The sequence below is a fragment of the Pseudomonas fuscovaginae SE-1 genome (assembly GCF_000364705.1).
In the GTDB taxonomy this organism is placed as follows: domain Bacteria; phylum Pseudomonadota; class Gammaproteobacteria; order Pseudomonadales; family Pseudomonadaceae; genus Aquipseudomonas; species Aquipseudomonas fuscovaginae_A.
Window position 1 is genome coordinate 57,672 of record NZ_AQOH01000144.1, and the last position, 54,809, is coordinate 112,480.

Here is a 54,809-nt window from a genome sequence, read left to right on the forward strand (position 1 = left end):
GAAATCGGGGTGTCCGTTGGCGGATGCGACCCAGCTGCGCGCAAGGTTGGGTTGAGTCATGGGTTATCTCCGATCCGGGGTGAAGGTGTTGGGCAGGCTTGCCCAGCAGGCGTCGTAATTGTTCTGCAACTGCGGGCAGTCGAGGGCGAAGCGGCTCGGACGCAGCACCTGGCTGGTCTCGAACATGAAAGCCATGGTGTTGTCGATCTTGCTCGGCGCCAGCTCGGCGGCGATCGCCTTGCTGCAGGTCTCGCCATCCGGCCCGTGGGCACTCATGCAGCTGTGCAGGGAGGCGCCGCCCGGCAGGAAACCCTCGGCCTTGGCGTCGTAGGCGCCGTGGATCAACCCCATGAACTCGTTCATCAGGTTGCGGTGGAACCATGGCGGACGGAAGGTGTTCTCGGCCACCATCCAGCGCGGCGGGAAGATCACGAAGTCGAGGTTGGCCATGCCCGGTACGCTGGTCGGCGAGGTCAGCACAGTGAAGATCGACGGGTCCGGGTGGTCGAAGCTGACCGTGCCGATGGTGTTGAACCGGCGCAGGTCGTATTTGTACGGCACGTTGTTGCCGTGCCAGGCGACCACGTTGAGCGGCGAATGATCCAGCTCGCAGCCCCACAGCTCACCGAGGAATTTCTGCACCAGGGTGGTCGGCTGCCCACGGTCCTCGTAATGGGCCACGGGAGCCAGGAAGTCACGCGGGTTGGCCAGGCCGTTGCTGCCGATCGGCCCCAGGTCCGGCAGGCGCAGCGGCGCGCCATGGTTCTCCGCGACATAACCACGGGCCTGCGCATCGAGCAGCTCGATACGGAATTTTATCCCGCGCGGCAGCACGGCGATTTCCAGCGGTTCGAGTTCCAACACCCCCAGTTCGGTGGCGATGCGCAGGCGTCCCTGCTCCGGCACCAGCAGCAGTTCGCCATCAGCATTGAAGAACACGCGCTCCATCGAACGGTTGGCGCGGTAGCTGTAGATGCTGATGCCTGCCGGCTTCTCTGGCGCCGAGTTGGCGACCATGCTCACCAGGCCATCGATGAAATCCGTGGGTTGCTCCGGAATCGGCAACGGATTCCAGCGCAGGCGGTTGGGCGTGACCTCGCCCAGCGGGCCGCCGGCCAGTTGCCGCTCAAGCTTGGCGAACGCCGGGTGATTGGCCGAAGGCTGGATGCGATACAGCCAGGTCCGCCTGGCTTCGCTGCGGGCCATGGTGAACGCGGTGCCGGACAGCAGCTCGGTATAGAGCCCGTAGGGGGCCTTCTGTGGTGAGTTCTGGCCGACTGGCAGCGCACCGGGCAGCGCCTCGCTGCTGAATTCGTTACCGAAGCCGGACTGATAGGCCGGCGCCGTGGAGTCGAGGTTCATGGAGCCTCCTGGTGGAGTGGACCCGTGCCGGCCTCTCCGCTCGCGGACAGGCAACAAGGTCGGTTGTTTTTATAAGGTCGAAGTTATGAATTGCGTAATTCGATTATGCAAAACGTAATTTGATTGCCTGTGCTCGTCAAGCTATAAAGACGCCCATTCGTCCCGGGATCACATTGCCTCCATGGAAAAGCCGCGCAGCAGCGACAGCAACGCCAAACAGAAAGTCCGCTCGGCCGAGGTCGGCACCGACATCCTCAAGGCCCTGGCCGAACTGTCGCCCAGCACCTCGCTGTCACGCCTGGCCGAGCATGTGCAGATGCCGGCGAGCAAGGTGCACCGTTACCTGCAGGCGCTGATCGCCAGCGGTTTCGCCGAGCAGAATGTGGCCACCAACCACTACGGCCTGGGTCGCGAGGCGCTGCGGGTCGGCCTGGCGGCGCTCAATGGCATGGATGTGCTGCAGGTGGCGGCCATGCCCCTGGCGGAACTGCGCGACGACCTGAATGAGAGCTGCTTCCTCGCGGTCTGGGGCAATCACGGAGCGACCGTGGTGCATATCGAGCCGGCGGTGCGCGCGGTGACGGTGGTCACGCAACTGGGTTCGGTGCTGCCGTTGCTCAGTTCGTCCACCGGGTTGGTGTTCAACGCCTTTCTGCCGGATCGCGAGACCGTCGACCTGCGTGAAGCCGAGCTCAAGGCCGGCCATCCACACCCGCTGGCCGATGCCGCTACCTATGCCGTAACCTGCGAACAGATCCGCCAACGCGGGCTGCATTTCGTCCATGGCCTGCTGATGCCGGGAGTCGATGCGCTCTCGGCGCCGGTGTTCAATGCGCTGGGACAGGTGGTGGCGGTGTTGACGGTGGTGGGCCCGACTTCGCTGTTCCACGCCGATGAGAACGGCCCGGCGGCCAAGCGCCTGCTGGCGGCGAGCGAAGCGATCAGCTGGCGGATGGGTTACCAGAAAGGCTGAGGAAACGGCACTCTCCACTCTGGACTGCCCCCAGGAAGTTGGGCCCCCATCCAACAGATGGGGGCAGTCCACCTTGTGGGAGCCGGCCGGGCGGCGCTCCGCTTGCTGGCGATAGCGCCAGGTCAGACACTGAAGAGTTGCCGGGCAGACCGCTATCGCCAGCCGGCCGGCTCCCACAAAGAGCGAGCGGTGTTGTTCCTCTTAACCCATCAACCCCAGGGCCTTGGCCTTGGCTACCGCCTGGGTGCGCCGCTCGACGCCGAGCTTGCTGTGGATCCGGCGGGCATGGGTTTTCACCGTGTGCAGCGAGATGAACAACTGGTCGGCGATCTGCAGGTTGGAACTGCCCTGGGCGATCAGCCTGAGCACTTCCAGTTCACGCTGGCTCAACGGGTTGTCGCCGCTGGCGACCAATTCCTCCTCGACCCCCAGCGCCGACAACAGTCCCGGCTGGCGCAGACGCAATTCCCGTAGTGCCTGCTGCAGGTTGCAGCGGCCGACCAGCGCCAGTCCCTCCCCCAGATGTTCCTTGGCCAGGCCTGCCTGTCCCTGCAGAAAAGCCACCTCGGCCAGTGCCAGGCGAATCTCCGTCTCGATGCCCTGCATGCCCCGCCGTTGTGCCTGCTCCAGTTGCTGCGTCAGGGACTCCAATGCGGCACAGGGCTTGCGCTGATAAACCTGGGCCAACACCAGCAGATACTCGAGCCGAGGAATCAGCTCCAGGGTAGCCGGCGGTGCCTGCACCGCATTCGGGCCGCGATAGTGGCGCAACACCCGGGTCAATGCCTCGTCCGCCAGTTCCGGGCGCCCCTGCTGCAACCAGAAATGGCTGCTGACCATCAGTAGTACTGCACGGTACACCGTGTCCGGAATATGCCGCTGCTGCATCAGCCGCTCGGCATCGCGCAAGCGCACGAATGCCTGGGGATAGTTGCCATGGTTGGCATCCAGCAGCGCCAGCCCGAGGAAACCGTAGAGCCCGCGCTTGTCGTGACAGCGCAGGCATTCGTCCAGCCCGGTCTGGAAGTATTCGGCAGCCTGCTGGTCATGGCCCTGGCGCAAGGCCAGGCGTCCCTGGCGCAGGGCGACACGCCCGCGCAGAGGACCGGTGACGTAGTGTTTGGCCTGCAGCAATGCCTGGATGCCTTCCAGCAGCGCTTCGCTACGCGGCAAGGCGCCGCGCTGCTCAAGCAACTGCGCATGATCCAGCTCCAGCAACGCCTCGAACAACAATGAGCCTTGCGCCCGCGCCAGGCACAGCGCCTCCCGGCTCAAGGCATGGGCCTGTTCCAGCTCACCGTTGAGCAACGCCTGCTGGGTCAGACCCGACAGGCAGAACAGCCGCGCCGGCCAGGCTGCTGGCGGCAGGTCCTGCAGCGCTTCGAGAAAATGCGCGCGAGCGGGCCCCGCGCGCCCCTGCAAATGTAGCAGCCAGCCCTGCTGGGCCTGCCAGCGTGCCACCAGCTGTCGCTGGGCCACGGCCGACGGTTGTGGGGTGAACCGGGCCATCTGCTCGATGCTGCGGGCGGCGTCGTCGAAACGCCCGGCAAACAGCAGCGCGGTAGTGATGAGCCCGAGCAGGTGCGGCGTACCGAACAGCAGTTCATCCGGACGCTGCTCGTGCAGGCGCAACAACAGCGGAACGTTCTGCCCCTCGAACAGGTAGTCGAAACTGAAGTTGTGCAGCAGGCTCGCCGCGACTTCCAGCTCCTCGGCCGCCAGGGCCTGCTCCACCGCCGCCTGCCAGTCGCCCCGGGCGCTGAACCACTGGCAGGCACGACGATGCCAGGAACGCGCGGCCGGCCATGGTTCGTCACGCAGCAACAGGGTCAGCGGGGCGAAAATCCGCAGCCACTCGGTGGAGTCCTCCCAGGGCTCGACGAAGCAACCCAGCTCCTGCAGGGTACGCATCCACTGGGCCCCCTCGCCTGCACCGAACAGGTGCTCGCACAGGTCGGCGTTGAACCGCGGCAGGTGCGCCAGCACCCGCCAGGCTTCGCCCAACTCGGGCGCCAGGACATCGAACAGCTCGTGTTGCAGATAATCGAGCAGGGTCGCCGAGCGCCGCGAACCCGCCTCCGGGTCGTTGGCGATCCAGGCTGGCGCCTCCAGCAGCGCGACCCGCACGCCGGCGCACCAACCACCGGTGTACTGGCTGATCCGCTCGATGCACTGGGGCGAAACCTCGATCGTCGGATGGCTCACCAGGCGCTCGATCTCACTGCGCTCGAAGGCCAGCTGCGCCGCTCCCACGTCCTGAAGCTCACCTTCGAGCAACAGTCGCGGCCAGTTGCAGTGCGGCCGTCGCCGACCACCCAGCCACCAGCTCAGCATCGGACTGCTGACGGCCAGCAGGCGGTCGAGCAGTTGATCCAGTGCCGGGTCGGGCAGCCGGCAGTAGTCGTCGAGAAAGACCCAGGTCGATGCGGTCCAGCGGGCCAGCCGGGCCAACAGGCTCGGCTCGTCCCACGAGCCCTCGAGGCCCAGCGCCTCAGCCAGGGCGGTGCAGAAGGCCTCGGTCGACAGGCTCGCCCCGGCCAGTGGCAGCCAGCACACGCCACAATCGGCAGGTGCCTGCAGCAGGCATTCGGCAAGCAAGGCGCTCTTGCCGCTGCCGGCTGGCGCGCAAAGCAGGCGGACCCGGGCCTGGGACTCGATCAGGGGTACACTCAGGCGGGGGCGCGACACATGGCGGGAGGACAGGCGAGGCAGGAACCCGGGACGATCCAGACGCGGGGTCATGGCGGTCATGGCGGCAGCCTTTCTTGGTTTTATCCGATTACCCTATTCCTGTTCGGGCATTGGCATGAACAAGTATTCAGGAGGCTGATCGGACCTCATAAAAAAGCTTCACCTCTCCTGCCTCTGGTGCCGAGGCTGTGAGCGTGGGAGCCGGCTTGCTGGCGATAGCGGCTTGTCAGTCGGTGACGATGTACCGATCGTTCCCACGCTCTGCGTGGGAATGCCTCTTTGAACGCTCGGCGTCAGCTCTTGTGACGCACAGCGTCACGGGCGGCGTTCCCACGCAGAGCGTGGGAACGATCAATGGGCTATCAGCGCACGCCGCTGGCCCGCAGCGCCGCCGGCGTGTAGTCCGCCGCCTTGCCGACGAAGCCGAACTGGAAGCTGTGCTTCTCCTCGTTCTTCATGCCCAGGGCGATGTAGCGGCCGGCGATCAGGTCATACAGGGTTTCGACGGTGTACGCCGGCACCTGGTGGTCGTAGTAGAACTGCGCATGCCCCTCGGCGACCCGCCACAGTTGGCCACGGCCGTCGTAGTGATCCACCAGCGCGACCTGCCAGCTGTCCTCGTCGATGTACATGTGGCGCTTGGCGTAGATGTGCCGTTCGCTCGGCTTGACCGTGCCCTCGATTTCCCAGACCCGGTGCAGCTCGTAGCGGGTCAGGTCCTGGTTGATGTGACCGGCCTTGATCACGTCGGTGTACTTGAGGCTGGGCGAGTCCAGCTTGTAGCTGTTGTAGGGAATGTACATCTCCTTCTTGCCGATCAGTTTCCAGTCGTAACGGTCCGGCGCGCCGGAGAACATGTCGAAGTTGTCCGAGGTGCGCAGGCCGTCGGCGGCGGTACCCGGACCGTCGTAGGCAACCTGCGGGGCGCGGCGCACGCGGCGCTGGCCGGCGTTGTAGACCCAGGCCAGACGCGGTTCCTTCACCTGATCGAGGGTTTCGTGCACCAGCAGCACGTTACCCGCCAGGCGCGCCGGCGCGGTGACCTCCTGCTTGAAGAAGGTCAGCACGTTGGCCCCCTTGTCCGGCGCCAGGTCCGGAATCTCCGAAGGCACCGCGGCCTCTTCCTCGAAGGTGATCGGGGTGAAGGAACCGTCAGTCTGCGGCGTCGCCTGGGTGATGGTGCGACGCAGGTTCCCGCCGTGGTAACGGGTGATGTGGTTCCACAGCACTTCCACGCCGTTCTTCGGAATCGGGAAAGCGTAGTAGCGGTTGCCGGTGAAGTTCGCCAGGCCGTTGCCATCGTTGATCGCGGTGACGTTGAGGGCGCTGCGCTTGGCCGAATCGAGCACTGCCTGCGGCAGGGCGACGGTGCGATGGCTTGGATAGACCGGGATCTTGTAGGTCTGTGGATAACGCTTGAACATCGCCAGTTGGCCGTCGGAGAGCTTGGCCTTGTATTGGTCGGCATTGGCCGCGGTGATCACGAACAGCGGTTTTTCATTGGCGAACGGGTCGGCGAGAAAGCCCTTGCTGTCCACCGCCCCGGCATTTTTCGGAATGCCGCCGGTGTAGGGCGGAATCGAACCGTCGGCATTGCCGGCCTTTTCCGCACCGATCGCGGTCAGGGTGGTGCCGAGCTTGGCCGCTTCCTCCGGGGAAACCGCCGCCATCACGTTGGCCGCCAGCAGGCTGAGGGCCAGGGCACCGCATTGCAGAATCATCTTGCGCATAAATTAATCCTTATTCAGCCTTGATCAGAAGTTCGCGCCGACGCTGAGCGCCAGGAAGTCGCGGTCAATCAGGGTGTTGTAGCGGCCGCCGAAAAAGTCGGTGTAGCTCAGGCTCGCGGTGTAGGTGTTGCGGTAGTCGGCATCCACGCCGATGCTGACCGCCTTCGCGCCTTCGTTGAACAGGCCGTTGGGACCGTAGCCCTTGACGTCATGGGACCAGGACAGGTTCGGCTTGAGGTTGATCCCGGCGATCACGTTGCTGTAGTCGAGGATCGCCCGGGCGCGGTAGCCCCAGGAGGTGGCGGTGACGAAGCCGCCGGTGTCGCCCTGGAAGCCGTAGGCACCGTAGACCGAGTCACGCCCGTAGCGCAGCTTGTCCTTGGACTCCAGCCCGCCGACGTAGGTGATGCCGGCCTCGCCCACCAGGGTCAGGCGATCGGCGCCCAGGACCTGGTCGAAGAACTGCGTGAGGGTGGTCTGCGCCTGGGAGATTTCCTTGCGACGGTAGCCGGTGTTGTCGGAGCCCGCCGTGGTGCGGATCGGCGAGGCGGTACCGCCGGCAATCGGATTGAGCAGGGCCAGGGTCAGGTCGTTGGTATTGAGCTGAACCGGGGCATTGGGGCGGTAGCTGATCTCGCCACTCCACGCGGTCCCGGTGGGCAAGGTGGTGGAGAAGCTGGCGCCGTACAGACGAATATCCTCCGGGTATTCCAGGTAGTACTGGCCACGCCCCAGCATGATGCTCTGGGCCAGACCGGTACGGAAGGCTGCCGGTGCCAGCGGCAGGATACTGGCGAGAGAGTTGATGGTGCCCTGGCCCGCCGTGGTGGTGCCGACCGTCGGGGTCCGGCTGTGGTAGTTGATGAAATAGAGACCATACTCGGTATCGTTACCCAGCCAGCGCAGTGCCACGCCGAACTGGCCGCCGTCGCGGGCCTCGCGATCCTTGCTGCGTTGCACCACCACCCCTTCGGACGTGACCTCGAAGCCCTGGCCAAAGGCAGCGGCCAATGGTTGCAGCGGAGCAATCGCCGGGTTGGCGACCGTGTAGTTGTTGTTACAGCCATGGGCCACCACGTCGTTGGCGAAGAAGGTGCCGCAGTTATCGACAACGGTGTTCTCCCAGTTCAGCTGGTAGAAGCCCTCGACAGTGAGTTGATCGGTCAGGCTCTGGGAGGCGAAGAACATGTTGACCGGAATCAGCCCTTCCTTGATTTCAGCGCCAGGGCGGCGGAACGCCGAAACGTCGATCGGGTTGATGCTGTTGATCGAGTTGCCGATGAAGGTGCTCTCACCCCAACTGACCACCTGCTTGCCCAGGCGCACGGTGCCCGGCAGGTCGGCGATCGAGTAGTTGTGGTAGACGAAGGCATCGAGCAGTTCGATGCCCGAGGAGCGGGCGCCTTCGTCGCGATGATGGTCGCTGAGGTCCTTGAACTCGCGATCACCGTCCGCCAGTTCGAAGTCGTACCAGTACTTGCCCCGGACGAACATCCCGGTGTCGCCGTACTTGAGTTCCAGGTCGTGGATACCCTTGAAGATCTTCGAAAAGGTCTCGCCCTTCTTGAAGTTCAGGCGCCCGTCATCACCGGTGGAGGCCTGCCCGGTGCCGCCATTGGGCGTCCCGACCAGCGACTTGTCGGCATCGCGCATGCCCCAGCTCGCCCCGACCGACAGGGACGAGTCGAACTTGCCCTCGATCTCCCCGATATTGAACGAAACCGCGTTGGCCTGGGCGCTCGCCCCCAGAGCCACGGCAACCGCCAGCGCCTGCGGCGTGAAGATGGCGCGCATTGTTGTTTTTGTCATGCGTCTTCCCCGGTGAGTGACAGAAGGCTTCACCCTACCCAGCGCCAGCGGGAGCGATAAGCGCACCAAGGAGGTATTTGCGTTGTACCTCCAAAGGATGAATGCCCGCACCGGCAGGGGCTTGCACGGCACCATCGAAGCGCTGGATGACGTGCCATAGGAACAATGGATGAGACTCGCCCCGGCAGCGTGCGACCTCGGCGCAGTCATTCGCGACTGTTACGCCCTATGCAACAGTGATTGTCATGAAGCGCCCTGTTTCAGGGCGCGACAATTCCTTATTCTGGCCTGGCTTTCAGAGGGAATCGCTCGGAGGGTCAATGCTTCGGGAGAGGTTCAGGCATCGAGTCGACGACTCTGCACTGAAGGCGATCACGGCCACCGCGGCCGTCCCGGTTTCGAGTGTCGGTTTGCTTGCGAGTCGATCGTCACCCGCTTCACTGACGTTGATTTATCGCTCCTTGATCGAACGTCTTCCCTTGGCCGCTGTTTTGACAGCGGCCTTTTTTATGCTCGATGCTTATCCACAGGCGGCGCCTGTCAGTTGTACTTCTGCAGGTTCGCCATCATTTGCTGCAACGACTCGGGCGTGTCCTTCGGGTGCACGGCATTGTCGAAGTCGCAGATCTTCTGCCAATTGGCCGCCACCTCATCCACGCTGAAGCCGTGGCGTGGATCGAAGCCGACGCCCAGGCTACGTTCCCAGCGGGTCTTGCCGATCCAGCCGCCACCGACCTCGAACAGGCCGGCGGTTTCTTCGCACTGCTCGCTGCCGAGGAACACCACCAGCGGACTGATCAGCTCCGGCTTGAGCAGTTCGAACACTTGCGGCGGAATCAGGCCCTCGGTCATGCGGGTGCCGCCGGTGGGTGCGATGGCGTTGACCAGGATGTTGTTCTTGCGTCCCTCGATCGCCAGGGTCCGGGTCAGGCCGTACAACCCGAGCTTGGCCATGCCGTAGTTGGACTGGCCGAAGTTGCCATAGATGCCGGAGGTCGAGGCGGTGAAGATCACCCGGCCATAGTTCTGCTCGCGCAGATGCGGCCAGGCGGCGTGGGTGACCTTGTAGGCGCCTTCGACATGCACCCGGTAGACCAGGTCCCAGTCGGCGTCCTCCATCTTGAGGAAGGTCTTGTCGCGCAGGATGCCGGCGTTGTTCACCACCACGTCGACGCGACCGAAGGCGTCCAGGGCGTTCTGCACGATCTTGTCGCCATCGGTCACCGAGTCGTGGTTGGCCACCGCGGTACCGCCAGCCTCGCGGATTTGCGCCACCACCCGGTCCGCCGCCGAGGCACTGGCGCCCTCGCCGTGGGTCGATCCGCCGAGATCGTTGACCACCACCCGTGCGCCATGACGGGCGAACAGCAACGCGTGAGCCCGCCCCAGGCCCCCGCCGGCACCGGTGACGATCACCACTTTATCTTCGAAGCGCACAGACTCATTCATGACAGCTCTCCAGCCAGGGGCAATGGGATATAGAGCCTGAGTGTCGGATACACGGCATTCGGTCACAATGAATACGGTTGGGAGTGAATGGTGCGCGATAAGGCAGAGGGATAGTCCGCGCGTTGCTGCTGCCAGCCCCGCCGATTCAGATCAGCATGGCCAGCAGGGGCGCGGAAAACAGGTTGAGCAGGCCGGTCAGCACCATCACCAGGCCAGCGACCGTGCCCTCCTCGCCGCCGGCTTCACGGGCCCGGCTGACCCCGGCACCGTGCGCACCGACGCCGAACAGCGCGCCACGGGCCAGGCTGCTGCGCAATGGCAGCCATTTGAGCAGAACCCCACCGACCATCGCGCCGAAAACGCCGGTGACCAGCACGAACACCGCGGTCAGCTCGGGCACACCGCCCAGGTCGCGGGCCAGGGGCATGGCGAATGGGGTGGTGATCGAGCGCGGCACCAGTGACAGGGTCAGGGCGCTGTCCAGCGACAACGCGCGGGCCAGTCCGTAGGAACTGCCGATGGAGGCCACGCTGCCGGCCAGCATGCCCAGCAGCAACGCCGGCCAATGGCGAACGAGCAGGCCTCGCTGCTGCCAGATCGGCACCGCGAAGGCGACGGTGGCGGGCCCCAGTACCAGGACCAGCCAATGGGTGTCGCGCGAATACTCGGCATAGGCGGTGTGCAAGGGAATGGCTACCGCCAGCAGGATGATCGGCACCAGGATCAGCGGCGACAGCAGGTAACGCCCCGTGCGCCGGTAGCTCCAGCGGCTGAACACATACGCGCCCAGGGTCAATGCCAGCCAGAACAGCGACATCCACTCAAGCTTCACGGCGGCTGCTCCAGCGGCAGACCCATTCGACGGTGAATGCGGTCGCCAGCATCACCATCAGGGTGCTGCACATGATCACCAACAGGATCCGCCAGCCGTCCTGACGGAGCATGGCGCCATAGTCCAGCAGGCTCATCAGCGCCGGGATGAAGAACAGCAGCATCTCCGCCATCAGCCAGCCAGCGCCCAGTTGCAGGGCGGCCGGCTTGACCCGACCCGAGGCGAACAGCAGCAACAACAACGCCAGCCCGATCACCCCGGCGGGAATCGGCCAGCCGGTCCAGTCCGCCACTTGGCCGCCGAGCAGATAGAGGCCGCCCAACACCGACAGTTCGGCAAGCAGACGCGCGGTTTTTTGCAACGGTGATCTATTCATCGGATTCAGGCCCTCCATGGCGAAAATTCTAGAGCCAGGCCTTCCATCCCAAAAGCGAATTGTTAGACTTACATCCATTCCATATTGGAATTGCCCCATGGAATTCAAGCAACTGCGCAGTTTTGTCGAAGTGGTTCACCGGGGCGGATTCACCCAGGCCGCCAAGACCCTGCACGTCAGCCAGTCGGCGGTGAGCAAGCAGGTGGCCCAGTTGGAACAGAGCCTGGGGGTCATGCTGCTCGATCGCCAGGGCCCGCAGGTCCTCCCGACGGCCGCCGGCCGGGTGGTGCTGCAACGGGCCGAGGAAATGCTGCGCCTGCGCAACGGGCTGCTGCACGAGCTCGATGACCTGAGCCAGTTGGCACGGGGGGAATTGCGCCTGGGATTGCCGCAACTGGGGGGCGATACGCTGTTCGCCGGATTGTTCGCCGAGTATCGACGACGCTATCCGAATATCGCCATCCATCTGCTCGAAGGCGGCAGCCTGAGCATCGAACCGGCGGTATTGAGCGGTGAACTGGAGCTGGGGGCCGGCCTCACACCAGGCAATCCGGCGTTCGACTGCCAACCGTTCTGCGACGAGCCACTGGATGTGCTGCTGGCGATCGACCATCCGCTGGCCGAGGAAGGCTCGATTCGCCTGGAACAGTTGGCTGACACGCCGTTTCTGCTCTATCAGCGCAGCTTCGTGCTCAACCATCGGTTGATCCAGGCCTGCGAACGACTGGGATTCACGCCCAAGGAGGGTGGGCGCAGCGGCCAGGCGGACTTCCTCGCCGCGCTGGTGGCCGCCGGGCAAGGCGTGGCGCTGATGCCCAGCGTGGTCGCGCGCTCACTGGTCCGACCCGGCGTCGTGCGCCTGAACCTCAGCTCGCCCACCGACCTGCGCTGGGACATCGCCTTCATCTGGCGCCGTGGCACCTACCTGTCACAGGCCGCCCAGGCCTGGCTCGCCCTGCTGCGCGAAAAGCCGGTCAACCTTTCAGTACGCTGATGAACTCGGCCAGCCAGGGCTCGGCATCGGTCTCCGGGGTGACGGTTTCGCTGGAGTCCAGGCGCAGCATCGGCTGAAGCTCACGCAGCCCCAGCTCGGCGAACAGTTCGCGCAACTGCTCGCCACCTCCGCAGAAGGTGTCACCGTAGCTCGAATCGCCCAGACCGATCACCGCCCCCGGCAAACCGCGCCAGGCCGCCGGCAGTTGGTCGCGAATGGCAGAGTAGAGTGGCTGGATGTTATCCGGCAGTTCACCCATGCCGGTGGTGGAAGTCACCGCCAGGAACGCCTCGGGGGCGAACGCCTGGATATCGGCCAGGCTGGCACGCGGGTCATGCAAGGTTTCGAAACCGGCCTTGTCGAGAATCCGCTTGGCATGACGGGCAACTTCTTCGGCGGTGCCGTAGACCGAGCCGGAAAGAATGGCGACTTTCATCAATCTCACCCTGGGGCAGTGTAAAAACCGGGGATCTTATCAGATGAGAAATATTCCCACTGAAATTCTATCCACAGCCCCTGCCCGGCATTGACCGCACGGGCCATTCTCTTACACTGGAACGGCGTGCCAATGGACTGCGGACTCTCTCAATAATGATCAATTCGAAATTGCTGCAACTCGTCATCGATGCCTCCAACGAAGGTATCGTCGTCGCGGAGCAGGAAGGCGAAGACAACATCCTGATCTACGCCAACCCGGCCTTCGAGCGCCTCACCGGCTACAGCAAGGACGAAATTCTCTACCAGGACTGTCGTTTCCTGCAGTCAGGCGACCGCGACCAGCCGGCCCTGGAACTGATTCGCGAAGCGTTGCGGACACGCAAGCCGTGCCGCCATATCATCCGCAACTACCGCAAGGACGGAACGCATTTCTGGAACGAACTGTCGATTTCGCCGGTGTTCAACGAAAGCGACCAACTGACCTACTTCGTCGGAGTCCAGAAGGATGTCACGGCCCAGGTCAAGGCTCAGCAACGGGTCGTCCAGCTGGAAGCGCAACTGGCCGAGGTCAAGGCCGAACTCGACGCCCTCCGGGCGACCGGTGGCGTCAATCAATGATGCAATCCGTTGCCCCATCCGGCGTTCCCTGCCGCCACCAGCCGTTTTGGTTCTTGCGAGCTCGATCATGCCCCGCACTGCCCTTCTGACTCAGGACGAGTTGGACTTCATCCAGGACATGCAACACAACCCGCAACTCAACAAGCACGACAACTCGTCGAGCCTGCTGGTCAATGGCGTATCGCAGATCCGCGATCTGCTCACGCGGCTGGCGGCTCACGAGCAGGTCACCCTCCAGGCCAACTTCGAAAACCTGAAGATGAGCTTTCCGCTGCATCTGGTCGAGGACGAGTTCCATGCCCAGCATCTGCGCCTGGGCGTGCCGAGCATCTTCGAGGATGGCCCGAGGGTTCGCCCCTGGCGCCTGACCCTGGACAGCCCGGTGTACCTGGAGAACGTCCGCGGCCGGGCCGGAGCGCTGGCGGTCCGCGAAATTTCGTTCACGGGGGCGTTGCTGGAACTGCGCGGCGGCCTCAGGCCGCCCCGGCAGTTCAACCAGTGGTTCAGCCCATCAGGCCATGAGCGTATCGCCCTGCAGGGACGTTTCGAGCGCGAAACCGCACAGGGCCTGTATGCCTACCGGCTCAAGCAGAGCAACCCCGACGAAATCCAGCGGCTGCGCCAGTACATCCTGCAGCAGCATCGCCTGGCGCACCCGGAGTTTCACGCCTGAAGGCCTGAACAGGGATTATCAGGTATCGAGCCTGCCGGCCAGCAACTGCTGCAGGCGCTGGCGCATCGACTGACCCTCATGCCCCAGGCAACCGATGCTGGAACCTTCCAGGGCATCCTGCAGCAGGTCCGCCGCATCGCCGGCCAGCATGACCGGGCACTCCACCGCCAGCGCCAGGCGGTTCAGGCGCCGGGGCATGTCCGAGGCCGGCGAGCGATTGGAATACAACACCAGTGCCCGCGGCCGGGCCTTTTCACAGATCAATGGCAACTCATCGAAAGGTTGCCCGATCGCCAGCACGCTGATGGGCCATTCACCATTGCCGAGCAGCAGACCGGCCACCAGCAGCTCCAGCTCGCGGCAATCGCCAGGCAACGCGGCGAGCACGATCCGCTCGTCGGCGGCGCCCCTGACCGATTGCAGCCGCTGCAACACCCGCCCCCGCAGAAAGCTGTCGAAGAACAGCCATTCGCTGGTCTGGCCGTAGGCGTCGCGCTGGACGCGCAACTCCTGCCAGAGCGGCATCAGGATATTCTGAAAAACCACCGTCAACGGATAGCTGGAAAAGATCTGCCCGTACAAGCGCTCCAATGCCAGTTCGTCGAAGCGGCTGATGGCGCTGCCCAGTTGCAGTTGGCAGTTGTGCCAGTCCTCGAGCGGCAACGGCAACAGCCGGTCGGCATCGGGGCCCCGTACCGCCGCCTGTTTCGCCAGGAGCTTGCCCACCTTGCTGACGGCCACCCCGCGCTCGATCCAGCCGAGAATGCTGCGCACCGTCTCGATATCGCTCATGGCATAAAGGCGATGCCCACTTTCGGTGCGTGTCGGCTGGATCAGGCCATAGCGTCGCTCCCAGGCACGCAGGGTCACCGGGTTGACGCCGGTCAGGCGCGAAACCTCGCGGATGGGAAACAGCTCTTCCTGCTTCAGCGCCGGCAATGGCAGCTCGATCGTTGCACGTTCGGTGATGACGGACATTTCTTTTCACACCAATGTGTAAAATTTTCCGGATATTCTAGCTCATACCCCCCCACATTCTTCAAACATGAAACAATACGTTTAGTACATCTCGTGCTTTTCCCGAAACAGGGAATGATTCTTGCGGTGCTTCCAGATGCAGCCCACCACCCCGGCGCTGCGTTTCGCAGTCGTCCTACCCGGACAGCCTGCCCGACTTGTGGAGATACATGATGTCTACCTCACCCGTCACCATGATGGTGGCCCGTCGTGTCGCCGACGGCCGTTATCAGGACATGCTCGCCTGGCTGCAGGAAGGCGAGCAACTGGCTACCGACTTCCCCGGCTACCTGGGTTCCGGTGTGCTCGCACCGCCTCCCGGCGATAACGAATTCCAGATGATCTTCCGCTTCAGCGACGCCGATACCCTGCACGCCTGGGAACACTCCGCCTCGCGCAAGGCCTGGCTGGAACGCGGCGGCGACCTGTTCGCCCGGCCCTCCGAGCATCGCGTCAGCGGCCTGGAAGGCTGGTTCGGCCACACCGACCAGCGCCCGCCCCGCTGGAAGCAGAGCGTGGCGATCTGGCTGGCGTTCTTTCCGGTATCACTGCTGTTCAATTTCGTACTGGGGCCCGTGCTGGCCGAACTGGAGCTGGTGCCGCGGATTTTCGTCAGCACCCTGATGCTGACGCCGCTGATGGTGTACTGCTTCATTCCATTGTCGACCCGCCTGCTGGCAGGCTGGCTGCACGGCACCACGCCACGTCCGCTGCCGGGCTCCGCGCCAACCCGCGGCCGCTGAGGCTGGCGCGGGCTCGCGGCATGGTTGTCGAAGGCGTGTGGCTGGTATAGTTTGACGCCAGACATCCCCTCACAGCCTGCCGCGAGCCCTCGATGCCATCGTCCACCGCCCCGATCCTGATCACTGGCGCCAGCCAGCGCGTCGGCCTGCATTGCGCAGAGCGGCTGTTGGCCGACGGCTGCCCGGTGATCGTCAGCTACCGCAGCGAACGCCCCGGCCTGCAGAGCCTGCGGCAACAGGGCGCGATCACGCTGTTCGCCGATTTTTCCAGCGAGGCCGGCATCCTCGCCTTCATCGACAACCTCAGGCAGCACGCCGACAGCCTGCGGGCGATCGTCCACAACGCCTCGGCTTGGCTGGCCGAAATCCCGGGAGACGAAAGCGAAGCCTTCACCCGGATGTTCGGCATCCACATGCTGGCGCCCTACCTGATCAATCTGCATTGCGCCGAACTGCTGCACCGCTCGCCACAGGCCGACATCGTGCACATCAGCGACGACGTGACGCGCAAGGGCAGCAGCAAGCACATTGCCTACTGCGCCAGCAAGGCCGGGCTGGACAGCCTGACGCTGTCCTTCGCAGCCAAGTACGCGCCACGAATCAAGGTCAACGGTATCGCCCCCGCCCTGCTGATGTTCAACCCCGACGACGACGCGGCGTACCGCGCCAAAACCCTGGCCAAGTCGGCCATGGGCATCGAGCCCGGCGCCGAGGTGGTCTACCAGAGCCTGCGCTATCTGCTGGACAATCCCTATGTCACCGGCACAACCTTGACCGTCAACGGCGGCCGGCATCTCAAATAGCCGCACCGCGAGGAAACCACGCAATGAGCGCATCACTGCCCGAGCATTACCGCCAGATCCTCCTCGGCCTGGGTGAAGACCCTGATCGCGAGGGGCTGCTGGATACCCCGAAACGGGCGGCCAAGGCCATGCAGTACCTGTGTCACGGCTATGCCGAAACCCTCGATGACGTGGTCAACGGGGCCCTGTTCGCCTCGGACAACGACGAGATGGTGATCGTCAAGGACATCGAGTTGTACTCGTTGTGCGAACATCACCTGTTGCCTTTCATCGGCAAGGCCCACGTCGCCTACATACCGACCGGCAAGGTGCTGGGCCTGTCGAAGATCGCCCGGATCGTCGACATGTTCGCCCGGCGCCTGCAGATCCAGGAGAACCTCACCCGGGAAATCGCCGAGGCGATCCGGCAGGTGACCAGCGCCGCCGGGGTCGCGGTGGTGATCGAAGCGCAGCACATGTGCATGATGATGCGCGGCGTGGAAAAACAGAATTCGACCATGAACACCTCGGTGATGCTCGGCGCCTTCCGCGACTCGAACACCACCCGCATGGAGTTCCTGCAACTGATCGGACGGAGCAAGTAAATGCCACAACTTCAACCGGGAATGGCCCGGATCCGGGTCAAGGACCTGCGCCTGCGCACCTTCATCGGGATCAACGAGGAGGAGATCCTCAACAAGCAGGATGTGCTGATCAACCTGACCATCCTATACGCCGCCCAAGAGGCGGTGCGGGACAACGATATCGATCATGCGCTGAATTACCGCACCATCACCAAGGCGATCATCCAGCACGTGGAGGGCAACCGCTTTGCCCTGCTCGAACGCATGACCCAGGAACTGCTGGACCTGGTGATGAACAACGCGGCGGTGCAGTACGCCGAGGTCGAGGTCGACAAGCCGCATGCCCTGCGCTTTGCCGAGTCGGTGTCGATCACCCTCGCGGCCAACCGCTGAAGCCTTGAGTCGCCTGGCGTTCAGCGCGCCAGGCTCTTATCATCGTGCCCTACATTCCCCCAAGCACAGAGCCCATCATGACCGAGCAAGAACGCCTCGAACTCGAAGCCGCCGCCTTCCGCCGGCTGGTCGCCCACCTGGACAACCGCAAGGACGTGCAAAACATCGACCTGATGAACCTCGCCGGGTTCTGCCGCAACTGCCTGTCCAAGTGGTACAAGGCCGAAGCCGACGAGCGCCGGATCGAACTGAGCCTCGACCAGGCCCGTGAAGTGGTCTACGGCATGCCTTACGCCGAGTGGAAAGCCCAATACCAGAAAGAGGCCAGTGCCGAACAACAGGCGGCATTCGTCAAAGCAAAACCCCATGATTAGGCGTTTGCCAAGTCTCAGTCACAGACCCGCTCTAGCCCTGTTCCGCCAGGCGCGCAATGAGCGGTTCAACTGCAGGGCGCTTGTTGCTCCATTCTTCTTTCGTGATGCCCAGCAGTATGACGTCAATTCTATTTCCGTCTTTTAGAATGTTCTTGCGCCGAACGCCCTCAAGTTCAAAGCCAAACTTCTGGTGCATCTTTATGACTGAAGGATTTGTTTCCAGAACCTCGCAGTTCAATTTCTCAAGCCCGGCCTCATTGAAAGCGTAGTCAAGCATCCAGAACTCCACGATGCTCCCCAAGCCTTTTCCCTGAAGCGCTGTGTCCAGATAAAACGCCCAGTCAGCCGTTTTCTGGGCGGTATTGATGGCATTCAGTGAAACGACCCCAAGGACCTGCCCATCCCTGATGACAACGAAGACCCTCTGGCGATCGTTGCCCCGCAAGGAGTCCAGCCAGCCCAAGTGCTCTTCTTCGGTAATTTCATGGGAGGTGTACATGTACTTTCGGACATCGTTCTGGTTTCGGAGCGTGCGCACATGAGCTTGAATGGCGGGGCTGGCGTCGACTAATGCTACAAATTGCATCCGAATGCCCTTTTAGTGAAAGACTGCCTGAGCTTTGGGGGAACCTGGGGCTCACCCGCTATTTCAATTTGAACTCATTGAGCGCCATCACGATTGCCTCCTGTGCCCCGGCACTCAATGTCGGATAGATGGGCAATGACAGAATCCGCTCATGCAGGGCCAGAGCTTCCATGGCAGGGCTCAGCTTCAACGCCTTGTAAGGCGCCTGGGCAGGAATGGCCAGGGGGTAATGAATGCCAGTCTGTATGCCACGCTCCGCGAGATGCTCTTTCAAGGCATCGCGTTCGAGGCATTCGACCACGAACAGGTGCCAGACGTGAGCCGCGCGTTCGGTTACGCCCGGCAGTTTGATCAAGGGATTGCTGACGGCGCTCAGATAGTGCTCGGCTATCTGCCGACGGCGTTCGGCATCGGCGTCCAGATGAGACAGCTTGACCGAGAGCATGGCCGCCTGGATCTCGTCCAGTCGACTGTTCACACCTGGATAGTCGTGCTGGTATTTGACGCTGGAGCCATAGTTGCCCAGCGCCCTGACCAACTGCGCCAATGCTTCGTCTGACGTGACGACCGCACCGCCATCGCCCAATGCACCGAGGTTTTTCCCGGGATAAAAACTGAAAGCGGCGGCATGGCCCCACTGGCCGGCTTTGCGACCGTTCAACCGAGCGCCATGGGCTTGGGCACAATCCTCCAGCACCAACAGGTCATGGCGCTCGGCAAGTTCCATCAGTTGCGGCATGGGCGCCAATTGGCCGTAGAGATGAACGGGCAGCAGGACTCGCGTTGCAGGGCTGATCGCAGCCTCGACTGCAACACAATCGAGGTTGTGAGTGACGGGATCGACATCGACCAAAACGGGAGTCAGCCCCGTTTCCATGACCGCCGAGACTGTAGCGATGAACGTGTTGGCGGGAACGATCACTTCATCCCCGGCGCTGAGTCTGCCCTGCTGCTTCCAGGCGCGAAGCACCAATATCAGTGCATCCAGGCCATTTCCGGTGCCAACGGCGAAGGGAACGCCGCAGTATTGGGCGAATGCGGTTTCGAATCGGGCCACTTCGCTGCCACCGATGTACCAACCCGAGTCGATAACTCGCGCGCAGGCAGTCTTCAGTTCATCGGCGTACTCGTGGTTGACGGACTTCAAGTCGAGAAACGGAATGTGCATCAACACGCCTCATTTTGCGGGGAAGGGCTCAATACCGGAGGCAGGTCAAGACTCTCGACCATCTGCAGAAAAACTTCGTAGTTCCTGACGTAATCAGACTCATCGTACAGATTGTCGGCCAGCACCATTAATACGCAATCTGCAGAAAAATCGTACATTTCTCGCCAGATGAACGACTCGATCAGCAGTCCCTGATGAGGATGATCCAACCGTATATCAATTTTTTCCTTGCCGTCGTCCAGCAGGAAGCGGCAGGAACCACGCACGGCAACCGCGACCTGCTTAAGGGACTTGTGAGCATGAAATCCGCGACGGACCCCTGCTCCCGTATCGAACATATAGTAGACACGCTTGACCGCGAAGGGGATGTTCCTGCCTTCCTCAAGCGCAATCAGCGAACCGCGCTCATCGCCGTGGGCCTGCAACTGCAGGAGCTGGATTTTCATAAGGGTTTGCTCACGAACTCGCGCATTTTCTAGCAGCCTGTCGATAACATGATGAGTTACAAAGCATAGTCGGCGGAAGCCTGCCCCACCGCCGCGCCGACCTCAGGGGGTTGAATTGATGATATTGCCACGGATCCTGGCGGCCCCTCTCTCGTCCAGGTCCCCACGGGTTCGCACCGGCCTGAGATCGCCCTGAAGGGTATGGTTGATCTCATCGATGCCGGTCGTCGAGCGATTGCCGTTGGACTTGCCCAGCAGATACCGCAAGGACAACCGGAACTGTTCGGACTCATGGGTCACCGGCCGCGTGCCATGCAATGTGCAGCTGTGCCACAGACCGACGTAACCGGTCCCGCCAAGCAAGGTCTGATCCTTGCATTCGATGGTATTGCCCTGGTCATCGCTATACATCCAGTCATTGCCGCCCAGCGGCTCAAGACGGTGAGGGAACAGCGTGGCACCGAAACGGTGAGAGCCGGGTATCACGTGCAGCGGCGAGTCATGCTCAGTGACATCGTGCAGATAGACATAAAGCGTCAGAAAGGTCGAAGGGTCCAGCTCGGTTCGCCCCTGTGGCCAGTCGATGATGTCCTGATGAAAGTCGATGCCTCGGAAATACGTTATATCCCGAAAGGGCTTCTTGATGTATGGGCCAAGGTTGGCCACGTTCACATCGCGAATCCGCTCGCGGATCCAGTCCGGCAGCCATGCATCCGGCACGCCGCAGACCGCCTTGCGGATCACCACTTCATAATCCTCACCCAGCACTTCGCCGAGAACGCCCCTCAAGCGTGGATCTTGCTCTATGAACTGCAAATCTTCATCGAAATCATTGAGAAAATTGAAGCTTTTGGTCGGATTGGCGTTGAAATGGTTTTCCTGGGCCAAGTATTCCGCTTCACTCATGAACAGATCGCCGCCAAAGGCGCGGGCAGCGGTCATGGCACGATAAAGCGCCTGAGTTTTCTCGACATTCAGGATTTCCCCGAACAGATGAGCGCCCTGCTCCTTCAGATTTTTCAAGCAACTCGACATGATCCACTCGCTTAAAAGGTACGAAAACACGCTGATAACCTTATCGGCGGAGTGGATTTTAAATTGAGTCGAAAGCCGAAAATAGCGGGCGCGCGCCCAGCGCCCGGCAAGGCCGCGACAGGTGGACAACCCCTCGGCTCATCGTCAGTATCTACGCCTGCGCCATGAGCTGGGAGAAAGCAGGCCGTGATCATCATCGCCGGGAAAAACAACATTGCCGTACACGGGCTGGAGCTGGCCCTCAGACACTTCCCCGCACAGGCCCTGGCAGTGGTCTGCAACCGCAATGACAGCGGGGTCGATACCTGGCAGCGCTCTCTTCGCGCGGCGGCAAGGCGTCACGCGGTCAAGGAAATCAGCCTGGAGGACGCCTACGAGCTGACCACCACCGCCTTCCTTTCCCTGGAGTTCGATCAACTGGTGGTACCTTCACGGTTCTCGGTCGCGAATCTCTTCAATATCCATTTTTCGCAACTTCCCGCCTACAAGGGCATGTTCACCTCCGTCTGGCCCCTGCTCCATGGCAGGCAGGAAGCGGCCGTGACACTGCACTACATCGAACCCGGCATCGATACGGGTGATATCGTCGCCCAACAGACATTTCCGGTGCCTGCTTGGTGGACGTGCCGGGACCTTTACTTTGCGTTCAACCAACAGGCTGGCCAATTACTGGAGCACTGGTTCCTTCGATTGGTGGGCGGGTCCGTCGATGCCCGGCCTCAGGCTGCCGAGGGATCGAGTTATTTCTCGAAAACCTCGATCAACTACGCCGAGTCAGGTATAGCCCCCGTCACGACAGCATGGGAATGCGTCAATAAAATCAGGGCCTTCAGCTTTCGCGAGTATCAATTGCTGAAGTGGCAAGGGAGGCCGGTGGTTTCGGCGGGCATCCTGGACGACAAGTCGACCTGCAAACCGGGAACGGTCGTCCGGCAAAGCGATGACTACGCCGATATCGCCAGCATCGATTTCGATGTCCGCCTTTTCTTCGACCGGTTACCCGCGATGCTCCAGGCCTGCGAGCGGGGAGACTTGGAAACGGTCATCAGGCTGGAACAGAACATCGCCGGCTACGACGATGCCAACGAGAAAGGCTGGACCCCTCTCATCGTTGCCAGTTATGCCGGAGCCTACGAGGTCGTGAGCTGGCTCCTGAAAAAGGGGGCCTCACCAAACCGCGCCAACAACAAGGGCACGACGCCCTTGATGTACGCCAAGGATGCCTATTTCTCTGGCCGCTGCCGCAAGACATTCTTTTTGTTGCACCAATGTGGCGCTGACCTGGATGCACTGGACCATTCAGGCAAGCATCTTTCGGACTATCTGACCAAGGCGCAGTTCGCTGAACTCTTGACGCAACTGGAACGTTACCCAGCCAATCTTCTTGCAGGCATCGTCAAGTCCTCGCAAGCCGGACTGACAGCCCGAGCACGTGCAGGGTTGACAAGCCGATGGGCCATTGCAAACTACGCACACGCCCAATTTCCGGGCGGTCGTTGTTCAGTTAGGTGAGGCATGCCTGTGTGGTCGAGCAAAAAAGCGCGCGTCCTGATTTTCGGGGTGGGCTCCGGCGGGGTCAATTTTTATAAGAGTTCCCGCAGGCGCTTACGCGTACTGGGTTTTGTCGACAACAACTCGAAGAGGCAAGGCCAGCAGTTGTTTGGAAAGTTGATCTACGCGCCTCACGAATTGGCGCAACTGAATTTCGACAAAGTCATTATTGCCAGTGATTACTATGTCGAAATCTATCCACAGCTCATCGGCCTGGGACTGGCGGATACGCAGGTGGAAATTTTTCACCAGCAGGCAAACCAGAACACTTCGGTTTTCCAGCGGCTTCGTAGTGTCGGCACGGAACGGTTCCTTGAGTGGATGTGTCGACGTGAGGGATGGGTCTCGGACCTGTTGTTCGCCTTGTTTTCCAGAACCGGTTCAGGAAAACAACAAGGACTCGAACGCTTGCCGTTACAGTGGCTGGATCAGACCGATGAGTTCAAGGTTCATGTTTTCCGTCCGGCGCTTGCGGGACAGGTTCATGGGCCGCGATTCCTGGGACAGCAGGTTCCGCCCACCGACGTCACTCTCCCGGAGGTTGCACTTCATCATTTGCGCCAAGGGCAGGTCGCGCCCGTCTCGCGCTCGGTCATCCTTCCCGATGGACGCTTGCTCATCGAGCGCATCACCACCGTTGAACATCACAAGGCGGACTACAGCGTTGCTCACGTGGTGTTCCACGGCGAGGGGCTGGCACTGGTACGTGTCAATGAGCCCGCACGGATTGAAAAAGGTATCCTGATAAACGGATGCAGCGAGGTGAACTATTATCACTGGGTAGTGGAAGTCTTGTCCCAGTTACAGTTCATTGCCGAGCTGCCTGAACGATATGCCGACTACCCCATTCTTATCTCGGGGCGCAGCAGAAACATCCCGTCCATACGCACACTGATAGACAGTTTCGGAATCGACCGCCCATTCATCTATCTCGACACCCTGCAGACTTACCGTGTCGACGATCTGTTGTTTATCACGGCACCGAACAACATGATCGCCAACTTCAAGGACGGCGTCAAAAACACCACCGCAAGCAACTACGCACGCCCCGAGTCCATTCAGTTTCTTCGAGAGAAGGCGCTAAGCCTGGCGCAGGGCATCCCAAGCACCGAGCGACCCAAGCGGGTTTTTCTGGCGCGCAAAGGTTATCTGCGTCAATACAACCAGGGCGAAATCATCGAACTGCTGCGGCCGTATGGATTCACCAGCGTCTACATGGAGGATCTGGACGTCAGCCAGCAAGTGGCGATCATGGCGAGCGCAGAAATGATCGTGGGCCCCACTGGCGCCGCCTGGACCAACATCATGTTCGCCTCCAAGGGAACGCAGGCCTTGTGCTGGATGGCCGAGGAGTATGGGAATCTATCCTGCTTCTCGAATCTGGCAGCGATTGTCGGTGTGGAAATGGATTTCCTGACCTACCCAACCGGCGCACGAAACTCCAGGGAGCTCTATTACCGGGGCTACCACCTTGACGCAGCGAAGGTCAGGGCATGGATTGAGCAACGACTGCCGGATACGCCGGCCGGCTGAACACGTGGATCAGGTAGGTACCCGATCTGAACAAGGTCAAACAAACCCAACCGTTAGCAGGAACCCCAAAACGATGACAGACCTGAACACCCTGCGCGCCAGCCTCGAAAGCGGCGAGCACGCCTTTGCCGATACCCTGGCCTTCATCGCCGCCGGCTACGACTACCGGCCCCAGGCCTTCACCAACGGCGCCGTGGAAAACGCCGCCGGGCAGAACGAAGGCTCGTGCAAGACCCTGGGCCTGGCCCTGCTCGAAGGCCTGAGCGACCAGCAGACGCTGCTGGCGTTCGGCGAACACTACCGCTCGGTGCTGGCAACCCCGGAGGGTAGCGACCACGGCAATATCCGCGCGCTGATCAAGCACGGCCTGGCCGGCGTGAAGTTCACCGCGCAGCCACTGACCCGCCGCTGACGCCTTTGGACTGCCCCAAGAAGTTGGCCCCTCATCCAACTCTTGGGGGGCAGTCCACTTTGTGGGAGCCGGCTTGCTGGCGATCCGCCGACAGGCGGCCATCCAGCATCTTGCCGGTATGAGTGAGATCGCAATCGCCAGCAAGCGTAGCGCCGCCCGGCCGGCTCCCACAGAAAGCGACATTGTTTGGCCCAAAATAAAAAACCGGCCCCAAGAGGCCGGTTTTTTCATTTCAGGCTCACTCAGAACGAAGCGTTCTGCAGACCGTCCAGGTAACGCTCGGTGTCCAGTGCCGCCATGCAGCCGGCACCAGCCGAGGTAATCGCCTGGCGGTACACGTGGTCAGCCACGTCGCCCGCCGCGAAGATACCCTCGACGCTGGTCGCTGTCGCATTGCCTTCACGGCCGCCCTGTACCACCAGGTAGCCATCCTTCAGTTCCAGCTGGCCTTCGAACAGCGAGGTGTTCGGGGTGTGGCCGATCGCGATGAACACGCCGTCGACCTTGATCTCGTCGAAACTGCCGTCGTTGTTCTTCAGACGGGCACCGGTCACACCCATGTTGTCGCCAAGGACTTCGTCCAGGGTGGCGTTCAGCTTGAGAATGATCTTGCCTTCGGCCACACGGGCGTGCAGCTTGTCGATCAGGATTTTCTCGGCACGGAAGGTGTCGCGACGGTGGATCAGGGTCACGGTGCTGGCGATGTTGGCCAGGTACAGCGCCTCTTCCACGGCGGTGTTGCCACCACCGACCACGGCGACCGGCTTGTTGCGATAGAAGAAGCCGTCACAGGTCGCGCAGGCCGAAACGCCCTTGCCCATGAATGCCTCTTCCGAAGGCAGGCCCAGGTAGCGGGCGCTGGCGCCGGTGGCGATGATCAGGGCGTCGCAGGTGAAAGTACCGCTGTCGCCCACCAGGGTGTAGGGCTTCTTGGTGAAGTCCACCGCGTTGATGTGGTCGAAGACGATTTCGGTCTCGAAGCGCTCGGCGTGTTCACGCATGCGCTCCATCAGCGCCGGGCCGGTCAGGCCATGCACGTCACCGGGCCAGTTGTCGACTTCAGTGGTGGTGGTCAGTTGGCCGCCGGCCTGCATGCCGGTGATCAGCAGCGGCTTGAGGTTGGCCCGGGCCGCATAGACCGCCGCACTGTAACCGGCAGGGCCGGAACCGAGAATAATCACCCGCGAATGACGTACTTCAGACATGACTCACTCCTGTCGACCGCCCGTATGGCACCGGGACGGAACGCCGGCAAACCGGCTGGAATAAAAAAGGACTGCGAAAGCGCTTGGGGAAGGCTTGTAGCACACAGTCCTGAAAAATAATGTTGTGCAGCGTATCGAGGGGCCAAAGATTAAGGAAATACGCAATAACAATCCAGCTCATAGCAGGTCTCTATCCCTAAGGACGTCCTGCGCGACACCTTTGTTACCGTAAATGTCGACGCTTTCACCGCCAGAGCAAAGTCGGTAAGGTCGGCGCGTTTTCACCTGCTTCGGAGCCTGTTATGCCCGCACCCGTGATGTCCGGCCCGCACTACCTGCGCGAGGGCCTCAAACTGGTCCTCAGCCCGGGACTGCGCCTGTTTGTCCTGCTGCCACTGCTGGTCAACCTGGTGCTGTTCGTCGGGCTGATCTATTTCGCCGGCCACGAGTTCAGCCTCTGGGTCGATCACCTGATGCCGACCCTGCCCGGCTGGCTGAGCTTTCTCAACTACATCCTCTGGCCACTGTTCGTGGTGCTGGTGATCCTGATGGTGTTCTTCACCTTCACGATGCTGGCCAACATCATCGCCTCGCCGTTCAACGGTTTTCTCGCGGAAAAGGTCGAGGTGGTGGTGCGCGGCAGCGACAATTTCCCGGCCTTCAGCTGGAGCGAGCTGCTGGCGATGGTGCCACGGACCCTGGCGCGGGAAATGCGCAAGCTGGGCTATTTCCTGCCGCGAGCCATCGGCCTGTTCATCCTGTCGTTCATCCCGGTGGTGAATATCATTGCTGCACCTTTGTGGCTGTTGTTCGGGGTCTGGATGATGGCGATCCAGTACATCGACTATCCGGCGGACAACCACAAGATGAGCTGGCAGGACATGCTCGCCTGGTTGCGCAGCAAGCGCTGGCAGAGCATGAGTTTCGGCGGCAGCGTCTACCTGGTGCTGCTGATCCCGGTGGTCAACCTGCTGATGATGCCGGCGGCGATTGCCGGGGCGACGCTGTTCTGGGTACGGGAACGCGGGGATGAGGCGCTGGCGCCGGTTGCACGCTGACGCCAGGCCAGCCAGATGGCACCGGGCCAGGAATCGGCCCGGTGTTCGTTTCAGCTCGGGAGTGCAAAAATACCGATCAGGGCGAACGCCCAGACGATACCGCCGAGCACGATCACCAGGTAGTTGAGCGGGCCGAAGCTGGCGTTGCTCTCACCCTCGACATCACCACTGGCAAAGTTGATGGCCTGCTGGCCCTGCCAGGTGATGAAGACCTGGGCGAATACCCAGAAGGTGCTGAGCACCACCAGCAAGGATCCGCCGATATTTTTCCTGACCAGGGTCTCCAGCACGTTGCTGAGCACCGCGCAGACCACAAACAGGGTCGCCCACAGCGAAGCATCCCAACGATAGCCACGACCGCTGGCGAGAATGCTCTTCTCGACGTTGCGGTACAGCGCGTGCACGAAGAAGATCGCGAAGATCCCTCGGGCGACCGGCCAGATATCCAACTGCGTCGACGCCTTGTACTGGCTCCAGTTCTTGTAGGACCAATAGATCTGGTACAGCCCCAGGCTGAAGATGAACAGCACGAAGAACTTGGCTTTGGACACCACGTAGAAGCGGCCGGTGGCCTCGCTGCGCGGTGCATTCAGGTCCGCCTGGGGCGGTGCATAGATATTGTCGGTCACGGAATCTCCTTGAAGGTGGTGGACACACCTGATGATAACGAGCCCGTGACCCGGATATCGAGGACGCAAAGGGCAGTCTGGAGCCTTCGTCACAAATCCATCACCCAAATGCCACAACCCCGCAACGGCTCCGGGTGAATACTGCAATCATGACGACAGCTCTGCATATCACCCTGATCACCGAAACCTTCCCACCCGAAATCAACGGCGTGGCCAATACCCTTGGCCGCCTGTGCGAGGGATTGCGCGCCCGTGGTCATCAAGTCGAGCTGGTACGCCCGCGGCAGAACTGTGACCTGAACCGCCCCAGCGATACCCAACTGCTGCTCTGTCGCGGCTGGCCACTGCCGGGCTATCCGGGCCTGCAATGGGGGCAGTCGTCGATGCACAAGCTGTTGCGCCGCTGGAAACGCCAGCGCCCCGATGTGCTGTACATCGCGACCGAAGGTCCCCTGGGGCTCTCCGCGTTGCGCGCGGCACGCCGCCTGGGGATCTCCGTGGTCAGCGGTTTCCACACCAATTTCCAGCAGTATTCCAACCAGTACGGTCTGGGGATGCTGACGCGATTTCTGACCCACTACCTGCGCTGGTTCCACAATCGCTCCAAGCTGACCCTGGTTCCCAGTGTCAGCCAGCGCCTGGAGCTGGAGCGGCGCCACTTCGAACGCCTGGAACTGCTGTCGCGAGGCGTCGACAGCCAGTTGTTCCACCCGGCCAAGCGGCAGAATACGCTGCGGGAAAGCTGGGGACTGGCACCAGACGATATTGCAGTCATGTACGTCGGGCGGTTGGCGACCGAGAAGAACCTCGGCCTGCTGGGCCGGACTTTCCAGTCCTTGCAGGCGACTTATCCACAACGGACGATGAAGCTGGTCGTGGTCGGCGACGGCCCGTTACGCTCCTCGCTGGAGCAGGAGCTGCCCAGAGCGATTTTCTGCGGCACCCAGCGTGGCGAGGCCCTGGCGGCGCACTACGCCTGCGGCGACCTGTTCGTATTTCCCAGCCTGACCGAGACCTTCGGCAATGTAGTGCTTGAGGCACTGGCCTCGGGCCTGGCGGTGGTCGCCTATGACCAGGCGGCCGCAGCCCAGCACATTCGCCATGGCTACAACGGCGTGCTGGCGATGCCCGGCGATGAGGACGCCTTCCGGGATGCGGCCTGCTGGCTGCTCGAAGGCGGGGAAACCTTGCGCAATGTGCGTCTGAACGCCCGTCAGCATGCCAGCCGGCAGAGCTGGGGGGCGATCGTCGAGCAATTCGAGATGAAGTTGCGCCGCGCCTGTGAAGCGGAACAGGGGACGCCCCATGCGCCCCCTGTTCCCAGATAGACCTCAAACGAGACTGGTCAGGGCCTCGCGGCTGAACGGCAGAATGTCCTGCTCGCGGCCGTCGCGCACTTTCACTGCCCAGTCCGGGTCGACCAGCAACGCGCGGCCCACCGCCACCAGGTCGAACTCATCGTTGTTCAGACGCTCCAGCAGCTTCTCCAGGCTCGCCGGCTGGGCCACCTTGTCGGTATTGACCATGAACTGCAGGAACTCACCATCCAGGCCGACGCTGCCCACGGTGATGGTCGGCTTGCCGGTCAGCTTGCGGGTCCAGCCGGCCAGATTGAGTGTCGAACCGTCGAACTCCGGCTCCCAGAAGCGTCGCGTCGAGCAATGGAAGATATCCACACCGGCCTCGGCCAGCGGCTTGAGGAACTCGCCCAGCGCCTCCGGGGTTTGCACCAGGCGCGCGGTGTAGTCCTGCTGCTTCCACTGGGAGAAACGGAAAATGATCGGAAAGCCCGGGCCGACGGCGGCGCGCACGGCCCGGATCAGCTCGATGGCGAAGCGCGAACGGTTGGCCAGACTGCCACCGTATTCGTCACTGCGCTGGTTGCTGCCCTCCCAGAAGAACTGATCGATCAGGTAACCGTGGGCGCCGTGGATCTCGACACCGTCCATGCCGATGGCCTGGGCATCCTTCGCCGCCTGGGCGAAGGCGGCGATCACGTCCTGGATGTCCTGGTGGGTCATGCCGTGGACCACCACCTGGCCGTCCTTGAGTTTTTCACTCGGGCCGTAGCCGGGCACACTGGCATCCGGCTCGGTGCCCAGGCGCCGCACGTTGCCCACGTGCCAGAGCTGCGGCACGATCCTGCCCCCCTCGGCATGCACCGCGTCGACCACCTTCTTCCAGCCGGCCAGGGCCGCTTCACCATAGAAATGCGGCACGTTCGGATAACCGTTGGCCGCCGGGTGACCGACGGTGGTGCCTTCGGTGACGATCAGGCCGACGCCGGCCGCCGCACGCTTGCGGTAGTACTCGATGACTTTCGAATTGGGCACGCCACCCGGGGAGAACGAACGGGTCATCGGCGCCATCACCACGCGGGTCGGCAGCTCCAGGGCACCGAGATGGAAAGGCTTGAACAGGGCTTGGACCGACATGGGGCACTCCACGGCTGAAGGGAATTTATGATCAGGATAATATTCCGTCAGCCGAGGGGCGAACAGCACTATTGATCTGAGTGATCAAGCTCGAAAAGTGTCAGGAACCCGGCCGCGCCAGAACAGCGCTGAACCCTGTGGAAGCCGGCCGGGCAGCTCCCACAGGGATCGCGCCTGGCGGTTTCTTGTGGGCGAAGGCTTCAACGAAGCGTCGGACCGCCGCGAAGAAGCCCTCAACCCTTGCGCAGAACCCTAGAATCTCCCACAGGTTCGCCCCAGGAAGTCCGGTTGTCACGGACCGGTATCAGGCCAATGCCTTCTCGATGGCCTGGACCACTGCCGGGTCATCCGGCGCCGTGCGCGGCGAGAAGCGTGCAAGTACGCGACCGTCCTTGCCCATCAGGAATTTCTCGAAGTTCCAGGTGATGTCACCGGGGAACTCGGCGCCCTCGCCCGCCAGCAGCCGATACAACTGGTGACGATCATGGCCGTTGACCTCCAGCTTGCGGCTCAACGGAAAGGTCACGCCGTAGTTGAGGCTGCAGAATTCGCGAATCTCGTCTTCAGAACCCGGCTCCTGGCCGGCGAACTGGTTGCACGGCACGCCCAGCACCGAGAACCCCTGGCCCTTGTATTGCTGGTAGAGGTTTTCCAGTGCCGCGTACTGCGGCGTCAGGCCACATTTGGAGGCGACATTGACCACCAGCACGACATGCCCCTTGAAGGGTGCGAGGGGCAGGTCCTGGCCATCCAGCGCCACCAGCGTAAGGTCGTGAAAAGCACTCATGGCGAACTCCCGATAATCCCGTGTTACGTCTCGACATTGTTGCCCGACACCATGACCGGTTTCCAGCGATGAAACCGCGGCGGACTAAAAAGGCGCCCGTGGGCGCCTTCCTACAACCAGAGCTTAGCAGCAGAACTCAGTGGTGATGGCCGCCTTCGCCATGGATGTGACCATGGGCGATTTCTTCCTGGCTGGCGTCACGGATGTTGACGATCTTGACCTTGAAGTTCAGGCGCTGGCCAGCCAGCGGGTGGTTGCCGTCGACGGTGACGTCGTCGCCGTCCAGGTCACGGATGGTGACGATCTGCATCTGGCCATCCGGAGCGGAAGCGTGGAACTGCATGCCCACTTCCAGCTCGTCGACGCCTTCGAACATGCCGCGGCTCAGGGTGCTGACCAGTTCAGCCGAGTATTCGCCGTAGGCATCTTCAGGCTCGACGGTGACGTTCAGTTCGTCACCCGCGGCCTTGCCTTCCAGAGCCTTTTCCAGGCCTGGAATGATGTTGCCTGCACCTTGCAGGTACACCAGCGGCGCGCCGCCGGCAGAGCTGTCGATGACCTCACCAGCGTCGTTGGTCAGGGTATAGTCGATGGACACAGCCTTATTGGCGGCGATCAGCATGGGGCGGGACCTTTTGCAGAAGAATGAAGAGCGGACAAGTCTAAACAAGGATTCGCCCGAAAGCGAACGGAACCCGGACGGACGGGTTGAACCGGCCCCCTCCTTCATCATCGGTTTCCACCAGGATGAGGACGGTCACTGGGTTGCCGAGCTGTCCTGCGGCCATACCCAGCACCTGCGCCACCAGCCACCGTGGCAGTCGCGTGCCTGGGTGCTGGACGCGGTGCGGCGTTCGGCCCGGATCGGCCAACGCTTTGCATGTGGTTGGTGCGCACAGGGCTCGGTTAGCGCTAACCTTGGCGTCTGAATATCGCAGGGGATCAACCATCGGTCCCCGCAGTTGCGCTCCACAAGAGACTACGCATGCAAACTTTCTTTATCGCGCCCACCGATTTTGGCGTGGGTCTGACCTCGATCAGCCTCGGGCTGGTCCGCACGCTGGAACGCGCCGGCCTGAAGGTCGGTTTCTTCAAGCCCATCGCCCAGCCACACCCGGGTGATACCGGACCGGAGCGTTCGACCGAACTGGTGGCCCGTACCCACGGTCTCAAGCCGCCCCAACCGCTGGGCCTGGCCCATGTCGAGCGGATGCTCGGCGACGGCCAGCTCGACGAACTGCTGGAAGAAATCATCACCCTGTACCAGCAGGCCGCGATCGGCAAGGACGTGCTGGTGGTCGAAGGCATGGTCCCGACCCGGGCGGCCAGCTACGCCGCGCGGGTCAACCTGCACCTGGCGAAGAGCCTGGATGCCGAGGTGATCCTGGTCTCGGCACCGGAAAACGAAGTGCTGACCGAGCTGTCCGGCCGGGTCGAGTTGCAGGCGCAACTGTTTGGCGGCCCGAAGGACCCCAAGGTTCTCGGCGTGATTCTCAACAAGGTGCGCGCCGACGAGAGCATGGAGGCCTTTGCCGCCCGTCTCAAGGAACACTCGCCGTTGTTGCGCAGCGGCGACTTCCGCCTGCTCGGCTGCATCCCCTACCAGCCAGAACTGAACGCACCGCGGACCCGCGACGTCGCCGAGCTGCTGGGCGCCCAGGTGCTCAACGCCGGCGACTATGAAACCCGGCGCATGTCGAAGATCATCCTCTGCGCCCGCACCGTCCTCAACACCCTGCAACTGCTCAAGCCCGGCGTGCTGGTGGTGACCCCGGGCGATCGCGACGACATCATCCTCGCCGTCAGCCTGGCGGCACTCAATGGCGTGCCGCTGGCCGGCCTGCTGCTGACCAGCGACACCAAGCCCGATCCTCGGCTGATGGAACTCTGCCGCGGCGCACTCCAGGCCGGCCTGCCGGTACTGTCGGTGAGCACCGGCTCCTACGACACCGCCAACCAGCTCAACAGCCTGAACAAGGAAATCCCGGTCGATGACCGCGAGCGGGCGGAGATCATCACCGACTTCGTCGCCAGCCACCTCGACGCCCAGTGGCTGCACCAGCGTTGTGGTACCCCGCGGGAGATGCGCCTGACGCCGGCGGTGTTCCGCTATCAGTTGATCCAGCGCGCCCAGCAGGCCAACAAGCGCATCGTCCTGCCCGAAGGCAGCGAGCCGCTGACCGTGCAGGCGGCGGCGATCTGCCAGGCGCGGGGCATTGCTCGCTGCGTGCTGCTGGCCAAGCCGGCGGATGTCGAGGCGGTGGCCAAGGCCCACGGTTTCGAGTTGCCGCCGGGGCTGGAGATTCTCGATCCGGACGAAATCGGCAAGCGTTACGCCGAGCCGATGGTGGCCTTGCGCAAGAACAAGAGCCTGAACACGCCGATGGCCGAGCAGCAACTGGAAGACCCGGTGGTGATCGGCACCATGATGCTGGCGCTGGACGAGGTCGACGGCCTGGTTTCCGGCGTGATCCACTCCACCGCCAATACCATCCGTCCGGCCCTGCAACTGATCAAGACCGCGCCGGGTTGCACCCTGGTGTCGTCGGTGTTCTTCATGCTGTTCCCCGAGCAGGTGCTGGTCTACGGCGACTGCGTGATGAACCCGCACCCATCCGCCACCGAACTGGCGGAAATCGCCCTGCAGAGCGCGGATTCGGCCCAGGCCTTTGGCATCGCCCCGCGCGTGGCGATGATCAGCTATTCCAGCGGCGAATCGGCCAGCGGCGAGGAAGTGGAGAAGGTTCGCGAGGCCACCCTGCTGGCCCACGAGGCCCAGCGCGACCTGCTGATCGACGGGCCGTTGCAGTACGACGCCGCCGCCAACGAAAACGTCGCCCGGCAACTGGCGCCCAACAGCCAGGTGGCCGGCCGCGCCACGGTATTCGTGTTCCCCGACCTGAACACCGGCAACACCACCCACAAGGCAGTGCAACGCAGTGCCGACTGCGTCAGCCTGGGGCCGATGCTGCAGGGCCTGCGCAAGCCGGTCAACGACCTGCCGCGCGGCGCCCAGGTCGACGACATCGTCTACACCATCGCACTGACGGCGATCCAGGCCGCCAACCGACCTGTGGATATCTGAAGCGGCTGCACACGACCACCGTTGTCCGCTACCCTCATGCCATAAGGCGTGGGGGCTGCGGCCGCTCGCTCAAACAAGAATGCATTCCCGAGAAAGAACACCATGCTCGACTTCCTTCCGGCGCCCCTGCGCGGCCTGCTCGCCTCGCTGCTGCTGGCGTTGAACACCCTGCTGCTGTGCTCGTTCCTGTTCTGCGTGGCACTGTTCAAGGCCCTGCCCTTCGCCCTGACCCAGCGTTTCAGCCACTGGCTGATGAACCACACCCATGAGGCCTGGATCAGCAACAACAAGGCCTGGATGCATCTGGTCTGCAAGACCCGCTGGCATCTCCATGGTCTGGAGGGGCTGGACTACGAGCACTCCTACCTGGTCACCAGCAATCACCAGAGTTGGGTCGATATTCTGGTACTGCAGCACGTGCTCAACCGACGGATCCGCCCGTTGAAGTTCTTTCTCAAGCAGGAACTGATCTGGGTTCCGGTAATCGGCCTGGCCTGGTGGGCCCTGGGTTTTCCCTTCATGAAGCGCTATTCGAAGGCGTATCTGGAGAAACACCCAGAGAAGAAAGGCAAGGATCTGGAAACCACCCGCAAGACCTGCGCGAAGTTTCGCAAGAACCCTGTGGGTATCTTCAACTTCGCCGAAGGCACACGCTTCACCGCCGGCAAGCATGCGCAGCAGCAATCGCCATTTCGCTACCTGCTCAAGCCCAAGGCCGGTGGCATCGCTTTCGTACTGGATGCCATGGGCGAACAGCTGGAATCCATCGTCAACGTGACCATTCACTACCCGGCTGGACGGCCAGGGTTCTGGGACCTGTTGTGCGGCAAGGTGCGGGAGGTGGTGGTGCATTTCGAAGAGCTGAGGATTCCACCACAGTTCATCGGCAGGAACTACGAACAGGACGCCGAGTACCGGCAAGCGTTCCAGGCCTGGATCAACCAACTGTGGGCGGACAAGGATGCCTTGCTCGCGCGCCTGCACAGTGAGCACCCCGCCAAGGCCTGAGCGGCGCTCGCCACAGGAGGCCTCATGGCACTCGGTGATGGAAACTGAAGGCCCATGAAAAAGCCCGCAACCGATCACTCGGTCGCGGGCTTTTTTGTGGCCGGCGAAGCTTAGATCGCGCCGCGCTGGCGCAGCAGATCCAGCACCTGCTTGACGCTGTCCTCCAGCGACAGCGCCTGGGTGTCGATCACCAGATCGGCATTGAGCGGCACATCGTACGGGAAGGACTCGCCCGGGATATTGTCGCCACCGGCTGCGTACAGGCCCTGTGGATCACGCTCGCGGCAGACCAGCGGCGAAGCCTGGACATAGACGGTGAGCAGACGCTCGCCACCGATCAGGGACTTGGCCTGCTCGCGGCCCTCGGCATCCGGCGCGACGAACGCGGCCAGGGTCAACAGGCCGGCTTCGTTGAACTGGCGCGCCACGTGGGCGGCACGGCGCCAATTTTCGGTACGACCGGCACGGTCCTGCGGCAGCCCCTTGTTCAGGTCGTGGCGCAGGTTCTGGCCATCCAGCACGAACACCGCGCGCCCCATGTCGAACAGCTTGCGCTCCACGGCGTAGGCCAGGGTGCTCTTGCCCGCGCCCGACAGGCCGGTGAACAGCACGGTCGCCGGTTGCTGGCCGAAGCGTTGGGCACGCTCCTCGGTCGCGACATGGGCCAGCTTGCCATGATGGGTGGCACTGCCGTGGGCCAGCGGCTGAGCGACAATCATGCCGGCGCCGACGGTGCCGTTGGTCAGGCGGTCGATGACGATGAACGCACCGGTGGTGCGGTTGCTGTCGTAACCGTCCAGGGCGATCGGCGCATCGAGGGCGATCTTGACCTTGCCGATCTCGTTCAGTTGCAGGGCACTGGCCGAGCCTTCCTCCAGGGTGTTCACGTCGACCCGGTGAACGATGCTGGCAATCGAGCCCGGCACGTAGCTGGTGGCGCGCTTGATGTCGTATTTCTTGCCCGGCAGCATCGGCTCCTCGGCCATCCATACCAGCATGGCCTCGAAGCTGTCGGTCACCGGCGGGACATTGTCGGCATGCACCAGCAGGTCGCCACGGGAGATGTCGATCTCGTCTTCCATGGTCAGGGTGATGGCCTGGCCGGGACCGGCATGTTCCAGTTCACCTTCGTAAGTGACGATGGATTTCACCCGGCTGCTCTTGCCCGACGGCAGGACCACCACTTCGTCGCCCTTCTTCACGACGCCGCTGGCCAGGGTGCCGGCGAAACCGCGGAAATTCAGGTTCGGCCGGTTGACGTACTGCACCGGGAAACGCAGGTCGGTGAGGTTGCGGTCGCCCGCCACTTCCACGGTCTCGAGAATCTCCATCAACGACTGGCCGGTGTACCACGGCGAACGCTCGCTCTTGTTCACCACGTTGTCGCCCTTGAGCGCCGACATCGGCACGAAGTGCAGGCTCGACGGCTTCATCTTCAGACCTTCGGCGAACTTCAGGTAGTCGGCCTTGATCGACTCGAACACGCCCTGGTCGAAGTCCTTGAGGTCCATCTTGTTGATGGCAACGACGATGTGCTTGATGCCCAGCAGGGAGGCGATGAAGCTGTGGCGACGGGTCTGGGTCTGCACGCCGTAGCGGGCATCCACCAGGATGATCGCCAGGTCACAGGTGGAAGCACCGGTGGCCATGTTGCGGGTGTACTGCTCATGGCCGGGGGTGTCGGCGATGATGAACTTGCGCTTGGCGGTGGAGAAATAGCGGTAGGCCACATCGATGGTGATGCCCTGCTCGCGCTCGGCCTGCAGGCCATCGACCAGCAGTGCCAGGTCGACTTCCTCACCGGTGGTGCCGACTTTCTTCGAATCGCGAGTGATGGCTTCCAGATGGTCTTCGTAGATCATCTTCGAGTCGTGCAGCAGGCGCCCGATCAGGGTGCTCTTGCCGTCATCGACGTTGCCGCAGGTCAGGAAGCGCAGCAACTCTTTACGTTCGTGCTGGCTCAGGTAGGCGAGGATGTCCTCGCTGATCAGATCGGATTGGTGCGACATGCTTAGACCCTAATTAGAAATAGCCCTGACGTTTCTTGTCTTCCATGGAACCGGCGCCATCGTGGTCGATGACCCGGCCCTGGCGCTCGGAAGTACGCGTCAGGAGCATTTCCTGAATGATGTCCGTGAGGGTTTCGGCCTCGGACTCCACCGCGCCCGTCAACGGGTAGCAGCCAAGGGTACGGAAACGCACCTTTTTCTTGACGATACGGGCCTTTTCCTCGTCGGACAGGTGCTCGAGGATGCGCTCGTCGTCGATCATGATCAGGGTGCCGTTCTTCTCGATGACTTCACGCTCGGCGGCGAAGTACAACGGCACGATCGGGATGCCTTCGAGATAGATATATTGCCAGATGTCCAGTTCGGTCCAGTTCGACAGCGGGAAGACGCGGATCGACTCGCCCTTGTTGACCTTGCCGTTGTAGACGTTCCACAGCTCCGGGCGCTGGTTCTTCGGGTCCCAGCGGTGTTTGCTGTCGCGGAAGGAATACACGCGCTCCTTGGCACGGGACTTCTCTTCGTCACGGCGGGCGCCGCCGAAGGCCGCGTCGAAGCCATGCTTGTCCAGTGCCTGCTTGAGGCCCTGGGTCTTCATGATGTCGGTGTGCTTGGAACTGCCGTGGGTGAACGGGTTGATGCCCTGAGCCACCCCTTCCGGGTTGACGTGGGTGATCAGATCCAGGCCCATTTCCGCGACCATGCGATCACGGAACTTGTACATTTCCTGGAATTTCCACTGGGTGTCGACATGCATCACCGGAAACGGCAGCTTGCCGGGAAAAAACGCCTTGCGTGCCAGGTGCAGCATCACGGCGGAATCTTTGCCGATGGAGTACAGCATCACCGGGTTGTCGAACTCGGCGGCCACCTCGCGGATGATGTGGATGCTTTCCGCCTCCAGCTGTTTCAGATGCGTCAGTTTGTCGACCATGGCTACTCACGAAAAGCGTTCTTGTGGACGGCCAGCGGGCCGTGTTCGAGCCAGGCATGCTAGCACAGCGACCTATTCTATTGATTAGGCCGGATAGATCGAAACGATATAAGAATATATCCCCTCGTTTGGCTGCCAGCCCTTTCCGGAGGCCGGCCCGGCGGGCTCAGATCGGGTTCGGGCAATCGATGAACAGGTGTTCCAGAGCGAAGCGCCGCGCCAGATACTCACCCAGGGCCTGCACACCATAACGCTCGGTGGCATGGTGGCCGGCAGCGATGAAACTGATGCCGTTTTCCTGCGCGCTGTGAAAGGTCTGCTCAGAGGCCTCGCCGCTCAGGTACAGGTCGACCCCGGCCTGCACCGCCTGGTCGATGTAGCCCTGGCCGCCGCCGGTGCACCAGCCGACCCGGCGGATCATCTCGCCGCCTTCGATCAGCAGCGGCTCGCGCCCCAGCGCCTCCTGGACCTTGCGGGCGAAATCGCGCGGGGTCATCGGTTCGTTGAGGGAGCCGATCAGGCCAACCACCTTGGGGTTCTCGGGGTCCAGCGGGCCCTCGACAGTGATGTCCAACTGACGGGCGAGCTGCACGTTATTGCCGACCTCAGGGTGCAGGTCCAGTGGCAGGTGGTAGGCCAACAGGCTGATGTCATGCTTGAGCAGGGTTTTCAGCCGACGTTGTTTCATCCCCACGACACAGGGGTCTTCGCCCTTCCAGAAGTAACCGTGGTGCACGAGTACCAGGTCGGCCCCGGCCTCCACCGCCGCGTCGAGCAGCGCCTGGCTGGCGGTGACCCCGCTGACGATCCGGGTGACCTGCGGCCGGCCTTCGACCTGCAGGCCGTTGGGGCAGTAATCGGCGATTCGCGAAATGCCGAGAAAGCGGTTCGCCTCCTCGACCAGGGTACTCAGGGCAACGGCCATAAAAACTCCTCAATATCCCATCCAGAGGCGCTCGCAGCCTCGTATAATGCGCGACATTATGGGCCGTCCCGGATGGCCTGCAACCTCCCAGGACGTGTTCAATGCTCAAGGCTCTGCGTTTTTTCGGCTGGCCGCTGGTGGTCGGCGTGCTGGCCGCTTTGCTGATTATCCAGCGTTACCCCCAGTGGGTCGGCCTGCCTGACCTGGATGTGAACCTGCAACAGGCCCCGCAGACCGCGACCATCCAGCAGGGTCCGGTGTCCTATGCCGACGCGGTGGACCTTGCCGCACCAGCGGTGGCCAACCTGTACACCACGAAGATGGTCAACAAGAACAGCCATCCGCTGTTCGAAGACCCGCAGTTCCGGCGTTTCTTCGGCGACAACCTGCCCAAACAGAAGCGCATGGAGTCCAGCCTGGGTTCGGCGGTGATCATGAGCAAGAGCGGTTACCTGCTGACCAACAACCACGTGACCGCCGGTGCCGACCAGATCGTCGTGGCGCTCAAGGATGGTCGCGAGACCCTGGCGCGAGTGATCGGCAGCGACCCGGAGACCGACCTGGCGGTACTCAAGATCGACCTGCCGGACCTGCCCTCGATCACCATCGGCCGCTCGGACAAGATCCGCATCGGCGACATCGCCCTGGCCATCGGCAACCCGTTCGGTGTCGGCCAGACCACCACCATGGGCATCATCAGCGCCACCGGACGCAACCAACTGGGCCTGAACAACTACGAAGACTTCATCCAGACCGACGCGGCGATCAACCCCGGCAACTCCGGCGGCGCGCTGATCGATGCCAACGGCAACCTGACCGGGATCAACACGGCGATCTTCTCCAAGTCCGGCGGCTCCCAGGGCATCGGTTTTGCGATCCCGATCAATCTGGCGGTCGAGGTGATGAAGGCGATCATCGAGCACGGCCAGGTGATTCGTGGCTGGCTGGGTATCGAAGTGCAGCCGCTGACCCAGGAACTGGCGGAATCGTTCGGCCTCAGTGGACGCCCGGGGATCGTCGTGGCGGGTATTTTCCGTGACGGGCCGGCGCAGAGGGCCGGTCTGCAGTTGGGTGACGTGATCCTGAGCATCGATGGTGAGCCGGCCAACGACGGGCGCAAGTCGATGAACCAGGTGGCGCGGATCAAGCCGACCGACAAGGTGGTGATCCAGGTTCTGCGCAATGGCAAGGAACTCAAGCTGACGGCCGAGATCGGCCTGCGTCCGCCACAGCAGACGGCGCCGAAGGAAGAGGAATAACCGGGCTACCGATCCCTTATGACCAATCGTTCCCACGCTCCGCGTGGGAATGCCTCCCCGGACGCTCGGCGTCCGCTCTTTTGACGCAGAGCGTCACGGGCTGCGTTCCCACGCGGAGCGTGGGAACGATCGGTTAAGAAGTCAGAGCTCGCCCAGGGCCTCGATCAGCGCCTGGTTCTGCTCCGGCGTACCAATGGTGATGCGCAGGAACTGGGCGATGCGCTCCTGCTTGAAGTGACGCACGATCACTCCCTGCTCCCGCACCTTCGCCGCCAGTGTCGCCGCATCGTGCCGTGGGTGGCGGGCGAAGATGAAGTTCGCCGCCGAAGGCAGCACGTCGAAACCCTTGGCCTGCAACTGCTCCACCAGACGCTCACGGCTTTCGATGACCTGGCGACAGGTTTGCTCGAAGTACGCCCGATCCTCGAACGCCGCCGCCGCACCGGCGATCGCCATGCGATCGAGCGGGTAGGAGTTGAAGCTGTTTTTGACCCGCTCCAGCGCCTCGATCAGGTCTGCGTGCCCGACCGCCAGGCCCACCCGCAGCCCCGCCAGGGACCGCGACTTGGACAGGGTCTGGGTCACCAGCAGGTTCGGGTAGCGATCGACCAGGCTGATAGCCGTTTCGCCACCGAAGTCGATGTAGGCTTCATCGACCACCACCACCGAGTCCGGGCTGGCCTTGAGGATCTGCTCCACAGCCTCCAGCGCCAGCAGGCAGCCGGTCGGCGCGTTCGGGTTGGGGAAGATGATCCCGCCGTTGGGCCTGGCATAGTCGGCCACGCGGATCTGGAACTGCTCATCCAATGGCAGCGCTTCGAAATCGATCCCGTACAGGCCACAGTAGACCGGATAGAAGCTGTAGCTGATATCCGGGAACAGCAGCGGCCGATCCTGCTGGAACAGGCCGTGAAAGATATGGGCCAGGACTTCGTCGGAACCGTTGCCGAGGAACACCTGATTGCCTTGCACGCCGTAGTACTCGGCCACGGCCTGCTTGAGCCGGTCGCCATTGGGGTCGGGATACAGGCGCAGGTTGTCGTTGACTTCCGCCTGCATCGCCGCCAGCGCCTTGGGCGAAGGACCGTAGGGGTTTTCGTTGGTGTTGAGCTTGACCAGTTTGGTCAGCTTGGGTTGCTCGCCTGGCACGTAGGGCACCAGGTCCTTGACGAATTTGCTCCAGAACTTGCTCATGCGTGTTTCCCCTTATTCCTGGCCTTCGGCGACGATCCGGTATTCCGCACTGCGGGCATGGGCGCTCAACGACTCGCCGCGGGCCAGCACCGAGGCGGTCTTGCCCAGTTCGGACGCGCCCTGCTCGGAGCAGAAGATGATCGACGAACGCTTCTGGAAGTCGTACACCCCCAGCGGCGACGAGAAGCGCGCGGTGCCGGAGGTCGGTAGCACGTGGTTGGGACCGGCGCAGTAGTCCCCCAGGGCCTCGGAGGTGTGGCGGCCCATGAAGATCGCGCCGGCGTGGCGGATCCGCGGCAGCCAGGCCTGCGGGTCGGCGACCGACAGCTCCAGGTGCTCCGGTGCGATACGGTTGGCGACTTCGATCGCCTGCTGCATGTCGCGGACCTGGATCAACGCGCCGCGACCGTTGATCGAGGTTTCGATGATCGATGCACGGTCCATGGTCGGCAGCAGCTTGTCGATGCTCGCCGCGACGCGATCGAGGAACGCCGCATCCGGGCTGACCAGGATCGCCTGCGCATCCTCGTCGTGCTCGGCCTGGGAGAACAGGTCCATGGCGATCCAGTCCGGGTCGGTCTGGCCGTCACACACCACCAGGATTTCCGAGGGACCGGCAATCATGTCGATACCGACCTGGCCGAACACATGACGCTTGGCGGTGGCCACGTAGATGTTGCCCGGCCCGACCACCTTGTCGACCTGCGGCACACTCTCGGTACCGTAGGCCAACGCCGCGACCGCCTGGGCGCCGCCGATGGTGAACACCCGGTCGACACCGGCGACGCAGGCCGCCGCCAGTACCAGTTCGTTGACCTCGCCACGTGGGGTCGGCACCACCATCACCACCTCGCCGACACCGGCCACCTTGGCCGGAATCGCGTTCATCAGCACCGACGACGGGTAAGAGGCCTTGCCACCGGGCACATACAGGCCGGCGCGATCCAGCGGCGTGACCTTCTGGCCCAGCACCGTGCCATCGGCCTCGGTGTAACTCCAGGAATCCTGCTTCTGCCGCTCATGGTAGCTGCGCACACGGCCGGCAGCCTTTTCCAGGGCCTCGCGCTGAGCCTGGGTGATGCGGGTCAGGGCCAGTTCCAGACGCTCGCGCGGCAGGATCAGGTCGGCCATCGAGGCCGCTTCCAGACCGTCGAAACGCTGGGTGAACTCGACCACGGCCGCATCGCCACGCTCGCGCACCGCCTTGATGATGTCCAGCACCCGCTGGTTGACCGAGTCATCGGACACGCTTTCCCAGCTCAACAGATGATCCAGATGATGGGCGAAATCCGGATCGGCAGCGTTGAGTCGGCGAATGGCGGTGGACGTAGTCATAGCGGGGGCCTCAATAATTGGCGAATGCTTGGGAACAGCAAATCTCAGGCACCCGGATGGGCGCTGACGCTCAATAGCGATCGCGCGCCCCAGACTACCAAGCCATCCGCGTGGGCACCCGAGAATTCTGGCTATGACACGGATAGATGGGCGCGGCTCAACGCCGCGCGGGTGAGTCAGCTACGGTGTCGCGACTCCACTGCCTTGCGCAGGGTGTCGATCAGGGATTGGATACGGGCGTGCTGCATCTTCATCGATGCCTTGTTCACCACCAGGCGCGAGCTGATGGTCGCGATCAGTTCCTGGGGCTCCAGGCCGTTGGCACGCAGGGTATTGCCGGTATCGACGACGTCGATGATCTTGTCCGCCAGGCCGATCAGCGGCGCCAGCTCCATCGAACCGTACAGCTTGATGATGTCGACCTGGCGGCCCTGCTCGGCGTAGTAGCGCTTGGCGACGTTGACGAACTTGGTCGCCACCCGCAGGCGCCCCTTGGGCTCCACCGCGCCGACAGCACCGGCGGTCATCAGCTTGCAGCGGGCGATCTGCAGGTCCAGCGGCTCGTACAGGCCCTGGCCGCCGTACTCCATCAGCACATCCTTGCCGGCAACGCCGAGATCGGCCGCGCCATGCTCGACATAGGTCGGCACGTCGGTGGCGCGAACGATCAGCAGGCGGACATCGTCCTGGGTCGTCGGAATGATCAGCTTGCGGCTCTTGTCCGGATTTTCTGTGGGCACGATACCCGCCTCGGCGAGCAACGGCAGTGTATCGTCGAGGATACGGCCCTTGGACAGTGCAATGGTCAGCATGGGAAAACCTAGGTCCTTCAATTCAGGATATTGCGACACTCTAACAGACCGGGGCGCATTCCTTATAGGAGCCGGCCTGCTGGCGATTGCTATCTGTCAGTCAACATCGCTGTTGCCTGATACTGCGCTATCGCCAGCAAGCCGGCTGGGGCCAGCCCGTCACCAGCAATCACTAGCCCGGAACGCGACGGATCCTGGCGCCGAGCATCTGCAGCTTCTCTTCGATGCACTCGTAGCCACGGTCGATATGGTAGATCCGGTCGATCAGCGTATCGCCTTCGGCGGCCAGCGCCGAAATCACCAGGCTGGCCGAGGCCCGCAGGTCGGTGGCCATGACCGGGGCACCCTTGAGGACCTCGGTGCCGGTGACGATCGCGGTGTTGCCCTCGACCTGGATCTTGGCGCCCATGCGGTGCAGTTCGTACACGTGCATGAAGCGGTTTTCGAAGATCGTCTCGATCACCGCGCCAGTGCCTTCGGCAATGGCGTTGAGGGAGATGAACTGGGCCTGCATGTCGGTCGGGAACGCCGGGTACGGCGCGGTGCGCACGTTGACCGCCTTCGGTCGCTTGCCATGCATGTTCAGCTCGATCCAGTCCTCGCCGGTGGTGATGACCGCGCCGGATTCCTTGAGTTTTTCCAGAACCGCTTCGAGGATGGTCGGATCGGTGTCCTTGACCTTTACCCGGCCGCCGGTGACGGCAGCGGCCACCAGGTAGGTGCCGGTTTCGATACGGTCAGGCATGACCTTGTAGTTCGCCGAGTGCAGGCGCTCGACACCGTCGATGGTGATGGTGTCGGAGCCGGCACCGGAAATCTTGGCGCCCATGGCGTTGAGGAAGTTCGCCAGGTCGACCACTTCCGGTTCGCGCGCGGCGTTCTGCAGCACGCTGCGACCACGGGCCAGGGCCGCGGCCATCATGATGTTCTCGGTACCGGTCACGGAGACGGTGTCGAAGAAGAAGTTCGCCCCGCGCAGGCCGCCTTCCGGCGCCTTGGCCTTGATGTAGCCGCCTTCGACGTCGATCACCGCGCCCATGGCTTCCAGGCCGCGGATGTGCAGGTCGACCGGCCGCGAACCGATGGCACAACCACCGGGCAGCGCCACTTCGGCCTGGCCGAAGCGGGCGACCATCGGGCCCAGCACCAGGATCGACGCACGCATGGTCTTCACCAGCTCGTACGGCGCCACCAGGGTCTTGATGGTGCGCGGGTCGATTTCCACGGCGAGTTTTTCGTCGATCACGGGCTCGATGCCCATGCGCCCGAACAGCTCGATCATGGTGGTGATGTCGTGCAGGTGCGGCAGGTTGGCCACGGTGACCGGGCCGTCGCACAGCAGGGTGGCCGCCAGAATCGGCAGCGCGGAGTTCTTTGCCCCGGAGATGCGGATTTCGCCATCAAGACGAACGCCGCCGGTAATAATCAGTTTATCCATAGGAATCTCGACGCCAATTCAGGCTCAGGTGCGCTCGGCCCAGGCCGCGCTGCTGAAAAATTTCATGGTGACCGCATGGATGCTGCCATCGGCGATCCATGGGTTCAAATGCGCATAGATGCTCTGCTGACGCTTTACCGGGCTCAAGGCCGCCAGTTCGTCACTGATCACATTCAACTGGAAGTTGCAGCCCTGGCCCTCAACTTCAACCTGGGTTCCTGGCAGTTTTTCTTCAAGGAAGCTTTTTACTTCGGTGGCCTGCATGCTCAACCTCGATCGGCGCCCAACGCGCGCGGGTCGGTCATGATACAAAAAAGCCCCGCGCCTGCGAACCCCGCATTAACAGGACTCTGACGGGGGGGCTTCGGGGCGGGCGCCGATCATTGGACGCCCAGCAGCTCCGTCAGCTCGGAAACCTCGGCAATTTCGCGCATTTCCCGGGACATGCCACGGATGCTGAAGGACTTGCCGAGGTGGCTCGCATCGCGCATGAAAGCCAGCAGCAAGGCCAGGCCGACGCTGCTGGACTTTTCCACCGCCGAACAGTCGACCACCAGGGTCGAGGCACCGCTCGACTCGATCAGCGCCTGGCCCTGCTTGCGCAAGGCCGCGCCGGTGCTGTAGTCGAGCACGCCGGCCAGGTGCAGCTCCCCCGCCTCGCCCAGGCGAATGCTTGCCTCACTCACCGCCGCTGTCCTTCTGCGGATTCTTCTCGGATTCGGCCTTGGCCTTCTCCACTTCACCCGCCCAACCGTCGATGGTCTTGTCCAGGTTGTTGCCGTTGCGCTGCATGGCATCGGCGAACTGGTCACGGAACAGCTTGCCGATGTTGATGCCGTTGATGATCACGTTGCGCAGCTTCCATTCACCGTTGATCTTCTCAAGGGTGTAGGAAACCGGATAGATCGCGCCGTTATTGCCCTTGACGGTCATGCCGACGCTGGTGCGATCGCCCGACTCATCCTTGGGTGCGTCGACGGTGATGCCCTGATTGTTGTACTCGAGCAACGCGTTGCCATAGAACTGGAACAGGCCGCGCTTGAAGTTTTCCTGGAAGCGGGCCATCTGCTCGGGCGTTGCCTTGCGCGAGTACTTGACGGTCATGATGCTCTTGGAAATACCCTCGGCGTCCACCACCGGGCCGACGATGGCGTTCAGCGAGTTATAGAAATCACCCGGGTTCTGCTTGTACTTCTCCCGGTTCGCCGAAAGGTCGGCGAGCATCTTGTTGGTGGTGTCCTGCACCAGGTCGTGGGCAGAAGGAGCCGCCACGGCATTGCCCATCAGCGGCAACGCCGCGAGCAATACCAGCAGGCTACGGCGCAACATAGAGATCATGGAAAAACTCCTCATTTGGCGTCTTTATTAACGGTATTGAGCAGGAATTTACCGATCAGATCTTCCAGCACCAGCGCCGACTGGGTGTCATGGATGGTCCCGCCATCCTTGAGCAGGGTGTCTTCCCCGCCCACGCTGATACCGATGTACTTCTCACCGAGCAGACCCGCGGTGAGGATGGACGCGGTCGAGTCGGTCGGCAGGTTGTTCACGCTCTTGTCGACTTGCATGGTCACCCGCCCCGTGAAGTTGTCGCGGTCCAGATCGATAGCCGTGACCTTGCCGATGGTCACACCGGCCATGGTCACCTTGGCTCTGACAGTCAAACCGGCGATATTGTCGAAGTACGCGTAAAGTTTATATGTTTCAGTATTTGCCGTGGGGGACAGTCCACTGACCCGCAACGCCAGCAACAGCAAAGCCAGGATGCCGGCCAGCAGGAAAAGGCCGACACCGATTTCCAGGGTGCGGTTTTGCATCAGAAATCTCCAAACATCAAGGCGGTCAGAATAAAGTCCAGGCCGAGCACTGCCAGGGAGGCATAGACAACGGTCTTGGTGGTGGCACGGCTGATCCCTTCCGAGGTGGGCTCACAGTCGTAGCCTTGGAACACGGCAATCCAGGTCACCACGAAGGCGAACACGATGCTCTTGACAATCCCCTTCAACACGTCGCCGTTGAAGGTCACGCTGTTCTGCATGTTGGCCCAGTAGGAGCCGTCATAGACGCCCAGCCAGTCCACCGCCACCCACGAACCACCCCAGATCCCGACCACACTGAAGATCATCGCCAGCAGCGGCAGGGAAATGAAGCCGGCCCAGAGCCTTGGCGCGACAATGTACTTGAGCGGGTCGACACCGATCATCTCCAGGCTGGAAAGCTGCTCGGTGGACTTCATGTTGCCGATCTCCGCGGTCAGCGCCGAGCCGGCACGGCCGGCGAACAGCAAGGCGGTGACCACCGGCCCCAGTTCACGCAGCAGCGTGAGGGCGACCATCTGCCCCACCGCCTGCTCGGAACCGTAGCTGGACAGGATATTGAAGCCCTGCAATGCCAGCACCATGCCGATGAAGATCCCGGATACGACGATGATCACCAGCGACATGACACCCACGGCGTGCAGTTGCCGGACCAGCAGGCCGAAGCCGCCGCCGATGCCACCGCGACCGAACAGCACGTGAAACAGAAACAGCGTCGAACGCCCGAGCACCGCGAGCACGTCGATGCCCGAACGCCCGAACAGACGAATTCTCTCGATCAACGAATGCTTGCGCATCAGCGCTTCCCCAACAGATCTGCGCGGTAATCCGGCGCCGGGTAATGGAAAGGCACGGGACCATCCGGATTGCCGGTCATGAACTGGCGAATGCGCGGGTTGTCGGCATTCATCAGCTCTTCGGGCGTGCCCTGGCCCAGCACCTGCCCGTCCCCCACCACATACAGGTAATCGGCGATGCTCGCGGTTTCCGCCAGGTCATGGGACACGACGATGCTGGTGATGCCCAGCGCGTCATTGAGCAGGCGGATCAGCCGCACCAGCACGCCCATGGCGATCGGATCCTGGCCGACGAACGGTTCGTCGTACATGAGGATCTGCGGGTCCAGGGCGATAGCCCGGGCCAGGGCCACGCGTCGCTTCATGCCGCCGGAAAGTTCGTCGGGCATCAGGTCGACCGCGCCGCGCAGGCCGACGGCCTGCAGTTTCAGCAGGACGATGTCACGAATCATCTCCTCCGGCAGCTCGGTGTGCACCCGCAGCGGAAAGGCGACGTTCTCGAAGACATCCAGATCGGTGAACAGCGCCCCGCTCTGGAACAGCACGCCCATGTGCTTGCGCGAGTCGAACAGGTCGCTGCGCGAAAGCGCCGGCAGGTTCCGGCCGTTGACCCATACCTCGCCGCTGTTGGGGCGCAACTGCGCGCCCATCAACCGCAACAGGGTGGTCTTGCCGCACCCGGAGGGCCCCATGATGCCGGTGACCTTGCCCCGCGGGATGCGAATATCGACATTATTGAAGATGCTGCGCGCGCCGCGCTTGAAGGTAACCCCCTTCAGCTCGACCGCGTAGGCGTTATCGACGCTCATCTAGACTCCTTGCGATGCAGCCTCTGTCTCGGACACCAGGCCCCTGTAAAAAGAGGTGCGCACATCCTGAGCGGGCCGAACTGGTCGCGAACTATATCACTGCTGATACGAGCCGCCCAAGGCCGAAGCCGCGCTTGTTCAGGAGAAGGACAGTCGCTTTTGACGGACAGTTGAGCGAAAACTGACAGCCGAGTCCTACGCTCATGGCGTAAAGAGCAACGATCAAGCGTGAGGGAATCGTTCATTACCGCTATAATCGCGCCTTTTCATCGGGCTATACGATTTCTGACATGAGCCAATCCAGCGACCTGATTCAATCGGCACAACGCACCATCCGCCTCGAAGTAGAAGCCGTAGAAGGCTTGTTGGCCCATATCGACGCTGATTTCGTGCGCGCCTGCGAGATGATTCTGGCCAGCAAGGGCCGCGTGGTCGTGGTCGGCATGGGCAAGTCCGGGCACATCGGCAACAAGATCGCCGCGACCCTGGCGAGCACCGGCACCCCGGCCTTCTTCGTCCACCCGGCCGAAGCCAGCCACGGCGACATGGGCATGATCACCCGGGACGACGTTATCCTGGCCCTGTCCAACTCCGGCTCGACCTCGGAAATAGTCACCCTGCTGCCGCTGATCAAGCGCCTGGGCATCCAGTTGATCAGCCTGACCGGCAACCCCGACTCGCCACTGGCCAAGGCCGCCGAGGTCAACCTCAACGCACATATCGAGCACGAGGCCTGCCCGCTGAACCTGGCCCCGACCTCGTCGACCACCGCCGCCCTGGTGATGGGCGATGCCCTGGCCGTCGCCCTGCTCGAAGCCCGCGGCTTCACTGCCGAAGACTTCGCGTTCTCCCACCCGGGCGGCGCCCTGGGACGGCGCCTGCTGCTGAAGGTGGAAAACGTCATGCACGCCGGCGACGAACTGCCACAGGTGCAACGTGGCACGCTGTTGAAAAACGCACTGATGGAAATGACTCGCAAGGGCCTGGGCATGACCGTGATCGTCGAAGCCGACGGTCGCCTGGCCGGGATCTTTACCGATGGCGATCTGCGCCGCACCCTCGATCGCACCATCGACATCCACAGTGCCCTGATCGAAGACGTCATGACCCCCCACGGCAAGACCGCCCGGGCAGAGATGCTCGCCGCCGAAGCCTTGAAGATCATGGAAGACCATAAAATCAGCGCCCTGGTGGTGGTCGATGACGAGGATCGCCCGGTCGGCGCCTTGAACATGCACGACCTGCTGCGCGCCGGAGTCATGTAAATGAGCAACGATCTGCTGAAACGCGGCAAGAACATCAAGCTGGCGGTCTTTGACGTCGACGGCGTACTCACCGACGGTCGCCTGTACTTCCTCGAGGATGGCAGCGAATTCAAGTCCTTCAGTACACTGGACGGCCAGGGCATCAAGATGCTGATGGCGGCTGGCGTACAAACCGCTATCATCAGTGGCCGCAAGACCGTACTGGTCGAGCGACGCGCCAGGAACCTGGGTATTCCCCACGTATTCCAGGGCCGTGAAGACAAGCTGGTGGTGCTCGACGCCCTGCTCGCCCAACTCGGCCTGGACTATGCGCAGGTCGCCTACCTGGGCGACGATCTGCCGGACCTGCCGGTGATCCGCCGCGTCGGCCTGGGCATGGCCGTGGCCAATGCCGCCAGCTTCGTGCGCGAACACGCCCACGGCGTGACCCAGGCGCGTGGCGGCGAAGGTGCCGCACGCGAATTCTGCGAGCTGATCCTGCGCGCCCAGGACAGCCTTGAAGCGGCCCACGCCGCCTACCTGTAGAGCCCTTTATGCTGAGCAAGAAGATTCGCAACATCCTGCTGTTCGGAGTCATTGCCGTTCTGTTCGCGGCCGTTGGCTACTGGAACATCAGCCCGGAACGTTTCCTGGAGCAGACGGCCGCACCGGTGGATGACAAGGCCATCGACTACTATGCAATCAACGCCCACAGCGTCCAGTACATGCCCGACGGCAAGGTGCAATACGACATGACCGGCGACAAGGTCGAGCACCTGAAGGTCTCCGATGTCACTCTGGTGACCAAGCCGGACCTGCAGGTCTACCGCGGCACCGCCTTCCCCTGGCACGTCCAGAGCGAACGCGCCGAGGTCAACCCGGACGGTACCGAGGTCGAACTGATCGACTCGGTGCGGGTCGCCCGTACCGACGAAAAACAGCGCCACGTCATCATTACCACCACCCGGATGACAGTATTCCCACAGAAGCAATATGCGCAGACCGAGCAAGCCGTTAGAATCGACGGCCCCAACGGCGTGACCACGGGCAAAGGCATGAAAGCCTATCTGGAAGAAAGCAGGATGCACCTGCTATCGAACGTAAGAGGACAGTATGAGTCTCGTTAAAACCCTCCCTATTTTGCTCAGCCTGGGCGCAGCACTGGGAAGCGTGAGCGCCTGGGCTCTGCCGAACGACAGCGAGCAGCCCATCCGCATTCAAGCTGACGACGCTCAACTGGATGACAAGCAGGGCATCGCCACCTACAAGGGCGACGTCGTCATCACCCAAGGTTCGATGATCGTCAAGGGCAACACCGTGACGCTCACCCGCACCCAGGACGGCGCCATCGACGTGGTGACCTCCGTGGGCAACCTGGCCTACTTCGAGCAGAAGCAGAAGGCGACCGACCCGCAGCCGGTCCGCGGCTACGGCAAGACCATCCAGTACCACGCCCAGCAGAACCGCATCGTACTGATCGACCAGGCCAAGGTGGTCAACGAAGGCAACACCACCGAAGGCGAGAAGATCGTCTACGACACGGTGAAACAGGTGGCCACCGCCGGCCGCGCCAACGGCAGCCCGATCACCACGCCGCGCCAGCGTATCGACATGGTTATCCAGCCGAAAAAGAAAACTGACGAGCACAAGGCCCAGTAATGGCAATTCTGAAAGCCCAGCATCTGGCCAAGGCCTACAAAAGTCGCCAGGTCGTGCGTGACGTCAGCCTGTCGATCGAAAGCGGACAGATCGTCGGCCTGCTCGGCCCCAACGGTGCTGGCAAGACCACCTGCTTCTACATGATCGTCGGCCTGGTCCAGGCCGACCAGGGTCGCGTGCTGATCGACGACCAGGACGTCAGCCACCAGCCGATGCACGGCCGCGCCCGCGCCGGGATCGGCTACCTGCCGCAGGAGGCCTCGATCTTCCGCAAGCTGTCGGTGGCCGACAACATCATGGCGATCCTCGAGACCCGCAAGGAACTCGACAAGGCCGCCCGTCGCAAGGAGCTGGAAAGCCTGCTGCAGGAATTCCATATCAGCCACATCCGTGACAACCTCGGCATGAGCCTGTCCGGTGGCGAACGGCGCCGAGTGGAAATCGCCCGCGCCCTGGCCACCGCACCGAAGTTCATCCTGCTGGACGAACCGTTCGCCGGTGTCGACCCGATTTCCGTGGGCGACATCAAGCAGATCATCCATCACCTCAAGGCCAAGGGCATCGGGGTACTGATCACCGACCACAATGTCCGCGAGACCTTGGATATCTGCGAAACCGCCTATATCGTCAACGATGGACAACTGATCGCCGAAGGCGATTCGCAGACCATCCTGACCAACGAACTGGTCAAGGAAGTCTACCTTGGCCACGAGTTCCGCCTGTAAACATCGGGGAGCCCGACTACCCGCCTGAGCGCATGACTTTTCGATAAAAACCACAGCTTTTTCCGGCTTTTTATTGTTACAGCGCTCTAGGCAAACACTCCGGTTTCAGGCATATAATTTGCTTATGTTTGGCGCCTCGGCGCCCTGTAGTGGATGGCGCATGCGCGCCGGCGAATAAGGTGTTAAGCCCCTGCCATGAAACCATCGCTAGTCCTTAAAATGGGCCAGCAGCTGACGATGACGCCGCAGCTGCAACAGGCCATCCGCCTGCTCCAATTGTCGACCCTGGATCTTCAGCAGGAAATCCAGGAAGCCCTGGAATCCAACCCGATGCTCGAACGCCAGGAAGAAGGCGACGACTTCGACAACAGCGATCCCATGGCCGACAAGGCCGAACAGAACACCCCACCCGAAATCCCGGAAACCTCCTACCAGCAGGAAGCCGCCCCCACCGTCGACAACATCGACGAGGGCGAGTGGAGCGAACGCATTCCCAACGAACTCCCGGTCGACACCGCCTGGGAGGACGTCTACCAGACCAGCGCCAGCAGCCTGCCCGGCAACGATGACGACGAGTGGGACTTCACCACCCGCACCTCGGTCGGCGAAAGCCTGCAAAGCCACCTGCTGTGGCAATTGAACCTGGCCCCGATGTCCGACACCGATCGACTGATCGCCGTGACCCTGATCGACTGCATCAACAACCAGGGCTACCTGGACGAGACCCTCGAGGAAATTCTCGAAGCGTTCGACCCGGAGCTGGACATCGAGCTCGACGAGATCGAGGCCGTGTTGCACCGCATCCAGCAGTTCGAGCCTGCCGGCATCGGGGCACGCAACCTCGGCGAATGCCTGCTGCTGCAACTGCGCCAGTTGCCGGCCAAGACCCCCTGGCTGAACGAGGCCAAGCGCCTGGTCACCGACTTTATCGACCTGCTGGGCAGCCGCGACTACAGCCAGTTGATGCGACGCATGAAACTCAAGGAAGACGAACTGCGCCAGGTCATCGAACTGGTGCAGAGCCTCAACCCGCGCCCGGGCTCGCAGATCGAATCGACCGAAGCCGAGTACGTGGTTCCCGACGTGATCGTGCGCAAGGACAACGAACGCTGGCTGGTGGAACTGAACCAGGAATCGGTGCCTCGCCTGCGGGTCAATCCGCAATACGCCGGCTTCGTCCGCCGTGCCGACACCAGTGCCGACAACACCTTCATGCGCAACCAGTTGCAGGAAGCGCGCTGGTTCATCAAGAGCCTGCAGAGCCGCAACGAGACCCTGATGAAGGTCGCCACGCAGATCGTCGAGCACCAGCGCGGCTTCCTGGAGTACGGCGACGAGGCGATGAAGCCGCTGGTTCTGCACGATATCGCCGAAGCCGTGGGCATGCACGAGTCGACCATTTCCCGGGTCACCACCCAGAAATTCATGCACACCCCCCGCGGCATCTACGAACTGAAGTACTTTTTCTCGAGCCACGTCAGCACCTCCGAGGGGGGCGAATGCTCGTCCACGGCGATCCGCGCGATCATCAAGAAACTGGTTGCGGCGGAAAATCAGAAAAAGCCGTTGAGCGACAGCAAGATCGCTGGTTTACTGGAGGCACAAGGCATTCAGGTCGCCCGTCGTACCGTCGCCAAGTACCGCGAATCCCTCGGAATCGCGCCTTCCAGCGAACGGAAGCGGTTGATGTAACCGCCGGGCGTGCCACAGCGTTCCAGTGGCAGGCCACCAGGCTTGCCGCTTTATGCACTGGCAACGAAGGAGAAGCTGTATGCAAGTCAACATCAGTGGACACCAACTGGAAGTGACCGAACCACTGCGTGCCTATATCGGCGAAAAACTCGATCGATTGGAACGCCACTTCGACAAGATCACCAACGTACAGGTGACAATGGCCGTCGAGAAACTGAAGCAGAAAATCGAGGCCACTTTGCATATCCACGGCGGCGAGGTGGTTGCCAATGCAGAACATGACGACATGTATGCAGCCATCGACCTGCTGACCGACAAGCTCGACCGCCAACTGAAAAAGCACAAGGAAAAGAACCTGCACCTGCTCCAAGGTACGGGTCGTTAACACCCTCCCATGATTCGACTTGAAAACATCCTGACCCCCGGCCGTTCCCTGGTGAACGTGCCGGGCGGCAGTAAAAAGCGTGCACTCGAACAAATTGCCAACCTGATCAGCCGCGAAGTGCCCGATCTGGAAATGCAGGATGTCTACGAGAGCCTGATCGCCCGTGAAAAACTCGGCTCGACCGGCTTTGGCAATGGCATCGCCATCCCCCATTGCCGGCTCAAGGGCTGCGAGGCGCCCATCAGTGCCCTGATGCACCTGGACGCCCCTATCGATTTCGACGCCATCGACGGCGCCCCGGTCGACCTGCTGTTCGTGCTGCTGGTCCCACAGGCCGCCACCGATGCGCACCTGGAACTGCTCCGGCAGATTGCCAGTATGCTGGACCGCAAGGAGGTGCGTGACCAACTCCGTAGCGCACCGAGCAACGAAGCCCTGTATCAGGTTGTCCTGGACGTACAGAACGGTCAGTAACCATGCGCTTGATCATCGTCAGCGGCCGCTCCGGCTCAGGTAAAAGCACCGCCCTCGACGTACTCGAGGACAGCGGCTATTACTGCATCGACAACCTGCCGGCCGGGCTGTTGCCGGAGCTGGCCGAACGGGCGCTGATCCACACCGAGCTGGCGCAACCGCTGGTCGCCGTATCCATCGATGCGCGCAACCTGCCGAGCCACCTGTCACGTTTTCCCGAGCTGCTGGATGAAGTCCGCGGCCGCCATATCCAGTGCGATGTGCTGTACCTGGATGCGGACGAGGAAACCCTGCTCAAGCGCTTCTCCGAGACCCGTCGGCGCCATCCCCTGAGCAGCGCCAACCGCTCGCTGGCCGAGGCCATCCGTGACGAGAGCAATCTGCTGGGGCCGATTGCCGACCTGGCGGACCTCAAGGTCAACACCACCAACCTCAACCTCTACCAGCTACGCGATACCATCAAGCTGCGCCTGCTGAACCAGCCGGAACCGGGCACCGCATTTCTGGTAGAATCGTTCGGCTTCAAGC

At 62.3% G+C, this 54,809-nt stretch carries 59 protein-coding genes (2 of these 59 cut by a window edge); 27 read left to right on the forward strand and 32 right to left on the reverse strand.

Features of this window, described 5'->3' with window-relative positions; translation table 11 throughout:
* Positions 1-60 carry the beginning of a fumarylacetoacetase gene (gene fahA / locus K675_RS0114600; RefSeq protein ID WP_017904249.1) on the reverse strand. Its footprint begins 1,245 nt before the window's first position, so 60 of the gene's 1,305 nt are visible here — the first part of the coding sequence; the start codon lies at positions 58-60; its stop codon lies off the left edge, out of view.
* Between the two features lie 3 nt (positions 61-63).
* Complete coding sequence (gene hmgA, locus K675_RS0114605) at positions 64-1,362, reverse strand: homogentisate 1,2-dioxygenase (RefSeq protein ID WP_017904250.1); 1,299 nt, start codon at positions 1,360-1,362, stop codon at positions 64-66.
* Positions 1,363-1,543: 181 nt separating this feature from the next.
* On the opposite strand from hmgA, the gene K675_RS0114610 reads away from it, so the two are divergent.
* Entirely contained in the window at positions 1,544-2,335 is a 792-nt protein-coding gene (locus K675_RS0114610; RefSeq protein ID WP_017904251.1) for an IclR family transcriptional regulator, read from the forward strand.
* Between the two features lie 201 nt (positions 2,336-2,536).
* Here K675_RS0114610 and K675_RS0114615 read toward each other — a convergent pair whose 3' ends face one another.
* The 6 genes from K675_RS0114615 to K675_RS0114640 all read right to left on the reverse strand — a co-directional run bounded on the left by K675_RS0114615 (position 2,537) and on the right by K675_RS0114640 (position 11,222).
* The gene (locus K675_RS0114615; RefSeq protein WP_017904252.1) at positions 2,537-5,086 is read right to left on the reverse strand and encodes a LuxR C-terminal-related transcriptional regulator; all 2,550 of its coding nucleotides are present in this window, start codon (positions 5,084-5,086) and stop codon (positions 2,537-2,539) included.
* A 302-nt stretch (positions 5,087-5,388) separates the two neighbouring features.
* The gene (locus K675_RS0114620; protein WP_017904253.1) at positions 5,389-6,756 is read right to left on the reverse strand and encodes a DUF1329 domain-containing protein; all 1,368 of its coding nucleotides are present in this window, start codon (positions 6,754-6,756) and stop codon (positions 5,389-5,391) included.
* Positions 6,757-6,780: 24 nt separating this feature from the next.
* A complete protein-coding gene (locus K675_RS0114625; RefSeq protein ID WP_080635353.1) occupies positions 6,781-8,565 on the reverse strand; it encodes a DUF1302 domain-containing protein in 1,785 nt (594 codons plus the stop codon).
* A 540-nt stretch (positions 8,566-9,105) separates the two neighbouring features.
* Positions 9,106-10,014 carry an SDR family oxidoreductase gene (locus tag K675_RS0114630; protein ID WP_017904255.1) on the reverse strand — a complete coding sequence of 303 codons (909 nt, stop codon included), beginning with the start codon at positions 10,012-10,014 and terminating at the stop codon, positions 9,106-9,108.
* A gap of 145 nt (positions 10,015-10,159) precedes the next feature.
* On the reverse strand, positions 10,160-10,846 hold the full coding sequence (locus K675_RS0114635; RefSeq protein ID WP_026145204.1) for an LrgB family protein: 687 nt from the start codon (positions 10,844-10,846) through the stop codon (positions 10,160-10,162).
* Positions 10,836-11,222: a CidA/LrgA family protein gene (locus K675_RS0114640; protein ID WP_026145205.1), complete on the reverse strand. Its 387-nt coding sequence runs from the start codon at positions 11,220-11,222 to the stop codon at positions 10,836-10,838. The genes K675_RS0114635 and K675_RS0114640 overlap by 11 nt, the downstream gene beginning before the upstream one ends.
* 97 nt (positions 11,223-11,319) lie before the next feature.
* On the opposite strand from K675_RS0114640, the gene K675_RS0114645 reads away from it, so the two are divergent.
* On the forward strand, positions 11,320-12,216 hold the full coding sequence (locus K675_RS0114645; protein WP_017904258.1) for a LysR family transcriptional regulator: 897 nt from the start codon (positions 11,320-11,322) through the stop codon (positions 12,214-12,216).
* On the opposite strand, the gene K675_RS0114650 is transcribed toward K675_RS0114645, so the two are convergent.
* The gene (locus K675_RS0114650; protein ID WP_017904259.1) at positions 12,197-12,652 is read right to left on the reverse strand and encodes a flavodoxin; all 456 of its coding nucleotides are present in this window, start codon (positions 12,650-12,652) and stop codon (positions 12,197-12,199) included. The two genes, K675_RS0114645 and K675_RS0114650, sit on opposite strands and share 20 nt — an antisense overlap.
* Positions 12,653-12,807: 155 nt before the next feature.
* On the opposite strand from K675_RS0114650, the gene K675_RS0114655 reads away from it, so the two are divergent.
* Together K675_RS0114655 and K675_RS0114660 are read left to right on the forward strand one after the other, a co-directional pair.
* Positions 12,808-13,272: a PAS domain-containing protein gene (locus K675_RS0114655; protein WP_017904260.1), complete on the forward strand. Its 465-nt coding sequence runs from the start codon at positions 12,808-12,810 to the stop codon at positions 13,270-13,272.
* Positions 13,273-13,339: 67 nt separating this feature from the next.
* A complete protein-coding gene (locus tag K675_RS0114660) occupies positions 13,340-13,945 on the forward strand; it encodes a hypothetical protein (protein ID WP_026145206.1) in 606 nt (201 codons plus the stop codon).
* Between the two features lie 18 nt (positions 13,946-13,963).
* On the opposite strand, the gene K675_RS0114665 is transcribed toward K675_RS0114660, so the two are convergent.
* Positions 13,964-14,923 carry a MerR family transcriptional regulator gene (locus tag K675_RS0114665; RefSeq protein ID WP_017904262.1) on the reverse strand — a complete coding sequence of 320 codons (960 nt, stop codon included), beginning with the start codon at positions 14,921-14,923 and terminating at the stop codon, positions 13,964-13,966.
* A 212-nt stretch (positions 14,924-15,135) separates the two neighbouring features.
* On the opposite strand from K675_RS0114665, the gene K675_RS0114670 reads away from it, so the two are divergent.
* The 5 genes from K675_RS0114670 (at position 15,136) to K675_RS0114690 (ending at position 17,838) form a co-directional block, all read left to right on the forward strand.
* Positions 15,136-15,705 carry an antibiotic biosynthesis monooxygenase gene (locus tag K675_RS0114670; RefSeq protein ID WP_026145207.1) on the forward strand — a complete coding sequence of 190 codons (570 nt, stop codon included), beginning with the start codon at positions 15,136-15,138 and terminating at the stop codon, positions 15,703-15,705.
* 92 nt (positions 15,706-15,797) lie between these two features.
* The gene (gene folM, locus K675_RS0114675; RefSeq protein WP_017904264.1) at positions 15,798-16,508 is read left to right on the forward strand and encodes a dihydromonapterin reductase; all 711 of its coding nucleotides are present in this window, start codon (positions 15,798-15,800) and stop codon (positions 16,506-16,508) included.
* Positions 16,509-16,531: 23 nt separating this feature from the next.
* Entirely contained in the window at positions 16,532-17,092 is a 561-nt protein-coding gene (gene folE, locus K675_RS0114680) for a GTP cyclohydrolase I FolE (RefSeq protein WP_017904265.1), read from the forward strand.
* Entirely contained in the window at positions 17,093-17,464 is a 372-nt protein-coding gene (folX, locus tag K675_RS0114685; RefSeq protein ID WP_026145208.1) for a dihydroneopterin triphosphate 2'-epimerase, read from the forward strand.
* 77 nt (positions 17,465-17,541) lie between these two features.
* Positions 17,542-17,838, forward strand: a complete 297-nt coding sequence (locus K675_RS0114690; RefSeq protein WP_017904267.1) for a DUF1244 domain-containing protein — start codon at positions 17,542-17,544, stop codon at positions 17,836-17,838.
* Positions 17,839-17,869: 31 nt separating this feature from the next.
* On the opposite strand, the gene pseH is transcribed toward K675_RS0114690, so the two are convergent.
* The 4 genes from pseH to K675_RS0114710 all read right to left on the reverse strand — a co-directional run bounded on the left by pseH (position 17,870) and on the right by K675_RS0114710 (position 21,202).
* On the reverse strand, positions 17,870-18,424 hold the full coding sequence (pseH, locus tag K675_RS0114695) for a UDP-4-amino-4,6-dideoxy-N-acetyl-beta-L-altrosamine N-acetyltransferase (protein ID WP_017904268.1): 555 nt from the start codon (positions 18,422-18,424) through the stop codon (positions 17,870-17,872).
* Positions 18,425-18,482: 58 nt separating this feature from the next.
* Entirely contained in the window at positions 18,483-19,592 is a 1,110-nt protein-coding gene (locus K675_RS0114700; RefSeq protein WP_017904269.1) for a DegT/DnrJ/EryC1/StrS family aminotransferase, read from the reverse strand.
* Positions 19,592-20,038, reverse strand: a complete 447-nt coding sequence (locus tag K675_RS0114705) for a sugar 3,4-ketoisomerase (RefSeq protein ID WP_017904270.1) — start codon at positions 20,036-20,038, stop codon at positions 19,592-19,594. The genes K675_RS0114700 and K675_RS0114705 overlap by 1 nt, the downstream gene beginning before the upstream one ends.
* A gap of 102 nt (positions 20,039-20,140) precedes the next feature.
* Positions 20,141-21,202 carry a phytanoyl-CoA dioxygenase family protein gene (locus tag K675_RS0114710; RefSeq protein WP_232434433.1) on the reverse strand — a complete coding sequence of 354 codons (1,062 nt, stop codon included), beginning with the start codon at positions 21,200-21,202 and terminating at the stop codon, positions 20,141-20,143.
* 57 nt (positions 21,203-21,259) lie between these two features.
* Between K675_RS0114710 and K675_RS0114715 the strand changes: the two genes are divergently transcribed.
* The 3 genes from K675_RS0114715 (at position 21,260) to K675_RS0114725 (ending at position 24,569) form a co-directional block, all read left to right on the forward strand.
* A complete protein-coding gene (locus K675_RS0114715) occupies positions 21,260-22,585 on the forward strand; it encodes a formyltransferase family protein (RefSeq protein ID WP_017904272.1) in 1,326 nt (441 codons plus the stop codon).
* A 3-nt stretch (positions 22,586-22,588) separates the two neighbouring features.
* Positions 22,589-24,157, forward strand: a complete 1,569-nt coding sequence (locus tag K675_RS0114720; protein WP_020481057.1) for a glycosyltransferase family 61 protein — start codon at positions 22,589-22,591, stop codon at positions 24,155-24,157.
* 73 nt (positions 24,158-24,230) lie between these two features.
* Positions 24,231-24,569: a HopJ type III effector protein gene (locus K675_RS0114725; RefSeq protein WP_017904273.1), complete on the forward strand. Its 339-nt coding sequence runs from the start codon at positions 24,231-24,233 to the stop codon at positions 24,567-24,569.
* A gap of 242 nt (positions 24,570-24,811) precedes the next feature.
* Here the strand turns inward: K675_RS0114725 and trxB are convergent, their stop codons facing one another.
* Positions 24,812-25,774, reverse strand: a complete 963-nt coding sequence (gene trxB, locus K675_RS0114730) for a thioredoxin-disulfide reductase (RefSeq protein WP_017904274.1) — start codon at positions 25,772-25,774, stop codon at positions 24,812-24,814.
* Between the two features lie 302 nt (positions 25,775-26,076).
* On the opposite strand from trxB, the gene cysZ reads away from it, so the two are divergent.
* Positions 26,077-26,832, forward strand: coding sequence for a sulfate transporter CysZ (gene cysZ / locus K675_RS0114735; RefSeq protein WP_017904275.1), 756 nt, complete (start codon positions 26,077-26,079; stop codon positions 26,830-26,832).
* 50 nt (positions 26,833-26,882) lie between these two features.
* Here cysZ and K675_RS0114740 read toward each other — a convergent pair whose 3' ends face one another.
* Positions 26,883-27,461 (reverse strand): hypothetical protein, encoded by a 579-nt coding sequence (locus K675_RS0114740; RefSeq protein ID WP_017904276.1) that lies wholly within the window; start codon positions 27,459-27,461, stop codon positions 26,883-26,885.
* A gap of 149 nt (positions 27,462-27,610) precedes the next feature.
* On the opposite strand from K675_RS0114740, the gene K675_RS0114745 reads away from it, so the two are divergent.
* On the forward strand, positions 27,611-28,789 hold the full coding sequence (locus K675_RS0114745) for a glycosyltransferase family 4 protein (RefSeq protein WP_017904277.1): 1,179 nt from the start codon (positions 27,611-27,613) through the stop codon (positions 28,787-28,789).
* Between the two features lie 3 nt (positions 28,790-28,792).
* Here K675_RS0114745 and K675_RS0114750 read toward each other — a convergent pair whose 3' ends face one another.
* The 3 genes from K675_RS0114750 to K675_RS0114760 form a co-directional block, all read right to left on the reverse strand.
* Positions 28,793-29,896 (reverse strand): NADH:flavin oxidoreductase, encoded by a 1,104-nt coding sequence (locus tag K675_RS0114750; protein ID WP_017904278.1) that lies wholly within the window; start codon positions 29,894-29,896, stop codon positions 28,793-28,795.
* A 304-nt stretch (positions 29,897-30,200) separates the two neighbouring features.
* Positions 30,201-30,683, reverse strand: a complete 483-nt coding sequence (locus K675_RS0114755; RefSeq protein ID WP_017904279.1) for a glutathione peroxidase — start codon at positions 30,681-30,683, stop codon at positions 30,201-30,203.
* A gap of 136 nt (positions 30,684-30,819) precedes the next feature.
* Positions 30,820-31,305, reverse strand: a complete 486-nt coding sequence (locus K675_RS0114760) for an FKBP-type peptidyl-prolyl cis-trans isomerase (RefSeq protein WP_017904280.1) — start codon at positions 31,303-31,305, stop codon at positions 30,820-30,822.
* On the opposite strand from K675_RS0114760, the gene K675_RS0114765 reads away from it, so the two are divergent.
* The 3 genes from K675_RS0114765 (at position 31,274) to K675_RS0114775 (ending at position 34,776) form a co-directional block, all read left to right on the forward strand.
* Positions 31,274-31,612 carry a DUF3565 domain-containing protein gene (locus K675_RS0114765; RefSeq protein WP_080635354.1) on the forward strand — a complete coding sequence of 113 codons (339 nt, stop codon included), beginning with the start codon at positions 31,274-31,276 and terminating at the stop codon, positions 31,610-31,612. The genes K675_RS0114760 and K675_RS0114765 overlap by 32 nt on opposite strands.
* 56 nt (positions 31,613-31,668) lie before the next feature.
* A complete protein-coding gene (pta, locus tag K675_RS0114770; protein WP_017904282.1) occupies positions 31,669-33,768 on the forward strand; it encodes a phosphate acetyltransferase in 2,100 nt (699 codons plus the stop codon).
* A 102-nt stretch (positions 33,769-33,870) separates the two neighbouring features.
* A complete protein-coding gene (locus K675_RS0114775) occupies positions 33,871-34,776 on the forward strand; it encodes an acyltransferase (protein WP_017904283.1) in 906 nt (301 codons plus the stop codon).
* A gap of 110 nt (positions 34,777-34,886) precedes the next feature.
* Here the strand turns inward: K675_RS0114775 and cysN are convergent, their stop codons facing one another.
* The 3 genes from cysN to K675_RS0114790 all read right to left on the reverse strand — a co-directional run bounded on the left by cysN (position 34,887) and on the right by K675_RS0114790 (position 38,641).
* A complete protein-coding gene (gene cysN, locus K675_RS0114780) occupies positions 34,887-36,785 on the reverse strand; it encodes a sulfate adenylyltransferase subunit CysN (RefSeq protein ID WP_017904284.1) in 1,899 nt (632 codons plus the stop codon).
* A 13-nt stretch (positions 36,786-36,798) separates the two neighbouring features.
* Positions 36,799-37,716 (reverse strand): sulfate adenylyltransferase subunit CysD, encoded by a 918-nt coding sequence (gene cysD / locus K675_RS0114785; RefSeq protein WP_017904285.1) that lies wholly within the window; start codon positions 37,714-37,716, stop codon positions 36,799-36,801.
* Between the two features lie 166 nt (positions 37,717-37,882).
* Entirely contained in the window at positions 37,883-38,641 is a 759-nt protein-coding gene (locus K675_RS0114790) for a Nif3-like dinuclear metal center hexameric protein (protein ID WP_017904286.1), read from the reverse strand.
* A 101-nt stretch (positions 38,642-38,742) separates the two neighbouring features.
* Here K675_RS0114790 and algW point away from each other — a divergent pair, with 101 nt between their 5' ends.
* Positions 38,743-39,900, forward strand: a complete 1,158-nt coding sequence (gene algW / locus K675_RS0114795) for a Do family serine endopeptidase AlgW (RefSeq protein WP_017904287.1) — start codon at positions 38,743-38,745, stop codon at positions 39,898-39,900.
* A gap of 141 nt (positions 39,901-40,041) precedes the next feature.
* Here algW and hisC read toward each other — a convergent pair whose 3' ends face one another.
* The 10 genes from hisC to K675_RS0114845 form a co-directional block, all read right to left on the reverse strand.
* Complete coding sequence (gene hisC, locus K675_RS0114800) at positions 40,042-41,094, reverse strand: histidinol-phosphate transaminase (protein ID WP_017904288.1); 1,053 nt, start codon at positions 41,092-41,094, stop codon at positions 40,042-40,044.
* A gap of 12 nt (positions 41,095-41,106) precedes the next feature.
* Positions 41,107-42,429: a histidinol dehydrogenase gene (hisD, locus tag K675_RS0114805; protein WP_017904289.1), complete on the reverse strand. Its 1,323-nt coding sequence runs from the start codon at positions 42,427-42,429 to the stop codon at positions 41,107-41,109.
* A 176-nt stretch (positions 42,430-42,605) separates the two neighbouring features.
* On the reverse strand, positions 42,606-43,241 hold the full coding sequence (gene hisG / locus K675_RS0114810; protein ID WP_017904290.1) for an ATP phosphoribosyltransferase: 636 nt from the start codon (positions 43,239-43,241) through the stop codon (positions 42,606-42,608).
* Between the two features lie 172 nt (positions 43,242-43,413).
* Positions 43,414-44,679, reverse strand: coding sequence for a UDP-N-acetylglucosamine 1-carboxyvinyltransferase (gene murA / locus K675_RS0114815; RefSeq protein ID WP_017904291.1), 1,266 nt, complete (start codon positions 44,677-44,679; stop codon positions 43,414-43,416).
* Positions 44,680-44,703: 24 nt separating this feature from the next.
* Positions 44,704-44,943, reverse strand: a complete 240-nt coding sequence (locus K675_RS0114820; protein WP_017904292.1) for a BolA family protein — start codon at positions 44,941-44,943, stop codon at positions 44,704-44,706.
* A 116-nt stretch (positions 44,944-45,059) separates the two neighbouring features.
* Positions 45,060-45,365, reverse strand: coding sequence for an STAS domain-containing protein (locus tag K675_RS0114825; protein ID WP_017904293.1), 306 nt, complete (start codon positions 45,363-45,365; stop codon positions 45,060-45,062).
* Positions 45,358-46,017, reverse strand: a complete 660-nt coding sequence (locus K675_RS0114830; RefSeq protein WP_017904294.1) for an MlaC/ttg2D family ABC transporter substrate-binding protein — start codon at positions 46,015-46,017, stop codon at positions 45,358-45,360. The genes K675_RS0114825 and K675_RS0114830 overlap by 8 nt, the downstream gene beginning before the upstream one ends.
* A gap of 11 nt (positions 46,018-46,028) precedes the next feature.
* Positions 46,029-46,496, reverse strand: coding sequence for an outer membrane lipid asymmetry maintenance protein MlaD (gene mlaD, locus K675_RS0114835; RefSeq protein WP_017904295.1), 468 nt, complete (start codon positions 46,494-46,496; stop codon positions 46,029-46,031).
* Positions 46,496-47,293, reverse strand: coding sequence for a lipid asymmetry maintenance ABC transporter permease subunit MlaE (gene mlaE / locus K675_RS0114840; RefSeq protein WP_017904296.1), 798 nt, complete (start codon positions 47,291-47,293; stop codon positions 46,496-46,498). The genes mlaD and mlaE overlap by 1 nt, the downstream gene beginning before the upstream one ends.
* Positions 47,293-48,102 (reverse strand): ATP-binding cassette domain-containing protein, encoded by an 810-nt coding sequence (locus K675_RS0114845; RefSeq protein ID WP_017904297.1) that lies wholly within the window; start codon positions 48,100-48,102, stop codon positions 47,293-47,295. Before K675_RS0114845 ends, mlaE begins: the two co-directional genes overlap by 1 nt.
* A 290-nt stretch (positions 48,103-48,392) precedes the next feature.
* On the opposite strand from K675_RS0114845, the gene K675_RS0114850 reads away from it, so the two are divergent.
* The 9 genes from K675_RS0114850 to rapZ form a co-directional block, all read left to right on the forward strand.
* Positions 48,393-49,367 carry a KpsF/GutQ family sugar-phosphate isomerase gene (locus K675_RS0114850; protein WP_017904298.1) on the forward strand — a complete coding sequence of 325 codons (975 nt, stop codon included), beginning with the start codon at positions 48,393-48,395 and terminating at the stop codon, positions 49,365-49,367.
* The gene (locus K675_RS0114855) at positions 49,368-49,892 is read left to right on the forward strand and encodes a KdsC family phosphatase (protein WP_017904299.1); all 525 of its coding nucleotides are present in this window, start codon (positions 49,368-49,370) and stop codon (positions 49,890-49,892) included.
* Between the two features lie 8 nt (positions 49,893-49,900).
* Complete coding sequence (gene lptC / locus K675_RS0114860) at positions 49,901-50,473, forward strand: LPS export ABC transporter periplasmic protein LptC (RefSeq protein ID WP_017904300.1); 573 nt, start codon at positions 49,901-49,903, stop codon at positions 50,471-50,473.
* The gene (gene lptA / locus K675_RS0114865; protein ID WP_026145209.1) at positions 50,460-51,005 is read left to right on the forward strand and encodes a lipopolysaccharide transport periplasmic protein LptA; all 546 of its coding nucleotides are present in this window, start codon (positions 50,460-50,462) and stop codon (positions 51,003-51,005) included. Before lptC ends, lptA begins: the two co-directional genes overlap by 14 nt.
* Positions 51,005-51,730 (forward strand): LPS export ABC transporter ATP-binding protein, encoded by a 726-nt coding sequence (gene lptB, locus K675_RS0114870; protein ID WP_017904302.1) that lies wholly within the window; start codon positions 51,005-51,007, stop codon positions 51,728-51,730. The genes lptA and lptB overlap by 1 nt, the downstream gene beginning before the upstream one ends.
* A 195-nt stretch (positions 51,731-51,925) precedes the next feature.
* Positions 51,926-53,422 carry an RNA polymerase factor sigma-54 gene (locus K675_RS0114875; protein WP_026145210.1) on the forward strand — a complete coding sequence of 499 codons (1,497 nt, stop codon included), beginning with the start codon at positions 51,926-51,928 and terminating at the stop codon, positions 53,420-53,422.
* A 79-nt stretch (positions 53,423-53,501) separates the two neighbouring features.
* Complete coding sequence (gene hpf / locus K675_RS0114880; RefSeq protein ID WP_017126531.1) at positions 53,502-53,807, forward strand: ribosome hibernation-promoting factor, HPF/YfiA family; 306 nt, start codon at positions 53,502-53,504, stop codon at positions 53,805-53,807.
* Between the two features lie 9 nt (positions 53,808-53,816).
* A complete protein-coding gene (ptsN, locus tag K675_RS0114885; protein ID WP_017904304.1) occupies positions 53,817-54,281 on the forward strand; it encodes a PTS IIA-like nitrogen regulatory protein PtsN in 465 nt (154 codons plus the stop codon).
* Positions 54,282-54,283: 2 nt separating this feature from the next.
* Positions 54,284-54,809, forward strand: partial view of an RNase adapter RapZ gene (gene rapZ, locus K675_RS0114890; RefSeq protein WP_017904305.1) — the 5' portion only. 332 nt of this gene lie beyond the right edge of the window; 526 of the gene's 858 nt are visible here — the first part of the coding sequence; the start codon lies at positions 54,284-54,286; its stop codon lies beyond the right edge, outside the window.

What these genes read in the sequence shown, in the direction of transcription:
- K675_RS0114690 (WP_017904267.1), top strand. Translation starts at nt 17,542, where the DNA reads ATGACCGAGCAAGAACGCCTCGAACTCGAAGCCGCCGCCTTCCGCCGG.
- cysZ (WP_017904275.1), top strand. Translation starts at nt 26,077, where the DNA reads ATGCCCGCACCCGTGATGTCCGGCCCGCACTACCTGCGCGAGGGCCTC.
- K675_RS0114620 (WP_017904253.1), bottom strand. Translation starts at nt 6,756, where the DNA reads ATGCGCAAGATGATTCTGCAATGCGGTGCCCTGGCCCTCAGCCTGCTG.
- K675_RS0114765 (WP_080635354.1), top strand. Translation starts at nt 31,274, where the DNA reads ATGGACACAGCCTTATTGGCGGCGATCAGCATGGGGCGGGACCTTTTG.
- K675_RS0114790 (WP_017904286.1), bottom strand. Translation starts at nt 38,641, where the DNA reads ATGGCCGTTGCCCTGAGTACCCTGGTCGAGGAGGCGAACCGCTTTCTC.
- mlaD (WP_017904295.1), bottom strand. Translation starts at nt 46,496, where the DNA reads ATGCAAAACCGCACCCTGGAAATCGGTGTCGGCCTTTTCCTGCTGGCC.
- K675_RS0114650 (WP_017904259.1), bottom strand. Translation starts at nt 12,652, where the DNA reads ATGAAAGTCGCCATTCTTTCCGGCTCGGTCTACGGCACCGCCGAAGAA.
- hisC (WP_017904288.1), bottom strand. Translation starts at nt 41,094, where the DNA reads ATGAGCAAGTTCTGGAGCAAATTCGTCAAGGACCTGGTGCCCTACGTG.
- lptB (WP_017904302.1), top strand. Translation starts at nt 51,005, where the DNA reads ATGGCAATTCTGAAAGCCCAGCATCTGGCCAAGGCCTACAAAAGTCGC.
- K675_RS0114645 (WP_017904258.1), top strand. Translation starts at nt 11,320, where the DNA reads ATGGAATTCAAGCAACTGCGCAGTTTTGTCGAAGTGGTTCACCGGGGC.
- K675_RS0114750 (WP_017904278.1), bottom strand. Translation starts at nt 29,896, where the DNA reads ATGTCGGTCCAAGCCCTGTTCAAGCCTTTCCATCTCGGTGCCCTGGAG.
- K675_RS0114720 (WP_020481057.1), top strand. Translation starts at nt 22,589, where the DNA reads ATGCCTGTGTGGTCGAGCAAAAAAGCGCGCGTCCTGATTTTCGGGGTG.
- trxB (WP_017904274.1), bottom strand. Translation starts at nt 25,774, where the DNA reads ATGTCTGAAGTACGTCATTCGCGGGTGATTATTCTCGGTTCCGGCCCT.
- folM (WP_017904264.1), top strand. Translation starts at nt 15,798, where the DNA reads ATGCCATCGTCCACCGCCCCGATCCTGATCACTGGCGCCAGCCAGCGC.
- K675_RS0114845 (WP_017904297.1), bottom strand. Translation starts at nt 48,102, where the DNA reads ATGAGCGTCGATAACGCCTACGCGGTCGAGCTGAAGGGGGTTACCTTC.
- folE (WP_017904265.1), top strand. Translation starts at nt 16,532, where the DNA reads ATGAGCGCATCACTGCCCGAGCATTACCGCCAGATCCTCCTCGGCCTG.
- K675_RS0114630 (WP_017904255.1), bottom strand. Translation starts at nt 10,014, where the DNA reads ATGAATGAGTCTGTGCGCTTCGAAGATAAAGTGGTGATCGTCACCGGT.
- ptsN (WP_017904304.1), top strand. Translation starts at nt 53,817, where the DNA reads ATGATTCGACTTGAAAACATCCTGACCCCCGGCCGTTCCCTGGTGAAC.
- K675_RS0114775 (WP_017904283.1), top strand. Translation starts at nt 33,871, where the DNA reads ATGCTCGACTTCCTTCCGGCGCCCCTGCGCGGCCTGCTCGCCTCGCTG.
- K675_RS0114610 (WP_017904251.1), top strand. Translation starts at nt 1,544, where the DNA reads ATGGAAAAGCCGCGCAGCAGCGACAGCAACGCCAAACAGAAAGTCCGC.
- folX (WP_026145208.1), top strand. Translation starts at nt 17,093, where the DNA reads ATGCCACAACTTCAACCGGGAATGGCCCGGATCCGGGTCAAGGACCTG.
- K675_RS0114855 (WP_017904299.1), top strand. Translation starts at nt 49,368, where the DNA reads ATGAGCAACGATCTGCTGAAACGCGGCAAGAACATCAAGCTGGCGGTC.
- K675_RS0114745 (WP_017904277.1), top strand. Translation starts at nt 27,611, where the DNA reads ATGACGACAGCTCTGCATATCACCCTGATCACCGAAACCTTCCCACCC.
- K675_RS0114760 (WP_017904280.1), bottom strand. Translation starts at nt 31,305, where the DNA reads ATGCTGATCGCCGCCAATAAGGCTGTGTCCATCGACTATACCCTGACC.
- cysN (WP_017904284.1), bottom strand. Translation starts at nt 36,785, where the DNA reads ATGTCGCACCAATCCGATCTGATCAGCGAGGACATCCTCGCCTACCTG.
- hisD (WP_017904289.1), bottom strand. Translation starts at nt 42,429, where the DNA reads ATGACTACGTCCACCGCCATTCGCCGACTCAACGCTGCCGATCCGGAT.
- hisG (WP_017904290.1), bottom strand. Translation starts at nt 43,241, where the DNA reads ATGCTGACCATTGCACTGTCCAAGGGCCGTATCCTCGACGATACACTG.
- K675_RS0114755 (WP_017904279.1), bottom strand. Translation starts at nt 30,683, where the DNA reads ATGAGTGCTTTTCACGACCTTACGCTGGTGGCGCTGGATGGCCAGGAC.
- K675_RS0114725 (WP_017904273.1), top strand. Translation starts at nt 24,231, where the DNA reads ATGACAGACCTGAACACCCTGCGCGCCAGCCTCGAAAGCGGCGAGCAC.
- K675_RS0114615 (WP_017904252.1), bottom strand. Translation starts at nt 5,086, where the DNA reads ATGACCGCCATGACCCCGCGTCTGGATCGTCCCGGGTTCCTGCCTCGC.
- K675_RS0114660 (WP_026145206.1), top strand. Translation starts at nt 13,340, where the DNA reads ATGCCCCGCACTGCCCTTCTGACTCAGGACGAGTTGGACTTCATCCAG.
- pta (WP_017904282.1), top strand. Translation starts at nt 31,669, where the DNA reads ATGCAAACTTTCTTTATCGCGCCCACCGATTTTGGCGTGGGTCTGACC.
- hmgA (WP_017904250.1), bottom strand. Translation starts at nt 1,362, where the DNA reads ATGAACCTCGACTCCACGGCGCCGGCCTATCAGTCCGGCTTCGGTAAC.
- algW (WP_017904287.1), top strand. Translation starts at nt 38,743, where the DNA reads ATGCTCAAGGCTCTGCGTTTTTTCGGCTGGCCGCTGGTGGTCGGCGTG.
- hpf (WP_017126531.1), top strand. Translation starts at nt 53,502, where the DNA reads ATGCAAGTCAACATCAGTGGACACCAACTGGAAGTGACCGAACCACTG.
- lptA (WP_026145209.1), top strand. Translation starts at nt 50,460, where the DNA reads ATGAGTCTCGTTAAAACCCTCCCTATTTTGCTCAGCCTGGGCGCAGCA.
- K675_RS0114875 (WP_026145210.1), top strand. Translation starts at nt 51,926, where the DNA reads ATGAAACCATCGCTAGTCCTTAAAATGGGCCAGCAGCTGACGATGACG.
- K675_RS0114655 (WP_017904260.1), top strand. Translation starts at nt 12,808, where the DNA reads ATGATCAATTCGAAATTGCTGCAACTCGTCATCGATGCCTCCAACGAA.
- K675_RS0114670 (WP_026145207.1), top strand. Translation starts at nt 15,136, where the DNA reads ATGTCTACCTCACCCGTCACCATGATGGTGGCCCGTCGTGTCGCCGAC.
- murA (WP_017904291.1), bottom strand. Translation starts at nt 44,679, where the DNA reads ATGGATAAACTGATTATTACCGGCGGCGTTCGTCTTGATGGCGAAATC.
- K675_RS0114700 (WP_017904269.1), bottom strand. Translation starts at nt 19,592, where the DNA reads ATGCACATTCCGTTTCTCGACTTGAAGTCCGTCAACCACGAGTACGCC.
- cysD (WP_017904285.1), bottom strand. Translation starts at nt 37,716, where the DNA reads ATGGTCGACAAACTGACGCATCTGAAACAGCTGGAGGCGGAAAGCATC.
- pseH (WP_017904268.1), bottom strand. Translation starts at nt 18,424, where the DNA reads ATGCAATTTGTAGCATTAGTCGACGCCAGCCCCGCCATTCAAGCTCAT.
- K675_RS0114625 (WP_080635353.1), bottom strand. Translation starts at nt 8,565, where the DNA reads ATGACAAAAACAACAATGCGCGCCATCTTCACGCCGCAGGCGCTGGCG.
- K675_RS0114705 (WP_017904270.1), bottom strand. Translation starts at nt 20,038, where the DNA reads ATGAAAATCCAGCTCCTGCAGTTGCAGGCCCACGGCGATGAGCGCGGT.
- mlaE (WP_017904296.1), bottom strand. Translation starts at nt 47,293, where the DNA reads ATGCGCAAGCATTCGTTGATCGAGAGAATTCGTCTGTTCGGGCGTTCG.
- K675_RS0114665 (WP_017904262.1), bottom strand. Translation starts at nt 14,923, where the DNA reads ATGTCCGTCATCACCGAACGTGCAACGATCGAGCTGCCATTGCCGGCG.
- K675_RS0114640 (WP_026145205.1), bottom strand. Translation starts at nt 11,222, where the DNA reads ATGAATAGATCACCGTTGCAAAAAACCGCGCGTCTGCTTGCCGAACTG.
- K675_RS0114830 (WP_017904294.1), bottom strand. Translation starts at nt 46,017, where the DNA reads ATGATCTCTATGTTGCGCCGTAGCCTGCTGGTATTGCTCGCGGCGTTG.
- K675_RS0114820 (WP_017904292.1), bottom strand. Translation starts at nt 44,943, where the DNA reads ATGCAGGCCACCGAAGTAAAAAGCTTCCTTGAAGAAAAACTGCCAGGA.
- lptC (WP_017904300.1), top strand. Translation starts at nt 49,901, where the DNA reads ATGCTGAGCAAGAAGATTCGCAACATCCTGCTGTTCGGAGTCATTGCC.
- K675_RS0114850 (WP_017904298.1), top strand. Translation starts at nt 48,393, where the DNA reads ATGAGCCAATCCAGCGACCTGATTCAATCGGCACAACGCACCATCCGC.